The following is a 57,671-nucleotide window of genomic DNA, read 5'->3' as shown; positions in this document are numbered from 1 at the left end:
AGCGCGGCTCGTTCAAACGCAGGTCGGTGGTGACCACGGCGGGCAGAGCCAGCTTCACCGTCTGCAGACCGCCGTCGATCTCGCGCTTGACCACCACGGCATCGCCCTCGACCGAGACCTCGTTGGCGAAGGTCCCCTGCGGGCGGCCGAGCAGCGCGGCGACCATCTGGCCGACCTGGTTGCTGTCATCGTCGATCGCCTGCTTGCCCGTGATGATCAGGCCGGGGGCTTCCTCGTCGGCAATCCCCTTGATGATCTTGGCCACCGCCAGCGGCTCGACCTCGACGCCGTCATCGACCTGCACCAGGATCGCCCGGTCCGCGCCCATCGCCAGCGCCGTGCGCAGCGTCTCCTGCGATTTCGCAACGCCCACCGACACCGCCACGATCTCGGTCACCACGCCCTTCTCCTTCAGGCGTATCGCTTCCTCGACCGCGATCTCGTCAAACGGGTTCATGCTCATCTTCACGTTCGCAAGATCAACCCCCGTGCCATCCGCCTTCACCCGAGGCTTCACGTTGTAGTCGATCACGCGCTTCACGCAGACCAGGGCTTGCATGGGCAAACATCTCCGACGGCAAGGATGTCTATCGACCACGGATGGGTTCGTTCAAAGGAATGGGAGACAGCGGAACCCAAGTTCGCCGATGAATTTCCTCAATAGTAATAAAAAGACCGAGGAGCTATCGGCATCGACATTGTTGGCAAATGATACTGGCAATTATCTGGTTCAGAAAATCGCAGTTCAAAGAAGCCGTAGGTTGATGAAGACGCCGTAGCTACCTCGGTAAGGGTGGAACTTTACTTACGAAAAAATGCCTGAACCACGCCTCAGAACTTATAGGAGAGATCCACGCCGAACCGGCGCAGCGCGCCGCCTGCGATAAAGTCGCCCCCGAATTCCGGCGCGATCACAACGTCTTCAACGTAGTGCTTGTTGAAAAGGTTGGTAGAAAATGCCGAAATCGAAAAACTGCCGACATCGACGCCCAGCCTTGCGTTGACCGTCGCGAAAGTATCGCGTGTGGAATTGTCGTAAGTAGCCGGTAAGCCGAAGATCGTGGGTGTGGTATTTCGCTGAACCGTGTGAAATGGCGTCGGACCGACAACCCTGAAGTCGACACGGCCGACAAGATTGACAAGATCCGTGACGGGGGCGTTCATCTGAACGCCCCCGTTGATCGAAAAGTCAGGCGTCGCAGGAGATTTGTTTCCTACCGTATAAGGGCGGCCGGAATTCTTCTTGATTTCGCTCTTTGTATAATTCCCGTTGACAAACATCTTGAAAATTGGGGAGATCCTGTAGTCAATCGATCCTTCTATTCCGTAGATTTTCACCTTGTCGATGTTCGAGGTGCTGCGCAGCAAGCCGAAATCACCCACGAAGAATTCAAAGAACTGCATATTCTTGACGTTGGTCAGGAAGCTTGCCACCTCGAAGTTGAGGCCGTTGAACGGACGTCCCTTCACCCCAATCTCAAACGCGCTGTTGGTTTCCTTCTTGATCAGGTCCGGAACCGAGATTCCCGCGCTGATGCCCACGGGCGGTGGTGGATTGAAGTAGCCGTTGATGATCGCCTCGGTGCCTGCCGGATTGAAGCCGCCAGCCTTGAAGCCGATGCCCCAGTTCCCGAAGATCGTGAGATCATTGTTCGGCTTGTAGGTGATCGTTATCTTCGGCTGGAGTTGCTTGAAGGTTGAAGAAATCGGCGCGATCACCCCAGATGGGTTGTATGCCGGATCAAGGCCGGGGTTGAGGAAATAGTTCGAGGGAGTCGTCGCGGTTCCAATCGGATACCCGGTACGCGGATTGCCAACCCAGCGCGTGCGAGCATTTACCGGAACATTGTTGATACGGTCACGCGCTTCGATATCATAGCGTAGCGCGACACCGAGGCGCAGCTTGTCGGTAGCGTCCCAGTCTCCGGCCGCAAATGCGGCATAAACATTGGTCCGATAGTTGTCATCTGTCAGGTTTTCGGTCGGGAAGCGGGGGTCCATCGTAAAGCACTGACGCGTCCCGCCAAGTCCCGTGTCAAGCGTCAGGTTCACACAAACCCGCCTGTCGATGAAGATGTAGCTTCCACCCAGCTGCCAGTTGAAGGAAGAGCCTTCCCCACCCATGAGCCGGATTTCGGAAATTACGTCTGTCTGCGTACGGCGATTGCCCTGGATGCCGTCGCAAGTGGAAGGCGAATAGGGCATCGCAAAGCCGAATGCCGCATTGTATTTCGTGAACGGTGCCTGGTTGACAACCCCTGCGGTGGCCGCACGGCTGCGGAGGCAGGTCGGTTCATTGTTGAAGAAGCCGAACGCGCCGCTGGTCCCACCGGCAATGTATTCGTTCTTGTTGTTGTTATATGCGACAACACCGATCAGCGAACCGAAGTCGAAATTCTGTCGCAGCCTCATCGATGCGCCATAAGTCCGCTGCCAGTGCTTGGCCTCGGTGTCATCGGTAAAGATGAACTTGTGATCGCTGACCTTTGCGTTGAATATCGGATCGTTGAACGCCTGGGCGAGCGTAGGAATCTGGAAAACCGCATTGAAGCTCAGTGCGCCGCCGTGGCTCCTGCCATAGTTGGCCTTCAGGTCGATTTCGGTATCGTCCGAAGGTGCCAGCAGGATTCGCCCGAAGAGGTTCAGCTTGTTGTAGCTGTCTACCGATGCCGGATTGCCGCGATAACCATAGACGCTCTGATGCAAATCCGATCCGACAAACGTGTTGCGATAATAGCCGTCCGACTTGGTCCACTCACCGTTAAGTACGAACCCGACACTGTCGGTGATGGGGCCGCTCAACAGTCCGGACATGAGGTACGTATTGTCGTTCGCGACACGCCCCTTGATCTGCCCGGACAATTCCGGCGTAGGCTTTTTGGTGGTGATCACGATTGCACCGGCCGACGCATTGCGCCCGTAGATCGCGCCTTGCGGACCCTTGAGGATTTCCACCTGTGCAAGCGCACCCTGGGGCTCGTTGGTCGAGGCGATACTCGTCTTGAGCACGCCATCGACCACCAAGGCAATGTTGTTCTCCGCATCGCGGGGGCTGTTCAGGCCTCTGATGTTGATCGACACGTCGGATGGATCGGTCGTCGCGGTTTGAATGGTGACACCCGATGTCAGGTTCACGAAATCGACCGCGACGCGTGCCTTGGTGTTTTCGATCGTGTCTGCGGACAGCACGGCCACCGACGCCGGGACATTCTTCAAGGATTCGTTCTGCTGCCGTGCGGTAACAATGATTTCCTCGACTTCGCTTCCGGATGAAGTCTGTTCAGCCTGGGCATCATTACTGCTCGCAACAGCCTGTGCGCTCACATTCCCAGGGATCAGCGCCAAGGCCCACGTACAGCCACACATGAGACGCGATATTGTTTTCAAATTCATTTTGCCCTCTCCCTTGCTTACCAAGCTCGGCTGTGCGCGCCGTTACAGTTGCGCATAGGTGTCCAGATGCAGACTTGGTTTCCCGTTGGGGGTAAAGCCGAAGAGGCGCATGAGTCTTGGAGATCCTTGCGAACAAGGATTGAACAATCCTGCGAGGGTGCACCAAGAAGGCTTGCCCCAATCACCCTGCATTCCGCTCAAGAAGCATCAAGGCTGCCGGCGCAGAAGGCACGCTTCTTGTCGAGCCGGAAGGGGCCACGATCCGACGGGGAACAAGCCCAATGGGGGGACACCCTTCCGGTTGCGCCCGATGGGTGGCTAGCCCGTCTTATTCACCGGCGGGGGCCTGAAGGGTTGGCGGGAGTGGCATAAGCCTCTGATCTGAATTAGGAACTGGGTGTCTACGCCGACCCTGCTGCAGGGCAGAAAATGCCACAGGCCACACCCGCCATGAAAGACGTTATCTCAACCTCATTCCGATTCCCAGCGGTCGGCGGGAAGAAGATCACAGCCGCGTTTGATGGTGGCCGACTAACCTCGGACGGCGGCGTTCTGCTGCTTGCGCAGGCCGAGCGCGCGATGGGGCTCTGCCGGCGGCTTGCGAGTTGCATCGCCGACCCGCGTGACCCGACGCGGGTGATCCATCGCCTCGATGACATCCTACGTGCCCGGGTGTTCGCGATCGCGTGCGGCTATGAAGATGCCGATGATCTCGACGCCCTGCGCGACGATCCGGGCTTCCGCCTGGCGCTGGGCAAGTTGCCGGGATCGGGCGCGGGGCTTGCCAGCCAACCGACGATGAGCCGCTGGGAGAATGCTCCGACCACACGTGAGCTGGCCAGGATGATGGCTGAGATGATCGGCGTCTACTGCGCCAGCTATCCGGCTCCACCGGCGGCGGTGACGCTGGACCTCGATGATACCTGCGATGTCGTGCACGGCTATCAGCAGTTGTCCTTCTGGAACGGGCATCACGGTGAGCGCTGCTTCCTGCCGATCCATGTGTACGACACCGCGACCGGTCGTCCGGTCGCGATTCTGCTGCGCACCGGCAAGACGCCGTCGGGCGCCGAAGTTGCCGGCCACATCCGGCGCCTGGTGCGTCATATCCGCCGGTACTGGCCGGAAACGCACATCACCTTCTGCGGCGACGGGCATTATGGCCGCCCCGAAGTCAAGGCCTTCTGCGAGGCCCACCGCGTCGATTACGTGTTCGGCTTGCCGACCAATGCCGCGCTGCGTGCTGATACGGTCATCGTTGCCATCGTCGATGCCTGCGCGGTCAAGCGGGCCACGGCCCAGTATCCGGTCCTGCGCAACTATGCCGAAACGCACTACGGCGCGAAGAGTTGGAAGTGCCAGCGCCGCGTCGTCGCCCGGATCGAGGCCAGCACGCTGGGCATGGACATCCGCTATGTCGTCACCTCACTGACCGAAGGCTCAGCCGAGCATATCTATGACACGCTCTACTGCGCGCGCGGCCAGACCGAAAGGCTGATCAAGCGCCACAAGGCTCAACTCGCTAGCGATCGCACCTCGTGCCGATCCGCCAACGCCAACCAGATGCGCCTCATCCTCCACACCGCTGTCTACTGGCTGATGTGGCGCATCCAACAGGAAATCCCCAAGACAGCCGCGCTCGCCACAGCCGAGTTCGCAACGCTACGCCTGCGGCTGCTCAAGGTCGCTGCCCGCGTCATCGAAACCTCCTCGCGTATCCATCTCGCCTTCGCGTCAGCCTGCCCGGACGCCGGCGTGTTCAAAGCCATCGCCACCATTCTCCGGCCAGCACCGACATAGCCAGTGCGGCAGTGCCGATGAAAGCCCGAGCCCTCGTCCATCAACCTCGAAAAGCCCATCGCTCCTGCTGCGGGGAAAAACGCCGGCGCCGGCGCTCGCCCAGATCACGCGGCAACCGACCCACCAAACCCTAAACACCCCAGTGCAGCGGGCTCATGAATAAGCCGGGCTAGAGGCGATGCCGCGAAATCGAGCCTTGATTGCTGACAACCCCTCGATCGACGGGCCACAAGCAGCGTGTCCCCCGCACGACCGAACCTGTCACGGCCTTGCGGGGGATGGGGAATGCAACAGTCCGGTCGTTCAGACGCGAACGAATTTCGATGGTCATCAAAGCGCGGTGGTTGCAGTCTGACGATCGAATATCATCGATTCGTAGCCCGAATTCCGTACCGATTGAAGTTCTGAACGGTAATTGCCGAGACCACCGAGATAAAACATCACTGCGTTTTTCTTGCCAGGAATGTTCGCCCCGAAAATCCACGATTCCGCCTTAGGGAACAGTGTCATGTTGGCAATTGTCCGGCAGGTTTCCACCCAGGCATCTTCGGCTTCCTGCGTCGGCTCGATAGTGGAGCGGCCGTCAGCTTCCATGGTTGCAATCGTGTCGGAAATCCATTCCACCTGGCTTTCGAGACTGGGAGGAAGGTTTGTGAATGGACCGTTGGGGCCCAGGATCATGAACATGTTCGGAAAGTCGGCTTCCATCATCCCGAGGTAACCCAGAGGGCCATCGGCCCACTTGTCCCGGATGGTGACGCCACCGCGTCCCCGAATATCGATCTTCGTATAGTTTCCATCGACCGCATCGAAACCTGTAGCGAAAATCACCGCGTCAAGTTCGTGTTCGATCCCACTGGCCAAGCGGATGCCTCTTGTCGTGAATTCTGCGATCGGATCGTCCTTGACGTCTGCCAGCGATACGTTTTTCCGGTTGTAAACACCGTAATAATCCGTCGCGCACAGCGGGCGCTTGGCATAGATATCGCCGGGCGTCAGTTTCCGGGCGATTTCTGGATCCTTCACGATCTTGGCAATTTTCCGCTTGATGAAGTTTGCCGCCGAGGTGTTAACCTCATCGCTGATCGCGACATCGTTGAAGGTCTCGAACATGAAGCGGAATCCACCACCGCGCTGCCACGCTTCCTCGAATACGCACTCCCGCTCGGCCTCGGGGACGTCGATTCCCGCAACGGTGCTCTCGACAAAACCGAAGGCGACATTCGAACTCTTTATCTGCTTCCAGATTTCGTCATAGTTGGCCTTGTAGGTATCGATCGTCTCAGTGTCTTCGGGCCAGTTTCCGATCGGAACGACGTATTGGGCAGATCGTTGGAATACGGTCAGGTGCTTTACCTGGGGCGCCAGGGCAATGATCACCTGAATTCCGGTTGAGCCCGTCCCGATTATGCCGACACGCTTTCCGCTGAGATCGACCCCTTCAGGCCACGCGCCTGTATGGTAAATGTCACCGGCATAGTCGTCGATGCCACAGAACGTCGGCTTGTTGATCGCCGAAAGAAGTCCCAGGCCGGTAATGAGATACTTGGCCGATGCCGTCTCACCCTTGTCCGTTACTACATGCCATAGCCCAGTCGCTTCGTCGAAACGGGTCGATACTATCTTGGTGTTGAACTGATAGCTGCTGCGCAAGTCGAAGCGGTCAGCGACATTGTTGAGATATTCCAAAATCTCGGGCTGAGTGAGATAGCGGGTCTGCCAGCTGCCTTGATCAAGGAGTTCCTTGTCGAATGAGAAGCGATAGCAGAAGCTCTCGGTATCCGAGAGCGCTCCCGGGTAACGATTCCAGTACCAGGTCCCTCCGACATCGCTCGCATTGTCATAGGCCTTTACGTGGAGACCCTGGTCATTACGCAGCTTGTGGACCGCATAGAGCCCTCCGAAGCCTCCGCCGATCACAATTGCGTCAAAGTCCGCGCCAGGGGTCTTTGTCGCGGTCACATTTCTGATCATATTTACCTCCAGCGCGGGATTTCCGCGCAAACCATTGTTGCAAGATGCGTTTTTCCGGCGGTCAAAGTGCGCGATACCACGCTGAGATCCTGAGCAATTCGTCGTCCGCCTCATGCGCGCGCCCGGCAAGGGCCGGAAAGACATGCTGCATTCCGGGGACGACCGAGAGGGTGACGGAAACGCCTGCGTTGCGAGCTTTTTCGCTCAACGACTCGGCATCGCTCAGCAATGCCTCGGCTCCACCGGCATTGATATAAAGCGGCGGGAAGCCCTGAAAGTCATTCTCGAGTGGATTGGCCAGCGGATCCAGCGGGTCCGCAGTGCCGCCAAGAAACATCGAGATCATGCCCTCGAGTATCTGGCGCCCGACAAGAGCGTCCGTCGCCGCGTTGGCTTCGAGTGTCGCGCCACGCAGCGCCATGTCCAGCCAGGGAGAAAAAGCTATGATGCTGCCCGGAAGTTGCCGGCCCAGCTCACGGAGCCGAAACGCAATGGCAATGGCGAGATTGCCGCCCGCACTGTCCCCCGCAGTCGTTATGAATCCAGGGTGGAAACCTCTTTCGATCAAACCGAGATATGCGGCGATCCCGTCTTCGATCTGGGCAGGGAACGGAAATTCGGGGGACCGCCGGTAATCGGGAATGAACGCAGTTACGCCCAGAGCGCTGGCAAGATGCCCTGCGAGCTTGCGATGACTATCTGCCGATCCCACGGCGAAACCTCCGCCGTGGGTGTAGAGAATGACGCGCGCGGAATCGGCGTCTTGCGGAAATGCCCATATTCCCGGGACTCCGCCGACTTCATCTGATTTGTAGCTTACGCCCTCGGGTTCACGTGCTGGTTTGCCCCACTCGTCGAACATACTGCGCAAATCGGCAATCGACATTGCGGGATTGGCGGCCATCCGGCTGCTCCAATCCTCGTACAATTCGCGCAGGAAATCTGCTTCCCGATTGTCCGCCATTTGGCCTCTCCATCCATCTTTTTTTGAACGCCCCAATCGATCGTTGTCCGAAACTTCGGGCGGCCGAGAGCTGATCCAGTGGAGAAGCTATGTCGTGCTTGGCTTCAGGTCTTGAATTTTACTGCGCGTTCCGTTGTCGTTTTTTGCGGCCACCCAGAGGCAGGTCTCCTAGACCCGCTCCAGCAGCAGCGCGCTTCCTTGTCCGACGCCCACGCACATAGACACAATGGCGTAGCGCCCGGTCCCTTGAGCAAGTTCAATCGCTGCGCTGCCCGTAATCCGTGCCCCGGACATGCCCAGCGGATGACCGAGCGCGATCGCTCCGCCGTTGGGATTTACGCGATGATCTTCATCATCCAGACCCAACGACCGCGTGCAGGCCAGCGCCTGGCTGGCAAAGGCTTCGTTCAGTTCGATCACGCCGATGTCGCCCATCGTCAGCGATTGCCGAGCGAGTATCTTTCTGATCGCCGGAACCGGACCGATACCCATGATCCGGGGAGGAACCCCAGCTGCCGCAGCGGTCACCACTCGGGCAAGGGGTGTCAGCCCATATCGACGAACAGCTTCCTTCGACGCCAGCAGCAATGCTGCGGCACCATCGTTCACCCCGGATGCGTTTCCTGCCGTGACGGTCCCGTCGGTACGCACGATTGGTCGTAGTCGAGCGAGGTCATCTATGGTCGTGTTCGGTTTCGGATGCTCGTCAGCGTCAATTATCGCGGCTTGCCCCCGCTTCACTGGGGCGCTGACCGCCACGATTTCCCGCGCCAATCGTCCGTTGCTGCCTGCTCTGGCAGCCTTGGCCTGCGACCGCAGGGCAAAGGCATCCTGATCGGTCCGCCCGATCGAATACTCCATCGCGACGTTTTCGGCGGTCTCGGGCATCGAGTCGACGCCATAGCTCGTCTGCATCGCCGGATTGACGAATCGCCATCCAATGGTCGTATCCTCCATGGCGACAGCGCGTGAGAACGCGGTTTCGGCTTTTAGCTGAACAAACGGGGCTCGACTCATGCTCTCCACGCCGCCAGCGATCACAAGCTGGAGTTCACCGCACCGTATCGACCGGGCACCAGTGATAACCGCCTCAAGACCTGAGGCGCAAAGGCGATTCAGGGTCAGGCCGGGAACTTCCTCGGGTAGGCCCGCGAGCAGGGCAGCCATGCGGGCCACGTTTCGGTTGTCCTCGCCTGCCTGATTTGCGCAGCCAAGCAGGACCTCATCGATCTCGACCAGGTCGATCGACCGATTTCGCTCGATCAGGGATCTGATCGGAACAGCGGCCAGATCGTCGGCGCGTACCCTGGCAAGGGCCCCGCCGTGGCGGCCGATCGGCGTGCGGATGAAATCGCAGATGAACACATCAGCCATGTCTTCAGACCTATCTTCAAGTTCAGGCATCCGCGAACGACCTGGCGTCGCGAACCAGGTTCGTGATCAGTGAAGGGACTCTCCAGCCCAGAGGGTCGGCGGACGAAAACTCGGTGATCCTTGCAACCACGCAAGCCGGAGTCAATGTGTCCGCGTGATACATCAGTCCCCCTCGCCAGCGAGGGAATCCGTAGCCATGAACCAAGACCAGATCGATGTCCTGTGTCGAGGCGGCGATTCCTTCTTCAAGAATAAGGCAGGCTTCGACGATCATGGACGTGATAATTCGATCGACAATCTGCGCCTCACTCAAAGTCCGACGGGCAAAGCCTTCTTTCGCCGAGATCGCCACGATGAGGTCTTCGACCAAGGCGGACGGCCGGAGCCGACCCGCGTCATCGTAATCATACCAGCCAGCCATCGATTTACGGCCAAGTCTACCATGCTCTTCGACCAGGCACTCGAGTATGGGAAGCATTCTTGCGTCGGCGCGGCCGTCCAGGCGTTGTCGCTGGCGATTGGCATATGCAATATCGAGACCCGACATGTCCTGGGCTTCATAGGGGCCCATGGCCATGCCGAATCCCCGCATTGCCGCATCGATGCTCGACGGTGTTGCGCCCTCGGCAAGAAGGATGTCCGCCGTTTGGCGATATCGGGTCAGTATCCGGTTTCCGATGAAGCCATCGCACACACCGGCCACGACCGGCACTTTGCCTAGCATCCTGGCGAGCGCGATGCCCACGCCAAGAGTTTCCGGAGCCGTTCTGCCACCACGCACGATCTCGAGCAGTTTCATCACGTGCGCAGGACTGAAGAAGTGCAATCCCAGGAAGCGCGCGGGCTCGGGAACACTTTCCGCCAGAAGATCGACATCCAGGTACGAGGTATTCGTTGCGAGAATTGTCGAAGGCGGCAGATTGTCACCAAGGGCTGCAAAGATAGCCTTTTTGACAGCGAAATTCTCGAACACGGCTTCGATGGCGATGTCAGCCGCCCCGAGATTTTCGAGCCCCACCACCACGTTCGTCAAACTGCTGATACTGTTAGCCTCTTTCTCGGTCAGGACCCCCTTCTTTGTGCCTTGTTCGACCAGCCCCGAGAATCGCCGCCGGGCATCTGCTGCCCGCTGGGCATCCATCTCGACCAAGGTCACCGTGATTGAGGCTCGGGCAAGGGCGTAGGCTATGCTCGCGCCCATATTCCCCCCGCCTACGACAATCGCCCGTTCGATCGGACGGTCTGGTCTTGGGTAACATGACCGGGTTGAAGCGGCGCGCTCGGCGAAGAAGATGTGGCGCAATGCCTTGGCCTGATCGGATCCGCGAAGTTCGAGGAAGGCCTCCCGCTCGCGATTCATCCCGACATCAAGGTCCCAGTCGGTACTCCCGGCCACCAGTTCCAGCGCGCGCTCGGGGGCCTTCTGCCCTCGGGCGCGGCGGGCAGCATCCCTGGCAATGGCCGACACCGCATCTGGATGTGCCGCTGGCGCGGGACGCCGGTCGGCGACCAGCATGGTATCGAGTTGATTCCGGTCCATGCCGAGAGCGGCGGCGACGGGATCGGATGCAACACTATCGACAAGTCCGATATCATGCGCCTCCCGTGCCGACAGCAGCCTTCCGTGCACAATCATGTCGAGCGCGTGGGGGATGCCCACAATACGGGGCAGACGCTGCGTTCCACCAGCGCCCGGCACTACCCCGAGCGTCACTTCGGGCAGGCCCAGCCGGGCCGAAGGTGCGGCAACCCTGCACCGGCAGGCCAGCGCAATCTCGAGGCCTCCGCCAAGCGCGCTCCCATTGATCGCAGCGATGGTCGGCACGGAGAGTTGCGCGATCTCCCGCAGCACGTCGTTCAAATGCGGCTCTATCGGAGCATCGCCAAATTCCCGGGCATCGGCCCCGGCCACGAACGCCTTGCCTGCCCCGGTTATGACAATTCGCTCGGGATCGCTGGCGGCGGCCGTGCGTATCGCCGCAAGCAGGGCGGCACGTACCGCAGCCTTCAGGAGGTTGAGCGGAGGATTGTCGATGGTCAGAAGCGCAACACGATTTCGCCACTCGATCCGCACCAGTTGCCCATCGCTCACGCACAAACTCCTGCGAAACGCGAAACGAATTTCGTGTTGAGGTAGCCATCGAAAGTCTCGCTGCCGCCTTCGGTGCCATATCCACTGTCACGGACCCCTCCGAACGGGGTTTCGGGCAAGGCCAGTCCAAAATGATTGATGCTGACCATGCCGGCCTGCAGGCATGCCGCAGCGCGGTCCGCGCGTTCAAGCGAGTTGGTGAAGACATAGGACGCCAGGCCGAACGGCAATGCGTTTGCCCGATCGATGGCATCGCTCATGTCGTCAAAGCGCGAAACCACGGCGATGGGGCCAAAAGGTTCATCCCGCATCAGCGCGATACGATCGTCCGCAGTATCGACGATAGTCGGTGCGAAGAAATAGCCCGCATTCCCCTGTCGTGTGCCGCCGGCAAGGATGGCGGCTCCACCGGCGCGCGCGTCGTCGACCAGGCGTTCCATTTCGGCAATCCGCCGGGCGTGACACACTGGCCCCATCTGGATATCGGGCTCAAGGCCGTCACCCACTTTGACCGTCGCAAAGGCATCAACCAGAGCTGCGACAAAGCGTTTGTGAACGCTCGCCTGCACAAAGAACCTGGTCGGCGATATGCAGACCTGTCCTGCGTTGCGCAGCTTGTTGCCGGCCAGCACCCTTGCGGTCGCCTCGGCGTCTGCATCATCGAAAATCAGGACAGGCGCATGACCGCCAAGTTCCATCGTGGCGCGCTTCATGTGACGACCAGCGAGTTCGGCAAGGCTCTTGCCGACTTCGACCGATCCGGTGAAGGTGATCTTGCGAACATCGGGATGGGCCACCAATGTTTCTGAAATCATTGCGGCATTGCCCCAGACGAGATTGAGGCATCCATCAGGCAATCCCGCTTCCTGCAGATAGCGGGCGATGGCCATACACGCAGACGGGGCTTCCGCAGGGCCTTTCAGGATCATTGTGCAACCGCAGGCCAATGCTGCGGCAACCTTTCGCACTGCCTGGCTCAAAGGGAAGTTCCATGGCGTGATTGCCAGGCAGACGCCCACCGGTTCCCGCAGAACCTGCTGCTGTACAGCAGGGGATCGCGATGGGATTATGCGACCGTAGATGCGACGCCCTTCTTCGGCGTGCCAATCGATATGATCGGCCGAAGAACGCACTTCAACAATCGCTTCGGCCAATGGCTTTCCCTCGTCGAGGGTAATGGCGGCTGCAATTGCCTGTTCGTTCTCACGAAGCAGATTGGCAAACCTGCGCAGTATGGCGCTGCGATCAAGCGGCGAAAGCTGCCGCCACCCTTCGAATGCCACGCGGGCCGATCTCACCGAAGCCTCGAGATCATCGGGCGTCGCTTTCGCGATAAGCCCGATCTGCTGGGCGGTCGCCGGGTTGATGACGGGCTGGGTTTCGCGCTCTTCCGGGCCGATCCACGTGCCTGCGATGAACAGTGCGATGTCTGCATAGTCATGTTGAGTCATAACAATCCTCTTCACCGTCGAGTTTTGGCAACCACGCGGAACTGGACAAACCCGATTTTATTCCGCTCTGCGGAAATATATTCCGCAATATTGACAAACCTCTTACTACCAGTGTAGAGACATTTCAAGTCGGCAACGGCCGGGGTGAGAGGAGTATTGCGGTGCGACCGCGCAAGGAGCTTTCAAAACAGGAAGGTACGGACCGCGATTTCGTGGTTGCCCTGGCGCGTGGACTCGAGGTCTTGCGCGCTTTCCGCAGGGAGGGTGAGGCGCTGGGCAACGGCGATTTTGCCGCTCGGACCGGCTTGAGCAAATCGACCATATCGAGATTGACTTATACGCTGCACCGCCTTGGCTACCTCAGCTTCGACCCGGAAACAGCCCGATACCGCCTCGCCCCGCCGGTACTTTCGCTGGGATTCTCATGCCTTGCCGGATTGCCGGTCATAGATCTGGCCAAGCCGTACATGCAGGAACTTGCAGACTATTCGGGCATGCCTGTTGCGCTGGCAGGCAGGGATCGCCTGACGATGATATACTTGGAGCGTTGCCGCGGCTCGAACCCGATCACGCTCGCGATCGACGTGGGAGCCCATATCAAACTGGCGACCACGGCCGTGGGCCGCGCCTTTCTGGCGGGGATATCCGAAGAGCGCAGATCTGAAATTATCGAGGACATCCGCCACCACGAGGGTCAGGCATGGCCGGCAATCGAGAGAGGGATAAATGATGCTCTCGAGACCTACGCCAAACACGGATACTGCCTCTCGATCGGCGAATGGAAGGCGGATGTGAACTCCGTTGCCGTGCCCTTCATCCCTGCAAACGGTGCGCCCGTTCTGGCCTTCAATTGCGGCGGGGCGGCATCTCATCTGACTCGCGACTGGATCGAAACCGACATTGCTGCCCGGCTGATTGAACTTGTCCGCAACGTCAGCGCCATTTCGCCCTGAGCCTTTAGGAAGCCCATTTCATGTCAATGGACAACGAAACTCTTTCACAGTTCCTGGACACGCTGGATCGCTTTGTTCGCGAGCGGCTCATTCCGTGCGAAACCGAGGTGGCCGAGAATGATGCAATTCCCCAGGCTCTTGCCGAGGAAATCCGGAACATGGGTCTTTTCGGCATGTCGATACCCGAGGCGTTTGGTGGCCTCGGCCTGACCATGTCCGAAGAGGTAAAGGCGGCATTTATTCTTGGTCAAGCATCTCCCGCATTCCGATCTCTGTTCGGCACGAACAACGGCATTGGATCGCAGGGTATCATCATTGACGGCACGCCTGAGCAAAGGGAGCACTACCTGCCTCGCCTAGCCACGGGCGAATTGATTTCATCCTTTGCCCTGACAGAGCCCGATGCTGGCTCCGACGCTGGCTCACTTTCCACATCCGCGAAGCGGGACAGCGAGCACTTTGTGATAAATGGCACCAAGCGCTATATTACCAACGCTCCGCTGGCAGGGTTATTTACGGTGTTCGCCCGTACCAAGCCGGGAACCAAAGGTTCCTCCGGGGTCACCGCCTTCCTCGTGGACGGGACTACCCCTGGTATCTCGTTCGGTGCACGCGATCGCAAGATGGGACAGAAGGGATCGCAGACCTGCGATGTGATCTTCCAGGATGTGCGTGTGCATGAATCGTCGATCATCGGCGGGCCTGAATTCGAAAACAAAGGGTTTCGGACAGCGATGAAGGTCCTTGATCGCGGCCGCTTACACATATCAGCTATATGCGTCGGGGCCGCCGAGCGGCTGATCAAGGAAAGCCTCGCTTACGCCCTGGAGCGTAAGCAGTTCGGTGAACCCCTAGCCGAAAAGCAGCTTATTCAGGCCATGCTGGCTGACAGCAAGGCCGAGGCTTTTGCCGCACGATGCATGATCGAGGAAACCGCTCGTCGGCGCGACGCGGGCCAGGACGTGTCAACCGACGCGGCGTGCTGCAAGATGTTCGCCAGCGAGATGGTCGGCCGGGTCGCGGATCGCGCAGTCCAGATTCATGGCGGCGCGGGCTATATGTCTGAATACCCGGTGGAGCGGTTCTACCGCGATGTGCGCCTGTTCCGTATCTACGAAGGCACCACCCAAATTCAACAACTGATAATCGCCCGAAACATGATCAAGGAAGCCGCCTTCTGATCGGAGCAACTTCCTCACCGGAGAAACTTATGGACCTCAACTTCCTGTCTTGTCCGCGCATTATTTGCAAAGCGGGATCGCTGTCCCAAGTCGGTGACCTCGTCTGCGAGCTGGGAGGCAGCCGAGTCCTGCTCGTCACCGATCCTGGCATTGTGGCTTGTGGATTTTCCGAACAGGCCATGTCCAGCCTCGGTGCGGCAGGCATCGCGGTCGAGATTTTTGACCGCGTAGCAGCAGATCCGCCCATGGCAATCGTCTCGGAAGCTGTTGGATTCGCCAAATCGTTCGGAGCCGACGCAATTATCGGCCTAGGTGGAGGAAGCTCCCTCGATACGGCCAAGGTGGTCGCGCTGGCAGCGGCGAGCGGCCAGACTATCGACGGCATGATTGGTGTCGGCAAAGCAATCGGCCAAAGGCTTCCACTCATCCAGATTCCCACAACCGCCGGCACTGGCTCGGAAGTGACGTCGGTTTCCGTCTTGACCAGTGCCAAACAGGAAAAGCTGGCTGTTTACGCGCCGCAACTGCTTCCAGACATTGCGCTGCTGGACGCAGCGCTTACACTCGGCATGCCTCGCAAGATCACGGCAGCGACCGCACTCGATGCCATGGTCCACGCCATCGAGGCTTCGACGAGCAGGACTCGCAAGAATTTGATTTCCGACGGTCTGGCAGACAAGGCCCTTTCGCTCCTGGGGCAAAACTTGCCGCGCGTCCTCGACACCCCATCGGATCTAGCCGCACGCGAAGCAATGTTGCTGGGCGCAACCCTTGCAGGCATGGCATTCATCAACGCCAGCGTGGGTTCGATCCATGCACTATCGTACCCGCTGGGAAGCCATTTTCACGTGCCGCATGGACATGGCAATGCTCTGGTTGCTGCACCAGTGATGCGCTTCAATCTGGTAGTCGCAGAAGCTGAATACGCGCATCTTGCCAAGGTATTCTTGCCGAATCGGACCTTTGCAAGCAACGCGGAGGCTGCCAATAGTCTCATTTCGGCAATGGAGGAAATGTTCGCAGCGAGCGGTCTGGAAACGCGGCTATCGCAGCTGGGCATTTCTGCCGATGCCGTTCCGGCGATGGCGCGCGAAGTCACCACGGGACTTACTCGCCTGATAGCCAACAATCCTTGCGACATGTCTTATGATGATGTCGTGTCACTATACGAAAACGTGCTATGACCTCGGGTCCCCTCACAGGAATCCGTGTCGTTGACCTCAGCCGTGTTCTCGGCGGACCATACTGCACGCAAGTTCTCGCCGACTACGGCGCCGACATCATCAAGATCGAACCACCTCAAGGAGACGAGACGCGAGGATGGGGCCCTCCATTCAAGGATGGTCTCAGCGCCTATTTTTCGGGCGCAAATCGCAACAAGCGATCGATCGGCATCGACGTTGGCAAGCCCGAAGGACGCACGGTCGTGCTCAAGCTGCTGGAGAGCGCGGATGTGCTGGTCCACAACTTCAAGAGCGGGACTTTGGAAAAATGGGGGCTGGGCTACGATCAAGTGCTTCAAGCGCTGTTCCCGAAGCTTGTCCTTTGTCATGTGACGGGCTTCGGCGCTGACGGTCCCCTGGGCGGACATCCGGGTTATGACGCGGTGGTCCAAGCAATGACCGGATTGATGAGCATCAACGGCGACCCCGGAAACGGGCCGGTCCGTATGGGCACTCCGGTGGTTGATATCGGGACCGGCCTTATTGCCTGCAATGCAATCCTTGCCGCATTGATCGAGCGCGGCAGATCGGGGCTTGGCCAGAAAATCGAGGTTCCGCTCTACGACTGTGCGATCAGCATGCTGCATCCTCAGGCCGCCAACGCCCTGATGTCAGGCAAAATTCCGGTAGCAACGGGCAACGGACATCCGAACATCGTGCCTTATGACATGTTTGAGACGCGCACCGGAAAGATCTATCTTGCCGTTGGCAACAATGGCCAGTTCGCCAAACTTTGTGCAGTTTTGAAACGCCCGGATATTGCCGTGGACGCCCGCTTCGTCGATAATGCCGCAAGAATCGCGCATCGCAGGGAACTTGGCGAGTTGCTGACGCAATGCCTTGCCGAGCTTGAGGCCGAAACTCTCGAACATATGCTGCTGAATGCCGGCGTGCCGACAGGCGTTGTGCGCAACGTGAGCGAGGCGCTGGCGCATCCCCATACCATTCACCGAAACATGGTGGTGAAGATGGGCAATTACAGCGGCACGGGAATTCCGGCACTGTTCGGCCGGACGCCCGGGTCTATCCGCAGTGCACCGCCAAGCTTCGGGCAGGACAGCCGGTGCATTCTGCTTGAATCTGGGTACAGCGAAGCTCAAATTGCACAGATGGAAGAGCAAGCCATAGTGTTTGGTGCAGGAGAGAACGAAACTGGCCAGGTTTGAAATGGCCGATCTCGACTGAGATTTTTCCAATCACCATGCGCTCTGGGTTGGGGGGTGAGCCATGAATGATCTAATTCCGCCAGAAGATATCACGAAATGGATTCCTGGACGCAAAACGATCGACAGCACTGCACAAGGCTGGCGCGGATTAACATTAATGGGTTATCGTTACGCTGGCCTCGAAGTCGAGATTCCGCCGATGCGGGATTATATGATCGTGGTCTATCAAGACGCCGATACCAGCATGCGCCGTCGTTGCAATGGCCCTTGGCAAACCGAGAAACTTCGGCCGGGCTCCATTTCCCTGCTCACACGGGGTGAACAATCGACGTGGCAATGGGACGATGCGATCAACGTCAGGCATATCTATCTTGGCCATAGTGCGATCAGCGAAACCGCTGCCCAAATATTTGACCGGGACCTCGCGAGCATCGATATTGCAGACCGTGTTTGTACGACGGATAATATGATCCAATTCTGTCTAAATATGCTTGAACAGGAATACAGTGGTTTTGGAGTAGGCGAGTGCCTCTTCATTGATGCATTACGAACGCAACTTGCAGTCCACCTGATCAGAAACTATGCTGATATTGCAATAAAGGAAACTCATATTGGTACTTTAGGATCAAATTTGCGGAAGGTGGTTTCAGAGTACATCGAGGAATCGCTAGGCGATCGAATTCATCTCGAGGATTTGGCATCGATCGCGGGATTAAGCCCGTTTCATTTTTCCCGAAGGTTCAAGCTCGAATTCGGCGTGACACCACATGCATTCGTAATTCAACGAAAAATTAAGAAAGCAAAGGCATTGCTTCTCAAACGGGATCTGCCTTTGAAAGCGATTGCGGCTGATTGCGGTTTCTCCGATCAAAGCCATATGAACAGAACATTCAGAAAGGTGTTAGGCATTACACCAGCGGAATATCGCCGATCTGCCTAGCACTACTTTGGCAGAAATGTGATTTTGGGGATTCCCCTGACGTCGAATGCGTGATTCATGGAGAGCCAGCTTTGACGGAGGCTGGCGATGGGCGAGAACTGGCAGGCAGACTTGGAGCGGTGGCTTGGAGCGGTGGCTTGGCCCGTATTTGGAGGGGCTGGGGAACAAGACAGGACGTCGGATGTGTCCGGCCTATATCGCCGGCCTGATTGGGCCGGGTGATCGCAAGAGCATTCAGCCCATGGCGGCCCGGTCGGACGCGGTCGCTTATGACCGGCTGCATCATTTCATCGGTGCCGGCCTGTGGGACAGCGCCCCGCTGGAAGCGACCTTGTGGAGCCAGGCGGACGAACTGGTTGGCGGTGACGACGCTTGGCTGATCATCGACGACACCGCCCTGCCGAAGAAGGGCAAGGCGTCAGTGGGTGTCGCACCCCAATACGCCACGGCGCTGGGCAAGAACGCGAACTGCCAGACGCTGGTGTCAGTGACGTTGGCCTCCGGCGAAGTTCCACTCATGCTGAGCTTGCGTTTGTTCCTACCGGAAAGCTGGACGAGCGATGTTGGGCGGATGGACAAGGCCGGCGTGCCTGCTTCCTTGCAGGAATATCGCACGAAGCCAGACCCAAGTTGAACAGTGCCGGCGGAACACGCAGGGAACGCGAGCTGGTAAGTATTTGATTTTGCTAGGCGTGGGTTTGGGGGCAAAACCGGATGTGCTAACAACATTTTGCCTGTAACTGGCCGTTTGGTTTATCTTTACGAGTACAGGCAGTAACAACCTGGCCATGTATGTCGTCGAACGAGTCGCGCGCGGCCACCGCTATCTTTACCTGGTCGAGAGCGTGCGCGAGGGCAAAACTGTCCGCCAGCGCACGATCAAGGCTCTGGGCCGCAAGGATGCGCTGGCCGCAAGTGGCGAACTCGACAGACTGGCCGCCTCGATCGCACGTCACGCAGAGCGCAGCATCATTCTGTCCGATATCGATGCAGGCCGGATCGTAGCCCGCAGGATCGGAGGCCCGTTGCTGTTCGGGCGCCTGTGGCAGCGGCTTGGCATCGATGCTGTATTGGAAGAGGTGCTGGAAGGGCGCCAGTTCGGCTTTGCCGTGGAGCGCGCCGTATTTGTCGCTACACTGCACCGCCTGTTCGTCTCAGGCTCGGACCGAGCCTGCCTGGACTGGATGGAGAGCTACGCCATCGACGGCAGCGAGGATCTTGCCCTCCATCACTTCTATCGCGCCATGGCCTGGCTCGGCGAGGAGATCGAGGAGAAGGCAGAAGGCGCATTGGCACCTCGCTGTGTGAAGGACGTGATCGAGGAGAAGCTGTTCGATCGCCGGCGGGACCTGTTCACTGATCTCAGCCTGGTGTTCATGGATACGACGTCGCTCTCGTTCTACGGTGCAGGCGGCGACACGCTGGGTCGGCGTGGTCATTCCAAGGACCACCGGCCCGAGCTTGCCCAGATGATCCTGGCCGTGGTGATCGACGCCGAGGGGCGTCCGATCTGCACCGAGATGGTCCCGGGCAACACGGCCGACGTGAAGGTGCTCATGCCCATCGTCACGCGCCTGCGTACCCGCTTTGGGATAACCCGCTCGTGCGTCGTGGCCGACCGCGGCATGATCAGTGCCGGTACGATCGCCGCCCTTGAAGAGCTGGGGATGGAATACATCCTGGGTGCGCGAGAGCGCACCAGCAACGTCATCCGCGATGTCGTGCTTGCCGACACTGCTCCGATGGTACCCCTGGTCCTCGAGCGACAGGCAGGAGACACCCAGCTGTGGGTCAAGGAAGTGCGCGTTGGCAAAGGCGCAGATGCCCAGCGCTACGTCGTCACGCTCAACGAAGCTGAGGCAAGGAAGGACAAGGCCGACCGGCAAGCGATCATCGATGGCCTCCAGACCCAGTTGAAGAAGGGCGACAAGGCCCTGGTCGGCAACTCGGCCTATCGCCGCTATCTCAAGGCCAGCGGCAAGACCTTCGAGATCGACATGGGCAAGCTTGCCGACGAGGCGCGCTACGACGGCATCAGCGTGCTGCGCACCAATGCCAGGATCACTCCGCTACAGGCCGTCATCCGCTACCGTGATTTGCTTCAGGTCGAGGCCCTGTTCCGCGTCGCCAAGGCGAGCTTCGATACCCGTCCCATCTTCCATCAGTCCGATGCCGCTATCCGCGGCCATGTGTTTGTCTCGTTCCTCGCTCTGACGCTGGCCAAGGAACTGACCCGCTTGTGTCAGGAAAAGGGCCTGCAGCCCGAATGGCAGCCGCTCCTCAACGATCTCGATCGCCTTCAGGAAGCCACCATCGAAAAGGACGGCAAGGTCATTACCACCCGCACCCACGTTTCGGGCCAGGTGGGGAATGTCTTCAAGGCAACCGGCATCGCGCTGCCGGCCAATATCAGCGAACTGCCGCCGCGAACCTAAGCCTCTGCAAGCTCAACCAAACCCAAAAATGTAGTGGTAACACTCGCGCCGGTGCGTGCATGTCATTGAACAAAAATGCCTTTTCCAAAAGCACTGTTCAAGTTGGGCCAGAGATCGCGATCGAGGAGATCGATCGCGTTATCGCGGCCGGGGTGCGCTTCGGCTGCGTGCTGGCCGATGCCGGTTATGGGTTGTCCGCTCCGTTCCGGCAGGCACTGAGCGAGCGCGGCCTGTGCTGGGCCGTCGGCATCCCCCCGGCACCAGAAGATCTACCCGGCCGACGTGCAACTGATCTTTCCGGTCGCTGGTCGCGGGCGGCCCCGGGTGCGGCACGTGCCGGACGTCAAATCCCGGGCCGCACACACCATGCTCGAAGCCGCGAAGTGGCGTCAGGTTAGTTGGCGCAAGGGAACGAAGGGACGCCTAGCCGCACGCTTTGCCGCCGTGCGTGTGCGCATCGCCGACGGAGCTCCCCAGCGGATCGGCTCCGCCGGAGCCCAGCACATGCCGGGGGAGGAAGCCTGGCTGGTGGGCGAGCATCGCTCGAACGGCGAACGCAAATGCTATCTCTCGAACCTGCCCGCCGGCACCCCGGTCAAGGACCTGGCCGGCGCAATCAAAGCGCGCTGGATATGCGAGCAAGCTCATCAGCAACTCAAGGAAGAGCTCGGCCTGGATCACTTCGAGGGCCGGTCCTGGACCGGACTCCACCGCCACGCTTTAATGACCATGATGGCCTATGCCTACCTCCAAAGCCGCCGGATCGCTCAGGCGGGACGGAAAAAAAAGAGTCCTTGGCCCGCCGCCGCAACCCACACTGCCAGCAGTGCGCCAAGCCATTCTTGACCACCTGTCACGCTCTCCACCGCCCCAATGTCCTCGCTGCGGATGCCTCTTGAACGCAAGGTCAACCAAACTTCTGCCAAAGTAGTGCTAGGGTCTCGGCCTTTGCATACCATTCGTGCCCCGCAGGGAGGTCCCCAAGCTCGATGTGGACAGCGCCCAACAAAGTGCATGGTCTATAGTCGCTTGAGGTCAGTTGATGCGCTTCGCTTGCCAGTGCCTTCGCCTCGTCGAGGCGGCGCAGGTCACGCATTGCTCCGCCACGCGTTGTCGCCAAGGCCGACCTAAGTTTGGGATTTGATCCGACCTTTGCCAAGGCCGCGTCGGTCAGACGCAAAGCTCGCTCCGGTTCACCAGCCTTACGCCAATGCCCGCTCGCATTCACGGCATTCCAGGGATCACCGCTGCTTTCCCATGCTTTGGTCAGGGCTTCGGCTTCCAACGCATGCCAGGCTCTCTGCAGTTCGTCGGTCCAGCAGTAATCGGCCTCGGTCTTGAGCCATGCGAGGTCCTCGACAGTGAGGCGTTGCCCGGTGGCGACCTGCCTGAGTAGCGCCATCACGCGCCGATAATCTTCGCTTTCGATATATCCCACGCCGAAGCGTTGCCGCAGTTCCTTGGCCTCTCGATTTCGACGGAGGGCGGGGTCATTAGCCATGGCGGCGAAGGTTGCCTTGACCGCAGCGGCTCTGGCATCAGCGCGTTCCGCCAATTCTGCCGCATCCTTCACGGCCTTGACCGAAGCCTCTTCAATGCGCGCGGCTTGCTCCTGCTCGGCCGCGGCCTGAAACTCTCCCAGGGTTGCCTTACCGTCCGTCAAGGTGACGAGTGCATGCAGGCCGGTCGTGGCGAGAAACTGCCGCTGTAGCGTGGCCACCTGCTCGCCTGCATCGATCCTCAAGAGAATCCCGTTTAACCGGGCGCCCAGTTGAGTGGCGCCGGGGAGGTCCTCAAGAAAATAGCGTTCCGCTAGGTCCGTGTGGTGAGATCGTGTCATTGCCCTATTTTACGCTCGCGGTCCTGCGCGCCGAGGATATCTTCACTTCCGACATCGTGCGACTTTCTATGTGGCACGCTGGCCTTTTGGATCTCTTAACATCTCAAGGCGAGCTCGTCGTATGGCCGTGAGCCTATTGCCTGCTGTTGACATGATGCTGGAAGAAAAGGAGCTCGGCGCCATGCAAAGTGAATCGACCATCCGCCGCCTGCATGTCCCGGTATTGCGACCCGAAGACGTGATCCATCACCTCGGATCTCCAACGCATTGGCAGCCAGGTCGTTCTGCCAAATCGGTGGCTGATCTCTGGTTTTCTGTGAACGGGCTTCCGCCTTCAGTGAAATCGGCTCTCAATCATGACCCCGCGTTCAAGGGAGCTACATTGGTCGATGCGTTTTTTGAGCGCCCGGTCGACCTTGGTGATGGTCAGCGACCGAGTCAGACCGACCTCATGGCGATCCTTCGTCTTAATAGGCACCTTGGTGTTCTGGCCGTCGAGGCGAAAGTGGACGAGACTTTCGGCCCGACAGTCCAGGAGTGGCTTTCAGAAGCAAAAGGGGATGCGACCGCACGCCCGGCACGCCTGGAGCGGCTATGCCGAAATCTCGATCTCGATCCGGCGACGGTCGGGAAAATTCGATACCAACTCATTCACCGCACGGCCTCCGCAGTCATCGAAGCCCAACGCTATTGCGCGCGCGATGCAGCGATGATCGTTCAGAGCTTTTGCCCGAAACGCTCTTGGTTTGACGACTACCGGGCCTTTGCCGAGGCCATGGGTTTTCCAGATGCGCCAGTCGGCGCAATCACTCCGGCAAAGGTCTGCGACGGCGTTGCGCTGCGGATCGGATGGGTAGCGGAGCCAAACGGAGGGGCGATCAAGCGGCTCGGGACGGCACGAACCGTTCCTGCGCTCACGGAATTGGGCCGGGTACAGCTGTCGAAATCCTTCTTCATGCGTGACATGCTCTATTCGGAAGTGGCCATGGTCCACGGGCTCAACAACGCGCCCGATGACCCGGACCTAGCCATTAAGGCGGGCAAGCGGCTGTGCGAGGACCTGCTCGAGCCACTGCAGGATCAGTGGGGGCGGATCGCGATCCGCTCGGCTTACCGCTCGTGCGAGGTGAACGGCTTCTGCAACGAAATGCAGCGCAAGAAGAAGGCTGGCTACACCTGCGCGTCCAACGAGAGCAACTACGCCGGACACATTTGGGATCGCCTTGACGCCGGAGGCTGCTTGGGGGCGATGGCCTGCGTAGTCGTTCCCAGTTTCTGGGCGAACAATCAGGAGCCAGGTGATTGGCGGATCCTGGCGCGATGGATTCACGAGAATCTGCCTTATTCGACGCTGTATTTCTTTCCGACCTATTGGGCGTTCAACATCGGCTGGCATGAGCGGCCCGAACGGACGATCAAAAGCTATGCGGAGCCGGCAGGCCTATTCACGCCTTAAGATGGAAAAGCGAACAGACGTAATCATGGAGGCAAGGTCGCCTGTCTCGGGTCGACGCCAAGTCAGCAATAGCTCGACCGCACCCTCCCTTGCGCAATCAGCAAGCCTCCGTTAAGGCGTTACCTATTAGGTAACGAAAATGAGCCATTCTCTTGGATATCGATTTTCGAAAGCGCAAGCTCGAGAAGACCTTCAATGCGCAGGCAGAATTGCTCAAAGCCTATGGGACACCCATGGCCAAGGCGATCATGAAGCGCATGACGGTGCTTCGTGCTTCGCGCGACCTGAGTCTGGTGCCGGTTACGCCTCCCGAACGAAGGCATCAGCTGACCGAGCACCGGGACGAGCAGTTTGCAGTCGACTTGGTTCATCCCAAGCGACTGATTTTTGAAGTGAACCATGATCCAATCCCTCGCAACGAAGACGGGGGAATCGATCTAACCAAGGTGACAGCGATAACGATCATCGAAGTGGTCGATTATCACTGATGGAGAATGCAACGATGGCGACCGCAGCCAATCAGTTCCGACCGGACTATGCCGTTCCACCCGGCTGGATCCTCGAAGAACGCCTGGAAGTCCATGGCATGTCACAAGCTGAGTTCGCTCGGCGATGCGGGCGCTCGGCCAAGCTCATCAGCGAGATTATTGCCGGCAAGGCACCACTTGAACCGGAAACTGCAATCCAGTTCGAGAAGGTTCTCGGAGTTGACGCCGATCTGTGGCTCTCGATCGAGTCCGGTTACCAGCTCCATCGAGCCCGTGAGGCTGACGCAGCACGGGCAAAGGACGCTATCGCCTGGTCGAAGACATTCCCCATCAATGACTTGGTAAAGCGCCGCTGCTTCCCAAAGCCCGTCAATCCCGTCGACGCGGTCTCGAAGCTGCTTGCGTTCTTCGGCGTAGGATCGCTCGACGCTTGGAATAGCCAGTACGGCTTGGCGAAGGTTGCCTATCGGCACTCACCGTCGTTCAAAAGCAATGAAGTTGCGCTCGCGACCTGGCTGCGTCTCGGCGAACTCGATGCGGAGCAGCAGGAGTGTGCAGATTATAGCGAAACGCAGTTCAAGCTGGCGTTGAAGCAGATCCGTGCCCTCACGCGTGAACCCGTCGAGCGAGCCGTTCCCCTTGTGCGCGCGCTCTGCAACGAGGCCGGTGTCGCAGTCGCTTTAGTGCCGCCGCTTGCAAAGACCGCGCTTAGTGGCGCCGCATGGTGGATTTCGCCTCGTAAGCCCGTGATCCAGCTCAGTGCACGCCATAAATCAGACGACCATTTGTGGTTCAGCTTCTTTCACGAAGCCGCGCACATTCTGCTCCACAGCAAGAAGAACGTTTTCGTCGATGACAAGTCGCGCGATGGCACCGACGAGGAAAAGGAGGCCGATGCATGGGCCTGCAACACTCTCGTTCCGACTTCCGCGTGGAGACAGTTCGTCGCAACCGAACCGCGCAGCGAACGGGCGGTTCTCGACTTTGCTGACAGCCAGGGTATCGCGCCAGGCATTGTCGTCGGCATGCTTCAACACAGCGGCATCTTGCCTTGGACCCATTTGAATGGCCTGAAGATCCGCCTCAAGTGGTCAACCGGCGCCGAGGATTGAGCGGTCGTGCGCCTCGCTCTGACGGGGCAACGCTCGAGCCGGCGGATTCACGCTAGCTGCATGCCGATCCAGATGACGCGCCCTACGATCTGTATCGCGTTTCTGATTAGTCCATCCCAGTTGGGATAGTTTGGATTGTCAGTCAGTACGGCGATGCGGTTTCGCGCCGGTTCGAGCGCGATCCTTCGTACCAGCAATCCGGTATCGGCTCGGATGACGTAGAGTCCGTCGCGAGGATTTTCGTTGGCGAGATAGCGCTGAATCAGCACCTCATCGCCATCCCGCAATGTCGGATACATCGCGTCGCCTTCGATTCTGACGATCGAAACTCCCGTCGGCTTGTGACTGAGACTGCGCAGCCATGCCTCGTCGACCAGACGGACACGCCCAAGGCTATCGTCAGCATCGGTGGCGCCAAGAACCGGGATCGCAATCGTCGATAGCCCCGCGCTTTCCGGAACCTCGTCTCCGCCAAAGACAGCGGCGGGGACGCCAAAATGAACCGACAGCTGCGCGATGTCGCTGTCGTCGAGATGCGCCGGGCTACCCCGCTTGATGAACTGTTGGATGTAGGCCGCATTCCGGCTCAGCAGGCGCGAGACTGACGAATAAGATTCGCCCCGTTCCTTGATTAGCTCGTCGAGCGCGCGGCGAGGATCGAGCTTGGCCATTCCTACGATTTCCTAGAACATGTTTCGTAATTCGAAGGAGCAATCCCATTCGGCGAATCCATTTCCGATTGCTACCCTCACATTGGTTTGCGGACGTCGGAAGTTTGCAGGGCTCCTGCCGCGAGATTAAATGACGCCGCGCCAAAATGCTATGTTTTCATGGAGGATAGTGTTGGCAGGTCGGAGGTACTGGGTTGGTTTGGATACCGGAGTTGCGGAAACAGCAGTGTGCCTCATCGACGAATTCGGTGAAATCCTGTTCGAAGGAAAACGAGAAACGCATGCTGGCCAGATAAAGGATATCCTGCGCCCATTTGGTGTCGAAGCGGTGCAGCGCATCACCATCGAAGCGGGCGTAGGCACTCACATGGTGCGTGAACTCCAGGCTCAGGGCTTTCCCGTCTATGTCGCTGAGGTTCGTCGTGCCTCCAAGTTCCTCGCTATCCGGCGGCAGAAGACTGACTCCAACGATGCGAGAGGGCTTGCGGAGCTCGGCCGCGTCGGACGCACCATCGGGGCAGAGGTCTTCGTAAAGCCACTCGACTGTCAGAACTTGCGCAGCCTCCTCAATGTCCGCAAGAACCTCATTCAGCAGCGCATGAAGATCGACGCCCTGGTTCAGTCCATCGTCCGTTTGCACGGAGGAAAGCTGAAGACGAGCAGCGGGGTTGGCAGGCTCGCGAGCGGCATCGAAGATCAGCTGGAAATTCTGCGGGCGGACGGGCTCGATGTCGATGCCGACGTCCGGCCGCTCATTTCGATTGCGGAAAACCTTCGTTCGCATATTGCAGGAATGGACAAGCGGCTCCGTGCGGCAGCTCTTGCTCATCCGGTTTGTTCAAACCTCATGACCGTCCCTGGCGTCGGTCCAATCACCGCCTTGTCCTTTTACAGCGCCATCGGCGATCCGTCGCGCTTTCAGCGAACCCGCGATGTTGGCCCCTATTTCGGATTGACCCCAACAATCCATCAGTCGGGCGTTCTCGCCCGGGTCGGCCGGATCAGCAGGTTCGGTAGCAAGCTCACGCGGACTCACCTGGTTTCGGCTGCCACCGTCTTGCTGTGCTCGACAAAGACGGAAAGCGCACTGCAGGCATGGGGGCTGACACTGAGGAAGAAAGTAGGCTTGTCGAAAGCCAGGGTTGCTGTGGCTCGAAAGCTGGCGGTCGTCATGCTTCACATGTGGAAGTCTGGATCCTCCTTTGACCCGGCTCGCACATGACAAGTTCCTCCTGACGGAGGGGCAGGCCTGGACCCCGCATCGTTTTCTGGGGCTCTCACCCCGGCGTAGGTAATTGGGCCAGGCCTGCCGATCACAGCCGCCAGACTATCCATTCCAATCGCGTGTTGGACGAGATCGCCTGAGAGTACGCGGGCCAAGTTGGAACGCTTCATGAACGGTTTTCTGCGGGCCTTTCGGTCCCTACAAGGCTAGATTTTCTGCTTTTGTTCACGGTGCAAAAATGGCGGAAATCCGCCATTTTTTGAAGATTCGAGTCCTAGCAAAAGACTCGAACCTCTAAACCACACCGAAATGCGGGCTTTTGTGCGGGCCTTCGCAAAAACCACATCGTCTATGTTGCTGTTATAACACAGAAAAAATTATTCGATGCGGGTCCTCTTCTGGCACCATTTCTTGATCGGGCGGTCACCCGCCATCAGGTTCAGCTCCCTTTTTGAGAATTGCGTATTCGTCTGGACAGGCGCTGTGCGGCATTCCGGCTTGGTCCGGTTAGCTTTTGCGGCGCAGGGAAATGTCTCTTCACTTCGATTGATTGTCGATGATCGACAGTCCCGTGCGTCTCGCTTATCCAGCAAGGCAGGATGGATTTCGAAACGGGGTGGGCACAGATGCGGGCTTCTCGGATGCGCAGGGCTGCGCTGGCCGCCGTCTCGGGCCTTGCCTGTCTCGCACAAGTACCAAGCCATGCCGCAGCAAAATCCCGCGCACCGCTCGCCGCGCTCGACAAGGCCCTGTCTGCGGCAATCAACCGGGAAAACGCCAATCCCAACCAGGCCAATTTCGATGCCAGCCTGAAAGCGGCCGAAGCCGTCATTGCTGCGGCGGAGGGTTTGCCGATGGGGCCGGATACGGCACCCTATCTGGCCCGTGCTCTTGTTGCGCGTTCCAGCTATGCGCGCGAGGCAGGAGAGATCGAAAAGTCCCTGGCCGATGCCGAGCGTGCGCGCGAGGTGATCCTGCCCTATCGCGATCTTGCGCCCGATGCTTACGTGCAGTCTATTGCCCTTGCCGGTGACGTGGCGATCCGCCGGGCCTTGTTCCAGCAGGCGGCCGATCGGCTTGGCGAAGGGGCTGGCTATCTGGCGCAGCGGCGCGGCAAGGGGCCGTCGTCTGCGGCGCTCGACATGAGCGAATCCAACATCGGCTACACACTGGCAATCGCCTACATGCAGCTCGGGCAGTACGATGCCTCGGTCAAGGCGCAGGAAGCGAGCCTGGCTGCCCGGGTGCGCGCCGTGGGCGAGTTCCATCCGGCGACGATCAGCGCACGGTACAATCTGGCGTTGCGCCTGTCGCGGGCAGGGCGGCTCGAAGAGGCCGAAGCTATGGCGCGGCTTGCAGCCGAGCAGGTCAAGCAACATGTGCCGCAGACCGACCTGGGGCATGTCCGCGCCGTCGAGACGCTGGCGCTGGTGCTGGCAGGTGGAGGCAAGCGGAGTGAGGCGGTGGAGGTGGCGCGGCATGCGCTCGATATCCGCGTCGCCACCACTGGCACCGGCGATGTCAACTTTGCTGCCGGCCTGACCTCGCTGGGAGGGCTGCTGGCCGATCTCGGGCGCTATGACGAGGCCGTGAGCGTCCTGTCGGGGGCAACGTCGACGCAGGACAAGCTTGGCGCGCTTGCGGCGCCTACGGACCGCCTTCGCACCTTGACGTTTCTCGGGCATGCCCAATTGGGGCAGGGCAAGGTGGCCGATGCGCGTCAATCGCTGGATGCGGCCTACGCGATCTGGGAAAAGACCAGGGCGGCAGGGACGGCCGAAACCCTTCTGCCATCGGTAGCGCTGGCGCGTCTCGACAGTGGCGACGAAGCTGGTGCGGTTGCCGCCGCGACAGCACATCTTGCGGTCGCCTCCAGCCCAAGAGCGCCCGTGCTGGGCAAGGCTCAATCATGCGCTATCGGCGCCTTGCTTGGCATTGCGGCGGCCGAATGCGGCGGAAGTCCGGGCTATGCGCTTGTTCGCGCGGTGACCGACCGGCTCGATGCGAGTGCGGATGGCGAGCTCGTGCTGGCAGACCGCCTGTCGCTGGAACTGGCAATGCGGCTGGCACTGCGTAATGGTGATGTTCAACTGGCGGCCGATGCATCGCAGGTGCTCGTAGGATCGAAGGTTGCGCGGGCGACACGGCTTGCCGCGGCCCGGGCGGGGACTTCAGACCCCGGGCTGGCAGCGCGCATACGCACTCTTCAGGATGCCGAGATGGCCTACCGTCGTGCCAATTCGGTCTATCTGCTGCTGCTGGGAAATGGCGGCGACGTGCAATCGGCCCGTACGGCTCGCGATGTGGCGCTTGCCACGCTGGAGCAGGAGCGTGCCGGTATCGCCAGCAGCTATCCTGCCTGGGCGGCGCTTACCGCTCGCCAAGGCGTCCCCCTGGCCGATATCAGGAGCACGCTGGCAAAGGACGAGGCTGTCCTGGCGGTCGTTCCGGCGTTGACGTCGGCCTTCGTCCTGCTGGTCTCGCCAGACCGGGCCGTGGTGCAGCGGATGCAACCTAGCCGCGCGAGCTTTGCGTCGAGCGCGGCACGGTTGCGTCGCGCGCTCGACCAGCGGAGCTTCGATGCGGCAAGCTCGCACGAACTCTATCGCGCGATCTTCGCAGGCATAGCACCTGATTTGCGCAGGACAGGGGCCTTGCGGATAGTCGCTGGTGGTGATGCCGCAGCCATCCCGTTCGCAACCTTGCTGGAGCGTCCGGTCGACAGGATCGGTCGCAAGGCTCCGTTCCTCGTCATGCGCTATGCCTTGTCGGCTGGTGCGTCATTGCAGGCGCGGACAGCACAGCCGCGGCGCGCGCTGGCTGCTTCGGCCATGCTGGCGCTGGGCGCGCCAACACCGTTCGGCACCAGCATGGCGGATGCGCAAGCGGCAAGGAAGGGGCCGCTCCTGGCAAGTGCTGTCTTTCGCGGGGGGCAGGCGGATGCGCAGTCGCTCGCCTCGCTGCCCGCCTTGCGCTCGGCCGAAGTTGAAGCCGTCTCGCGCAGCGTTGGCAAGGCAACCGTCCTTACCGGTGACCAGGCAAGCGAAGAGCAACTGGCCAAGACCAGGCTGGACCAGTACGGCGTCCTGTTGTTTGCCACGCATGCATTGGTCGCCGGGGAAATGGAAGGCGTTACCGAGCCCGCGCTCGTGCTGGCCCGACCGGAGCGAGGATCAAGCAGCGATGGCGTGCTGACCGCGTCAGAGATTGGCGCGCTACGGCTCGATGCCGACTGGGTGATCCTTTCCGCCTGCAACACTGCTGCCGGCGACGGTGAGGCAGCCCCGGCCTATTCCGGCCTCGCACAGGCATTCCGCTACGCGGGGGCACGAACGCTGATGCTTTCGCATTGGCCCGTACGCGACGATGCGGCGGCGGTACTGGCCGCAACAGTGCTCAAGGAGGCGGCGAAGGGGCGAAAGCCGGCGCAGGCGCTACGTACGGCCATGTTGCGCGCCATGGCCGATCCGGACCTGCCGGATGCGGCCAATCCGCACGTCTGGGCTCCGTTCGTCGTGTTTGAATAGGCGGAGGTTCAGAGGTTTGCCTTGAACAGGTCGAGCATCCTGCCCCAGGCCCGTTCTGCCTGAGTACGGTCATAGATCGGGGCGTCTAGGGTGCACCAGCCGTGCTGGGCAGGGTAGACTTCGATCTCGGCAGGGCGGCTGGCGGCATCGGCTGCTGCGCGAAGCTGCGTCTTCTCCTTGGGTGCGCGCTCGTCATCGTTCTGGGCGATGGCAAAGAGATAGGCGGCGCGGGTCTTGCCGATCAGGTTGACCGGGCTGTCGGCCTCCGGCCCGACGAGACCGCCGCCGTGGAACGAGGCAGCCGCGCCGACGCGAGCGGGGTTGGCAAAGGCCGTCCGCACCGTGAAGGGGCCGCCCATGCAATAGCCGGCGGAGCCGATGCGCTTCCTGGCGTTCACTTCCTTCTGCATGTCGAGCCATGACACGAATGCAGCGGCATCCGAGGTGGTGCCCGAAGGCGTGATTGCCGCGATCATGGGCTTAAGCTTCTTCTGCCCGGCGTCAGAGCGCCACGCCATCAGTGACTCGAGGATCGGGGCGGGGCTGGAGCGGTAATACTGGTTGACGACCAGCACCGCATAACCGGCAGCGGCAAGGCGGGTGCCCATGGTCTTGTAGGCATCGCGCAGGCCCGCGATGTCGGGCCACATGATCACGGCAGGGTGCTTGCCGCGGGTGGGGTAGACAAAGAAGGCATCAGCCTTGCCGTCGGGCGTGTCGATCGTCACCATGCGGCTGGAGGTCGGCGCTTCTGCGGCGGTGACGCAGCCCGGGATCGTGGCGAGCGCGGCAGCGCCTGCGCCGAGGCCTGCAAACTCGCGCCGGTTGAGGAAGAATGCAGCGTTTTCGGCTTCGGTGATCTCATCACACATCGCAGGTTCTCCAGCTCCCGTCAGTCGAGAAACCTAGCGCAGCGCAGTTCGCGCGCAAGGTTTGAATCGGTTTCATTTTTCCCTCTCGCAATCACGGCGACATTTGTTAGTGTTGCTTACAATATTAACCCTGCCGAAGAACTCTGGGGAGAGTCGAGACATGACCGATGTGAATGCCCGCCTTGCCGCGCTCGAAGCGCGCGTGACCGAGCTTGAGGATCTCAACGCGATCCGTCGCCTGCAGTGGGCCTACGGCTACTACATCGACTACAACCGGCCGGAAGAAGTGGCCGGGTTGTTCGCGAAGGACGGCGCGGTCGTGTTCCTGTCGGGCGAATACGTCGGCTACGAAGGGGTGATGCGGCTTTATGGAACGTGGTTCCAGAACCTGTTCACCGGAGGGCGGCGCGGCCCGGTCCATGGGCTGCTGCTCGACCACTTCCAGCTGCAGGACGTGATCACGATTTCTGACGACGGTCAGAGCGCCAAGGGACGGTTCCGGGGCATTCTTGCAGGCGGCTGGCACGATGACATCCTGGGGGACAAGCCCGAGGGCATGCCGCAGCAGTTCTGGGAAAGCGGGATCTACGAAAACGACTACGTCAAGGAAGACGGCGTCTGGAAGATCAAGCGCCTCGACTACATGATGCAGTGGCAGGCCGATTACGAGACTGGCTGGTCAAAGACCGTGGCGCACCTGCAGCCTGCCGCGGTGTGCTTCCCCGAGAACCCGATCGGGCCGGACCGCCTGCTACCCGATACCGACGTACGCCAGACCTGGCCGCATCGGCAGGAAGTGGCGATGAGCTTTGCCCATCCGGTGCTGGCCAAGGCCTTTGCCGTGGGGGATTTCACCAGGATGCAAAAAAAGTGGCCGTAAGGGGCGTCGGGGCGGGTTAACCGCCCCAGCGGCCGATGCGAGCGAGTACGGCTGCGGCGACGCGGCGGAAGGCTTCGCGGTCACGCGCCGGAACGCCCTTGAACAGGTCTGCGCCGACGTGGGCCAAGGCTGGAATGGTCTGTGCGAACAGTTCTTGCCCCGCAGTGGTCAGCCGAACCGGCTTGCGGCGGCGATTGCGGCGATTGGACCCGGGTTCCACAAGGCCGCGCTGCATGAGCGCGGCGATCGCGCGGCTGACGTTCATGGGCGGGACGCCCATGATTTCGGACAGGTCATGGCCGGCCAGTTCGCCTTCGCCACCCAGGGCCAGGACAATGCGCAGGTCGGTGGTGGTAAGGCCAAGCGGATCGGCGACCCCTTCGCGCATCGGCGTGCCGATAAAGGTGCCCAGCTTGAGCAGGTCGACCAGCAGCGCAACCTCACCCTCGATCAGGGCGATGTTCTGGTCTGCTTGTGCCGTGGTCGGTGGCGTATCCATCAGGCGCATCTATTGCCGGGTTCCCGTCCATCGGCAAGTGCTGAAGTGTGCTCGATCTGCATCACTTTGCACCCTCTTGAACATGCGCAAATGTTAGGCTTGCAAAGCGGTAATTAGTATGTCTTACTAACAAACAGCAACCGGTTCCGAAGAGGACCATACAGGAGAGGGGATATGGCTCAAGCCCATCGTACCACGTCACATGTGCGCCTGCTAGCCGCAGGTAGCCTGGCCGCACTCATGCTCGGTCTTGCCGCGCCGGCCATGGCGCAGGATGCTCAGGCGCAGGCTGAGGAAAGCACGCCGGAATCGGCGCGCGAGATCGTCGTGACCGCGCAGTTCCGCGAACAGCGCCTGCAGGATACGCCGCTTTCGATCACTGCCGTCGATGCGACCTTGCTGGCCTCGCGCAACCAGACCGACCTGTCGCAGATCGCGCAACAGGCCCCGAACGTCACGCTGAATGCGATGGGCGGCGCCTATGGCTCGTCGCTCGGCGCTTCGATCCGCGGCATCGGCCAGTTCGACTTCAACCCCGCCTACGAACCGGGCGTCGGCATGTATGTCGATGATGTGTATTACGCCACGCTGACCGGCGGCATTTTCGACCTGCTTGACCTTGAGCGCGTGGAAGTCCTGCGCGGCCCCCAGGGCACGTTGACCGGCCGTAACGCAATCGGCGGCGCGATCAAACTGTTCTCCAAGAAACCGACCGACGAGAATTCAGGCATGGTCGAGGCGGTCTACGGCAGCCGCAACCGCGTCGACATCCGTGGCAGCGCGAACTTCATCCTCGCGCAGGACCTATATGCCCGCATCTCGGGCGTGTACAAGCGCCAGAATGGCTACGTCGACCAGATCGACTATGGCTGCGCCAATCCCGGCAACCCGCAGGGTATCAGCGCGCGCCCCGGATCGGGCCAGGACTGTGTGATCGATAAGCTCGGCGAGAAGGGCTACGCCGGTCTTCGCGGATCGGTGCGGTATAATCCGGGCGATAATTTCGACCTCGTCATCATCGGCGACTATACGCATGAAGAGCGCACCAACGCGGCAGAAGTGATCTCGCTGATCAACCCGGCGCGCATCACCAACGCCTATGCCTGCGGCCGCTTCTGCACTTACGCGAACTTCTACGCCCCGCCGGGCGGCTTCGTCAGCCAAGGCTACGAGATGCCCAACCGCCTGAAGTTCGATGGCTATGGCTTCTCGGCCAACATGACCTTGGGCCTGAGCGATTCGATCAACATTCAGTCGATCACCGCCTACCGCAACTACCGCCAGAAGTGGGGCACCGACGACGACTTCACCCCCGACCTTGCGATTGCGGGTCAGGGCTACAACGACCTGAAGTTCTGGTTCTTCAGCGAGGAACTGCGCGTCAACGCCAAGCTTGGTGACATGATCGACCTGACCGTCGGCGGGTTCTATTCCGACCAGCGCTCGGTCTACTTCACCCGCCAGGACATTCGCTACATCGCGCCGGGCCTGAACTTCCAGTTCCTCGGCAACGACCCGGTCAACGCCGATAGCAAGGCCGTGTTCGGCACGGTGATTGCACGCCCGATGGATGGCCTGACGCTGACTGGCGGTCTGCGCTACACGAAGGAAAGCAAGGACTACACCTTCGTCCGCAAGAACTTCGACGGCGTCACCAAGTCGATCTACCTGGGCGCACTCGACGGCGTGAAGGCCGTCTACTCGGGCGACAAGGTCGACTGGCGCCTTTCGGCTGACTATCGCTTCAGCCCGGAAGTGCTCGCCTACGTGACAGTCGGAACGGGCTTCAAGGGCGGCGGCGTGACCGCGCGTCCGTTTGACGCCGCGCAGGCGCTCAACGGCAGCTTCGATCCCGAAACGGTTACCGCATATGAAGCAGGCCTCAAGACCGATCTGTTCGATCGCCGCCTGCGCATCAACATCGCCGGGTTCATCAACGACTACAACGATATCCAGCTGCCGCTGATCTCCTGTGCGTCGCTGGGCTCGAACGCGCCGTGCGGTGCGCGCCAGAATGCGGGTAACGGCCGCATCAAGGGCTTCGAGCTCGAAATGCAGGCCTCGCCGATTGAGGGTCTGGATATCGATGCCTCGCTCAGCCACCTGACCGGCAACTACAAGAATATCGATCCACGCGTTGGAAACGCGATCCTGCTGACCGACCCGATCGTGACACCGAACTGGAAGTACAGCTTCGGCATCCAGTATCGCGCCGATCTCGGCAGTGCAGGTTCGATCACCCCGCGCTTTGACTTTGCGCACACGGGCAAGACCAGCGCCGGCCGCATCGCTGCTGGCCAGCCGATTGAGTTCTTCAACGCCTATGACATCGGCAACGCCCGCCTGACCTGGCGGAACGAGGCCGAGGACCTGTCGATCTCGTTCGAAGTGCAGAACGTCTTCAACGAGTACTACACGCCGTTCCGCTTCGCATCGGTCTATGCCTTCACCGGTACGGCCTACAGCCAGGTGGGTCGTCCGCGTGAATGGGCAGTCACTGTGCAGAAGCGCTTCTGATCATTTCAGAGTGCGCTAGGGAAAGGGGCGGTCAGCGATGGCCGCCCCATTCTTTTGAGCTTGGCGTGAACCATATCAAATGTTAGCTTTTCCATGCGAGCCGAATCCGGCCGCTAGTGGGAGAGCCACCGTGCTGACGCGCGAAGCCTATGATCGCTATGTCGCCGCGTTCAACGCGAAGGACTATGACGCGGTTGCCGATTTCTATGTCGATCCGCCGCTGATGACGTTCTTTGGAGTCGAGATCCGTTCGCGCCAGGCGCTCAAGGATTTTTACGCATTCCTTCACCATCATGTGAAGGAAAGCGTGACCGTTCTGAACTTTGCCTGTTCCGATACCCTGACCGCCATCGATGCTGTCATTCGGGTGGAAGCGGTGAAGGACCTTTCCCGTGAAGCGCTCGACGCGCGCGGGATGCACGGCTTCTTCCCGATCGCGGTGGGCGAAGTGCAGGAAATGCGGCAGTTCATATTCTATACGATCAAGGACGGCCTGATCGAGCGCGTTGAATGCGCGCTGGCGCAGGCGTGAGAGGACACCAAGCCATGACACCAGAAGGCGTGAACGTCGCCCATCCCGACAAGCTCTTCATCGGCGGTCGGTGGGTGCCCGCCCACTCCGGACGCATGATCGAACTGGTCTCGCCCAACACCGAGCAAGTGGTGGGGCGCGTGGCGGAGGCCGACGAGGCCGACATGGATGCTGCCGTGGCCGCAGCGCGCATGGCATTCGATCACGGGCCTTGGCCAACCACGCCGCCTGCCGAGCGCATCGCTATGTTCCGGCGGATGGTGGCCCACCTCGAAACGCGCGTGCCCGAACTGGCCAGAGCCTGGACAGCCCAGATGGGCGGGCTGGCCTCGTTTGCCGGGCCAATGCATGGCGGCAGCGTCATGGCATTGAGCCAGATCGCCGGGTTTGCCGAACAGTTCGAATTCGTCGAGCGCCGCCCGAGCATGGCAGCGGACACAGCGCTGATCGCCTACGAGCCGGTCGGCGTCGTTGCGGCCATTGCGCCGTGGAACGGCCCGTTCGGGATCATGGCCAACAAGGTCGCCTATGCGCTGTTGACCGGTTGCACGGTGATCATGAAGCCATCGCCGGAAACGCCGCTCGAGGCCTACATCATTGCCGAGGCGGCAGAGGCGGCAGGCATTCCTGCGGGCGTGGTGAACCTTGTTACCGGGCACCGTGAGGCGAGCGACCATCTCGTCTGCAACGAGGGCGTCGACAAGGTGAGCTTCACCGGCAGCACCGTTGCAGGCAAGCGCATCGCCAGTGTCTGCGGCGCGCGCATGGCGCGGTGCACGCTGGAACTGGGTGGCAAGTCCGCAGCCATCGTGCGCGACGATTTCCCTATTGATGAGGCAGCCAAGATGCTGACCGGCACGATCACGATGATGAGCGGGCAGGTCTGCGCAATGCTCAGCCGGGTGATCGTACCGCGCCACCGGCACGACGAACTGGCCGAAGCCATCGCGGCGGAGATGAAGCAGGTCCGCATCGGTCATTCAGATGACCCCGAAACCCAGCTCGGTCCGGTGGCGATGAAACGCCAGCTCGAGCGCATCGAGATGTATGTCGAGGAGGGCAGGCAGACGGCCGATCTGGTCACCGGCGGCGGGCGTCCGGCACACCTCAACCGGGGGTATTTCATCGAACCGACCCTGTTTGCCAACGTGAAGAACGAAAGCCGCATCGCGCAGGAGGAGATCTTCGGTCCGGTCCTCAGCCTGATCCCGGTGGAAGACGAGGAAGATGCGATCCGCACCGCCAATGCCAGCGCCTATGGCCTTAACGGTTCGGTGCTGACGACAGATGCCGACGCAGCCTACCGCATAGCCCGGCGCGTCCGCACCGGCGGCTTCGGGCAGAACGGCTTGCGCATGGATTTCGGCCTGCCCTTTGGCGGGTTCAAGCAATCGGGCATTGGCCGCGAAGGCGGGCCGGAGGGGCTGTTCCCCTATCTCGAGATGAAGACGATCCTGATCGACGCAATGCCGTCGGCACTTTGAAGGACACGGGCATGAGCGGACACATTGCGGGCAAGTCGATCGTCATTACGGGCGCCGGTGGCGGATTTGGCAGCATGGTAGCGAAGAAGGCGGCCGCGCTGGGCGCCCGCGTGACGCTCGGCGACATCGACCTTGCTGCGGCGCAAGGCGTGACCGATGCCATCATCGGGGCCGGGGGCAAGGCGCAGGCCGTTGCTGTCGACGTGCGCGATCTGGGGCAGGTCAAGGCCTTGGTCGGCGCTGCACTGGATGCCTACGGCGCGGTGGATGTCATGGTCAACAACGCGGGCATCATGCCCTTGGCGTTTTTCTCGGACCATGAGGCGGCCTATCCTGCGTGGGAACGCTGCATCGACATCAACATCAAGGGTGTTCTGAACGGCATGGTCGCGGCCTATGATCAGATGATTGCGGCGGGGCGGGGACAGATCGTCAACATCTCGTCCATCTATGGCAATTTCCCGGTGATCGGCGCGGCGGTCTATGGTGCATCGAAATCAGCAGTGAATTTCCTGTCTGAATCGCTGCGGGTTGAAAGCCGCGGGAAGATCAAGGTCACCACGATCAAGCCAACCGGCGTGCCGACGACCGGCCTCTCCGGCACGGTGGTCAATCAGGCCGCCGGTATCGGCATCGTTGCACACAACATGCCCGATTTCATGGAGATGGTCGGCGAGATGGCGGCGGGGACGTTCCCACCCGAACGGCTCGATCCCGAGGCGATGGACTATGCCAGCCTTGCACCGGAACACATCGCCGATGCCGTGATCCATGCAATCGACCAGCCTTGGGGCGTCTCGATTGCCGAAGTGACTGTCCGGGCGGCCGGAGACCACTTCGTTCTGTGAGGAGCGTGGTTGCTCGTCACGTCAGTTGTACTGCACCATCACCGTCACGGTCCCTGTCAGCGTGCCGAGCGCCGAGGAGCCACTGAGGGGCACGGAGCCACCGACACCGACATTCACCGTACCGGCCGAACCGGTTGAGCCGCTCAGCACCTGCGGGCCACCCCCGACATTGGTCAGTGTAGCCGTGACCGAGCCACCGCTGCCCGATAGCGTCATCGTGGTCGGCACCGATACGGTGACCGCCTGACCGCCCTCGCCGCTTACGGTGAACTGGGCTGCTGTCGCCGCTGGCGCAGGGAAGCGGCGGACATTGGTTCCGCTGACCGAGACGACCCCATCGGGCGTTAGCGTGACCGCGCCGGAACCGCTCGTGGGACGTGTGACCGCGCCGAACTGCAGGTCCTGCGTCTTGGCAATGCTGACAGGGCGGATGACCTTGGCCAGGATGTTGCCGACAAGCGAATCCGATCCGCCGCCCGTCGCGCGCTGTGCGGTGATCAGGTAGGAACTTGTCGCGCTCCCTGTCGAATTGGCAGACTCGTTGCCGTCGACGGGAAGGTCGAAGCCGATCAGGAACGTGCGTGAAGATCTGCGAGGAATGGGTGCCAGATTGATCACGACATAGTTCCCCGCACTGTAAGCGGAGCTTACCGTTGCAGTGCCATTCGCAACGCTGATTGCGGTAATGTATCCGACGCGTCCTGTGGGGGATCCGGCCAGTGCCAGCGTTACCTGGACATTCGTCGCATTGCAGGCAAAAGTGTTGCTGCACGAAATCGTCACTTCGGCGTTTGCTGCCGTGTTCGACAGCCGCACCCCCGAACCGGAGGCAACCGTGACCGATCCCGACGAAGCGTTTGACCGGAACACCGTCTGCCCGGAGGCTGCGGAGACGACGTCGCCGAAGTTGGCATCGGTGATCGCATCGACCGTGTAGGTCTGGGCATGCGCCACTGGAATCGGCACGAGTTGCAACAACAGGGTGCAGAGCGTGGTCAGCAACAAGCGGGTCATCAGCGTTTCACCATTTGCACGTGTTCGCTGAAGGCGACTTCACCGTTGACGTCAACGACACTCCCATCCGCTCCCACTGTCGCAAATATCGGTTCCTTCAGCCGCATGCCGAGGCGGGCAGCCTGGTCAGCGTCGATCTCGATTGCGTACTTGCCTGGCTTCACCCCGTCGAACACGACCGTGCCATCGAATTCGGTCATGCCGGATGCGACATCGCCCTTGGGCGAAACAAGCCGCACTTTCACCGCCGAAAGGCCATTCAATGCCCCGTCCCGGCCACGGAAGCGGATGCGGGTGACCAACTCGGACGTCGGCACAAGCGGATAGTCGATCCGCGCAATTCCCCCTGAACGCGCAGCAAACGTGATGTTCTGTGGCGGAGGGGAAACAAATACGGTGTCGGTCCCCGAGATGTCGGTGCGCAGTGAAGTCATGTTGCCATCGCCGAGGCCAGTCACGAACGCCCGGCCCTGTCCATCCGTCACGGCCTTCAGTCCGCCACCCTGCACGACCACGCCGGGCACTGCTTCCTCACCCTCATCGCGCCGGCCGTTGGCATTGGCGTCGATGAAAGCCAGGAGCGCTGCGCTGGCCCCGTTGGCCGGGCCCGGCGGCGTCACGCGATAGCGGCCTTTGAGCGGGTCGCGTGCTATCCCGAAGTTGAGCTGTACGCCCACGCGCCAGCGGTTCTGGCTGGTGGACCAGTCGCCGCCCAGCGTCGCGGTCGCCATCGCCAAGCGCGCGGTCAGCCCTGCCTGCAGGGCCGTATCATGCCCGGCAAAATTGCGTGTCGCACCAAGGCGCAAACTGTACCGATCGCTAATTGCCCGGTCCGCGGCAAAACCCAGCGTTTCCAGCCGGGTGCCTGGCTTGATCCCGAAATCGGCAGTGGCGCGCAGTTGCCACTTGTAGTCGATCAGCCTCATCGCACCGAGATTGGCGTTGATGCGGGTGTCGGCGAAATTGCCCTTCGTGCGGTGGCTGTAGTCGGCGCCTATGGCGAACAGGGTCTGCCCCACGCTCGCGGTGGTGCGTGCCCGGGCCGAGAGGGTCTGGCTGCCGTCGACGAACTCGGCACGGTCGAACCGCCCAGAGACCGGCAGGCCAAGCGAGCCGGGCAGCGGTACCGCCAGGTCGAAGACGACTTCGCTGTAGCGGCGCATCGGGCGCGACGGATCGAAAGCGGTGTTGGCCTCATCGGCAAAGCCCCCGCCGTATTCGACATGGCGGCCAAGGAAGCTTACGCCGGCGATGCGTGCGGCAAGGCCCAGAGACATCGCCCGCCCGCCTGCGAAGTCGCTGGCAAGGTCGGTCTGCACGGCAAGGCCGAGCAGCGAATGGCGCCCGCCAATCGAACCGATGACGTGTGAAGTGCCGCCGAAGTCGGTGAAGCGCGAAAGACCGGCCGCGACAGTCAGGTGTTCGCTTATGCCGTGGGCGATGTTGAAAGTGGCGCGCAGATCGCCCTTGCCCTTGGCAAAGCCGCTGAGGTTGGCATCAGACAGGTCGATCACGGTCCGGTCCTGCGAAACGATGCCGAGATCAACCGTCGTCTTGCCCGCCGCAAGCTGGCCGCCTCCCACGTTGATCACGCGGGTGCGTTCGATGCGTTCTCCGCGCGGGCCATAGAGCACGACGCGCAGGGCGTTTCGGCCGCGCACCAGCGGGATGTCGTTGAATTCATAGCGTCCCTGCACGCCCGCACCGCGCTGGGCGGATCGCAGGATATCGTTGACGTAGAGCTCGGCATCATATCCCAGCGGCAGTTCTCCGCGCAGGTTGATGCGCTGGAACACGCTGGCCTCATCGATGCGCGACGATGAGAACGTGAAACCGGCCCCGCCAAGACTGCGTGCGCCGACGACCTGGGGGGGCGTGAAGACGTCGCCCAGCGCGGCAGACGTGCCGCCGAGCGAGCCGAGCAGTCGTCCGTCCTCGGACCGGCGCGTGAAGGCAAGGCGGGCCGAAACCGGATCGCCGTGGTCGTCGGTGGCGATCCAGGCGTTGAAGCCTGCTTTCAGCAGATCGCCCGCCACACGGCCTTCAAAGCGCGTGACAGAGCGGCCACCGCCGTTGATGCCTTCGCTGTTGTAGCCAAGCTCGGTCGTGAAATCGAAAGCGGGGGGACCGATCCAGCGGTAGGGCGTTGCGACGCGCATGGCATCGTCCTGCGATTCCGGCTGGCCGGCAAGCCCTGCCATGCGGGCAAGGCGTTCGCGCTGGGCCTGCAAGGGCAGCTTTTCCGTGGCTTCGAGGGTGAGGATCATCTCGTCGGCAATCGACGTGATCTTCAGCGGCAGCAACTTGGCCACCAGCGAGGCCCGCAGGTAGATATCGGTTTCGGAGATCAAGCTGTCGGGCGGAATCAGCGCGACAACCTTGCCGCCAATAAGGGCCTGACCTGACCGCAGATCGATAGTGATGGGACGCTGGCTCTCGCCGATGCGGCCCGATGCAACGCCATTTGTAACGTCGATATCGAGCGGAAGTTCAAGCAGACGGGTGAGTTCACCGAGCGGCAGCAGCGGGTCTGTGGGGTCGCCGTACGCCGTCAGCGCCTCGCTGATGGTGGTGCCGTCAAGCTGCACGGAAAACAGCAGGAGGTCTTCGTTTGCAGCCTGCGTCGTGCCGAACGCAGACGCCCCGACCACCGGATCGGGGGCCTGCACGGGCGCAGCCGGTCCCGCTGGCGCGCTGCTGTTGGCAGCGGCCAGGGCCAGAATGGCCAGCGTCGCAGTCATGTCAGGGGGCGGTGTAGCTTCCGCTGGCGATCTCGACCGGCTTCTTGCCGTCGTCGGCGCTGTATGTGGCGGTTATCACTTCGCCTCGTTTCAGCGGGCGGAGCAAAGGCACGAGGGCCTGGCGTTCATCAGCTTCCGGATAGACGGCAATACCCCGCGCCACGCCGACCACTTCCTTGGCCGTGCGCAGTTCGAGATTGCCGTAAAGCGAAGTCGTGCCCTTGCGTTGCAGGGTTACTGCAAGCGCAGGGCCATCGCGCGTGGCGGAAGGCGTTATTGCGCCAATTCCGCCGGTTGCATCGGGCGTGCCGCCCCGCACGATCAGCGGGATCGAGATGCCGAAGACGGACTGAATGCGAAGAACCAGCTCGCCCTTTTCGGCGGCAGCAGCCTGTTCGGCAGTCAGCCCCGTATCGGCGGGGGGCACCGTGGTGACGGTCAGGTGGGTGCGATACTCCGCGGTCGTGGCGGTGTCGGCCAGGGTGGCGCGAACACGAACCGTCTTGCCTTGGCCCGGTGGCAGGATCAGGCGGCTGGGTGCGGCAAGCACGAAGGGTTTGGCGGAGCGCACTTTCGCGCCAAGACCTTCGGCACCACGCTCTGCAAGGCGGCTCACCGGCACGATCTCGCCAGAGGGCAGCATGGCGTTGTCGACCAGCGCCACGTCAACCGTCACCGGCGTAGTGCCTTGGTTGAACACGTAGACCGCTTCGGTACGCTTGGTGGAATCGAAGATCACGCGGCGTGGCGTAATGTTGATATTGGCTGCGGCTGCCTGGACCGGGACGGTCACCTGGGCGTCTTGCGCCTTGGGCGCGGCGATCGGGAGCGGTGCCTGCTGGGCAGCCACCATTGCAGGCGCCAGCAAGGTCAGGAGGCCTGGCATCATCACGAGGTTGCGCTTCATGGCTCGATGACCTTCAGTTGAATTGTGCGAGGAACAGGATGGAGCTGTCGCCTGGAACATTGCCGCGCCCAGAAACACTGCCGCGCATAGCGCCGCGCAGGCGTGCGTCCGATGCGGCCGGTTGCAGCAGGTCAATGCGGTAGACGCCGCTTGCCATGACCAGGACGCCGCTGGCGTCACGGGGCATGCCCTTCTTGCCTGGCTTGCGCGGTGACATCAGCACCGAGACCGAATCTCCCGCATCGCCATTGAGGAACACAGCGGAAACGGCATCGCTCAGGATGTCGAACGAGAACCCTGCGCCAACCGGCTCGAGGATGACCACGGCTGCTTCTGCCGATGCGGGTGCTGGTGCAGCGTGGGCAACCGCCGGCGAGGCCATGGTCGCGCAAGCGGCGAAAAGCGCTCCGGCGATTTGCCCGATGCGAACCTTCGATCCTGCGTCCATGGCTTGTCCCCCTCTCGCCGACGGTTGCCGTCTGCCTCGGGGAGGTGCCGCGCAGATGCGGCAACGCTCCCCGAAGTTCCATCACTGATAGGTGACAGTCACCGTGAAGTTGCCGGTGTAGGCGCCTGAAGCCTGTGTGTCAGGCAGGCTGAACGATCCGCCGACGTTGAGCGTGGCGGATCCTGCGGCTGCCAGGGCGCCAGAGAGGGTCACCGTGCTGCCGAAGTCGGGCAGCAACGTTACCGGGATGGTGTTGGTCCCGCTGGTCAGGGTGACCGTCGCCGGGATCGAGGTGGTGACCGATTGGCCTCCCTCGCCATCGACAGTGAACTGTGCGCGGCTGGTGGTGCTGGCAAGTGCGACGGCACCGCTGGCGGCGACAACGGAGTTGCCGGTGTTTGCCAGCGTGACCGTACCGGTTCCGCCGGTGCGCGGACGCACGATGCGGCCAAAGGCAAGGTCGCTGTTCTTGGTGATCGTCAGCGGTCGGACAATGGTGACCGACCCCGACGCAGTAGCACTGCTGGTATTTGCGGCAGTCTGGGCGAAGGCGGATCCTCCGGCCAGAAGCCCGGCGGCAATTGCCGCGCTGGCAAGCAACTTCTTCATCTCAATTCCCCTATCCAACACTCCGGAGCCACCGGAGTTGTCCCGAGAAGGATCGTGCCGGATGTCGCACAAACCTTTGCCGGCGAACTGGCCGGACAAGGGCGTTTCCTAGGTAGAGGGGCCTAAGTAATGGTTAATTTCCGCCCGCTTGGGGCGCAGTCATTGTCAACAGCCGTTTACCATGCTCACAGTGAAATATCGTTTATATTCATGCATATATGCCCGTTTCTGTCGAGAATTCGGGTCAAATTTAACATCATTTAATGTTAGAGGAAGGGAACTGCGCTCTCGAGCCGTTAACTAAAGTTATTAATACCCACATCTCGGCCGCGAAGGGCGCTCGATAATTTACGGCAGGTATGTCTGGCCCCGGTGAAGGCGTGACCGATCGATGCGCGGGCGGGCGGAATCGGGTTCAGTTCTGGAAGGGGATGCCGGTTCAACCGTCTGGACGGGATCCTGGCGAAATTGCCGGATGACCGGCACGGTGCTGCGGGATTGGCGCACCGTATGATGTGGACCCGGCGCCCACAAGTGCGGGCGCCGGTCCGGAACGGATCAGCCGTTCAGCTTGTCCTTGACCGCCTTGGCAGCCGAGAAGGTCAGCTTGTTGGAAGCTGCGATCTGGATGGTGGCGCCGGTCGAGGGGTTGCGGCCTTCGCGGGCCGGGGTGTTCTTGACCTTGAACTTGCCGAAGCCGTTCAGCGAGACTTCCTCGCCCTTCGCGGCTGCGTCGGCGATCGCGGCAAACACGCCGTCGACGACCTTGCGGGCGTCTGCCTTCGAAAGGCCGTGGCTTGCTGCGATGGTATCTGCGAGGTCGCTGTTGTTCATTGTCCTGATGTCCTCTGCTGGAAAGGGACGGCACGGCTAACGCAAGCAGAACCGCGAAAGCCATGGCCTGCGGCCGTCTTTCCACCGAATTTCGCGCGCTACCAGTGATTTTGCGGCGATTTTGGACTTGCACTGCGACGAATCGGAGATTTCGAGGAGGTCCAAGGCCAGTTGTAACTTTGTGTCGCAGCTTTTGCGCTTGCCCATCAAGGGACGTGCGCCAATGCGGCAATCTGCTAGACACGGGTCGGAAACGCATCTCGCACTTGCAGCACGGATGGCGCCGCGCAGGGCGCGATTCGCAATTGCTGTGGCCGGTGCGATGGAACGATCGAGATTTCGAGAGAGACTGTCCTTGTCGTCGACCAATCGCTTTGTATTTGCCCTGCCTACCGTTGTTGCCTCGGCGCTGGCGCTCTCGGCTTGCGGCTCCGCCGATGCCCAGAAGGAAAAGCCAACGCCGGTCGTCGGCGTCATGGTGGCAAGAGCCGAGCCGGTCGAACTGACGACCGAACTATCCGGGCGTACGGAAGCATCGGAGATTGCCGAAGTGCGACCGCAGGTGGCGGGGCTCGTTACCGCTCGGCTATTCCAGGAAGGCTCGTTCGTGCGGGCCGGCCAGCCGCTCTACCAGATCGATTCCCGGCTCTACGCCGCTAGCCAAGCTCAGGCCTCGGCGTCGCTTGCGGCTGCGCAGGCTACCGTCGAGGCCAACCGACTCAAGGCCGAACGCTTTGCATTGCTTGCCCAACAGGGCGGCGTAAGCAAGCAGGAAGCAGCAGACGCACGCGCAGCCTACAATCAGTCACGCGCGGCAGTGGGGCAGGCGCGGGCAGCGCTTTCGTCGGCACAGGTCAATCTTGGCTTCACCCGCGTCACCTCGCCGATCAGCGGGCGCATCGGCATTTCGATGGTGACGAAGGGAGCTCTGGTAACGAACGCCCAGGCTACGCCCATGGCCAAAGTGCAGCGGCTCGATCCGATGTACGTCAACATCAAGCAGTCGGGGGCAGACTTCATCGCGCTGCGTCGCGCGATCGAGAGCGGCAAGCTCGTTGCCGGCGCGGCCCCCGTGACCGTGATCCTGCCCGACGGCAGCACCTATCCGGTTGCGGGCAAGCTCAATCCCGCCGACATCGACGTCGATCCCGAAACCGGTACAATCACCGTGCGCGCGGTCGTGCCCAATCCCAGAGGCGATCTGCTGCCCGGCCTGTTCGTCCGGGCCCGCGTCGGTCAGGGAACGGTGCCGAACGGCATACTCGTGCCCCAGGCCGCCGTCAGTCGCGATCCGCGTGGGCGGGCCAGTGTGCTTGTCGCGAATGCCAAGGACGAACTCGAAAAGCGCGACGTGGTCGCCGACAATCCGGTGGGACAGAACTGGCTCGTCACATCAGGACTGAAGCCAGGCGACAGGGTAGTCGTCGAGGGGCTGATCAATGCGCGCGAGGGACAGAAGGTCAAGGTGGTTCCGGCGGGTTCGAAGTCGAAGCCCGAGGGGGCAGCGGGCTCTGGCGCAAGCGGCGGGAACTGATCGCGGATGATTTCCCGTTTCTTCGCATACCGACCGATCTTCGCGTGGGTACTGGCCATCGTCATCATGGCGGCCGGCCTGCTGGCGCTGCGCACCATGGGCGTGGAGCAATATCCCGATATCGCGCCGCCGACGGTCTCGATCAACGCGACTTATGGCGGCGCCGATGCTTCGACGGTCGAGAACTCGGTCACCCAGGTGCTCGAGCAGCAGCTCAAGGGCCTCGACGGGATGCTCTACTTCAGCTCGACCTCGTCGAACGGGTCTGCCAGCATCACAGTCACGTTCGACAAGGGTACTGATCCCGATACCGCGCAGGTTCAGGTCCAGAACGCGATCTCGCGTGCGGTCAGCCGCCTGCCGGCCGTGGTCCAGCAGCAGGGCGTCAACGTCAACAAGGCGCAGTCCGATCAGCTCATGGTCGTGTCGATCTACGACAAGACGGGCCGCGCGACGAACTCCGACATCTCCGACTACCTGACCACGCACTTTCAGGATCCGATCTCGCGCGTGGAGGGCGTTGGCAGCACCAACATCTTCGGCGGATCCTTTGCCATGCGGGTCTGGCTTGATCCCTTGCGGCTGGCGGCGGTGCAACTGATGCCCTCGGACGTGACGGCTGCGTTGCAGGCCCAGAACACGCAAGTTGCAGCGGGCGAGATCGGCGCCAATCCTGCGCCCGAAGGCCAGCGGCTCAACGCCACGGTCACTGCACGCTCGCGCCTTGAGACGCCTGACCAGTTCAGGAACGTGGTCGTGAAGACCAATGTCGATGGCTCGGTGGTCAAGCTCAAGGACGTCGCCCGGGTGGAACTGGGCGAGGAAAGCTACGGTGCGCTTAGCCGGTTCAACGGCATGCCGGCCACCGGCCTGTCGATCAGCCTTGCCTCGGGCGCCAATGCCACCCGCACGGCCGATCTGGTCAAGGCCAAGGTTGAGGAACTCTCCGCCGATCTGCCCGAAGGCTATGCCGTTGCCTATCCGCGTGACAGCTCGATCTTCGTGAAGCTTTCGATCGAGGAAGTGGTCTGGTCCCTCTTCGAAGCCATTGCGCTGGTCGTGGTGGTGATGTTCGTGTTCCTGCAGAACTGGCGCGCCACGCTGATCCCGGCGATTGCCGTTCCGGTCGTTCTGCTGGGCACCTTCGGCGTGCTCTTCTTGTTTGGCTATACTATCAACACGTTGACGATGTTCGGCGTGGTTCTTGCCATCGGCCTGCTGGTGGATGACGCCATCGTGGTGGTCGAGAATGTCGAACGCGTGATGCACGAGGAGAAGCTTGGTCCGCTCGAGGCCACCGTCAAGTCGATGGAGGAGATCACCTCGGCGCTGATCGGGATCACGCTGGTCCTCACGGCTGTCTTCGTGCCCATGGCGTTCTTCGGGGGGTCGACCGGCGCCATCTACCGTCAGTTCTCCGTCACGATCGTTTCAGCCATGACGCTTTCGGTGCTGGTCGCGCTGGTGTTCACGCCTGCACTGTGCGCCACGCTGCTAAAGCCCGTGGCAGATCATGAAAAGCCCAAAGGCCGGTTCTTCCGCGCGTTCAATTCGGGTTATTCCGGTCTTGAAGAGCGTTATCGCAATCGGTTGGCCCGGATCGTGGGGCGCCCCCGCGCCTGGATGATCGCCTTCATCGGTATCACCATCGCCATGGTCGCGCTCTATGTGCAGCTGCCAACCAGCTTCCTGCCCGACGAGGATCAGGGCAATATCTCGATCAGCTACCAATTGCCGGTGGGTTCGACCACGGAACAGACTCGCGCAGTCGCAACGGGCATATCGGATTACATTCGCAAGAGCGAGGCCGACAACATCAAGGCAGTCTTTGTCGTGATGGGACGTGGGCAGTCGGGATCGGCGCAGAATGCGGGGCAAGGTTTCATCCTGCTCAAGGATTGGTCCGAGCGGAAGGGTGCGGACCGGTCCGCATCGGCCATAGCCGAACGCCTGAACGCCCATTTCCGTTCATCGCGCGAAGCGCAGATCTTCATACTCAATCCACCACCGATCCGCGGGCTGGGCAGCTCGTCGGGCTTTGAAATGTGGTTGCAGGATGCGTCCGGCGCGGGCCGCGAAGCGCTTACCGCTGCACGCCGACAGCTGACCAAGCTGGCTGGCGAGGACTCGCGCATGGCGCAAGTCCGGTTCAGCGGTCTGGAAGACACGCCGCAACTGAAGGTGGACATCGACGACGATGCGCTCACTGCCTTCCAGATCGCGCCTGCCAGCGCCAATTCGACGCTGTCGATCGCCTGGGGCGGCCTCTACGTGAACGACTTCGTCGATCGCGGCAGGGTCAAGCGTGTCTACGTGCAGGGCGATGCGCCCTATCGCGCCAAGCCGGCAGATCTTGGCCAGTGGTTCGTGCGCAGTGCCAACGGCGAGATGGCGCCATTCTCGGCCTTTGCATCGACCCGGTGGACGCAAGGACCGGTGCGCCTGGACCGCTTCAACGGCATCGCCGCGCAACAGCTTCAGGGAAGCGGGGCGCCGGGCGTGAGCTCGGGCGATGCGATGACGATCATGGAAGAGAACGTCGGCAAGCTCGAAGGAAACTTTACACCCGCATGGAGCGGCCTGTCCTATCAGGAGCGCGCGGCATCGAGCCAGTCGGGCCTTCTCTATGCGGCTTCGATCTTCTTCATCTTCCTGTGTCTTGCCGCGTTGTACGAAAGCTGGTCGGTGCCGGTAGCGGTGCTGCTGGTGATCCCGCTCGGGATTGTCGGCGCGGTGCTGGCGGTCACGCTGCGCGGGTTCGACAACGACATCTACTTCCAGGTGGCACTTCTGACGACGATCGGCCTGTCCGCCAAGAACGCGATCCTCATCGTGGAGTTTGCCGAGTTCGCCATGGCGCGCGGGGCAAGCGCGATCGACGCCGCGCTTGAAGGCGCGCGCCTGCGGCTGCGCCCGATCATCATGACCAGCGTGGCCTTCATCGCCGGCGTCATTCCGCTGGCGTTCGCAGATGGTGCGGGCGCCAACGGGCGGCAGGCGATCGGCACTGGCGTGATGGGCGGTATGATCTCGGCAACAGTGCTGGCGATCTTCCTGGTGCCGGTGTTCTTCGTCGTGGTGAAGGGCTGGGTAGACCGTCGCAAGAACAAGCGGCCGCCTCTTGCTGCAGGAGAAACGGCATGAAGCGGCAGATCGCATTCGCGGCCCTGCCTGCGCTGGCGCTGGGCGCATGCAATTTCGCGCCGAGATACGTGCAGCCCACGCCGCCGGTGCCGCAGTCCTTGCCCCAAGGCGGGGTCTATCCGGCATTGGCCGGAACCGAGACTGCCGCCGACGCGCTGGGCTGGCGGGAATTCTTCGTAGATCCCCGCCTGCAGCAGGTCATCGCCACGGCTCTTGCCGAGAACCGGAACCTGCGTGCCACTCTGGCCAACGTCGAACGGGCGAGGGCGCTCTATCGCGTGGATAGTGCGGCACTGTTCCCTATTGTCAACGCCACTGGCACGCTATCGGCGGTGCAGGGAACGGCGGGCCGGGTAACCGACAATTTCCTCGTCCAAGCCGGGACGAGCGTCTACGAGATCGACTTGTGGGGGCGCTTGCGCAATCAGAGCCGCAGCTCGCTCGAGACCTATCTCGCCACCGACGAAGGCCGCAAGGCGACGCAGATCGCACTGGTCGCCGAGGCGGCGAGCGCCTGGCTGTCCTACGCGGCGACAGCCGACGCCTTGCGCATTGCCGAGGAAACCGTCGCTTCCCGGCGCAGCACGCTCGACGTGAACGTGCGGCGTGAAGCAAACGGCATCGGCACCAGGCTCGAAGTCGCCACGGCGACGACCGCGCTAAACAGCGCTGAGGCGGCCGTAGCAGACTTTCGCACCAGCCTTGCCCAGGCGCGCAATGCGCTCGACCTTATCGTGGGCAAGCCGCTCACCGATGATCTTCTGCCGACAACCCTGGGGGCGGGCGATCAAATACGCGATGCCTTGCCGGTCGGGCTTTCATCGGAAGTCCTGCTGCGCCGCCCCGACGTGCTTGCGGCCGAGCATGATCTCAAGGCGACTTATGCGGACATAGGCGCAGCCCGCGCTGCCTTCTTCCCGACCCTCTCGCTCACGGGCCTGTTCGGCTTTGCCAGTGCCGGGCTCACCAACATCTTCAACAGCGGAGAATTTCAGAAGACGGTAAACGGCTCGCTGCGGCAGCGCATCTTCGATGGGGGCGCTACGGCCAATAACCTTGCTGCGGCAAAGGCCTCGCGCGATGCAGCCCTTGCAACCTACGAACGCACCATCCAGACCGCGTTTCGCGAAGTGGCCGACGCCTTGGCCCGGCGCGGGACGATTGACGAGAGCATCCGTGCCCAGTCGTCGCTTGAGGCCAATGCGGCGACTGCCTATCGCATCAGCCAGTCGCGCTATGACGCTGGTGTCGCCAATTACCTCGAACCGCTTGACGCCCAGCGGACGCTCTACAGCGCTCGCCAGTCGCTGATATCGGCGCGGCTGACCAAGGCGGCGAACATGGTGGAACTTTACCGCGCGCTGGGTGGGGGACTGGTGGAAGTCACAAGGAAGTGACTGCCCCTGCGAAAAGCGGGTTGCCAGTTTTAACCACGCGCTTAAATGGTTCGAGCCACATCGGGAGAGAACCATGGAAGCCCCACGTTATTCGCTCGCAGGCCGCGTTGCGCTGATTACCGGGGCGTCATCGGGCCTCGGCGCACGCTTTGCCCGTCTTTACGCAGCCGCCGGCGCGTCGGTGGTCATCGGCGCGCGCAGGGTTGAGCGCGTGGCTGCTCTTGCCCACGAGATCAACGGCCAAGGCGGCAAGGCGCTGGCCGTTGCTCTTGACGTGACCGAGGAAGCCTCGATCATCGCGGCCTTCGATGCGGCCGAAGCCAGTGTCGGAGTGCCCGATGTCGTCGTCGCCAACGCCGGCATCGTCGAGGCGGGACGCTCGATCGATCTTCCTGCTGACTCGATGCGCCGGGTCGTCGATACCAACTTCAATGGCGTCTACCTGACAGCACGCGAAGGGGCGCGAAGGATGATCGCGGCCGGATCGAAGCAGTCCGAGAAAGGGCGCATCATCCTGACCGGATCAATCACCGCGCAGATGACCGCGCAGGGCGACAGCGCCTATGCGGCCACGAAGCTCGCCGTGCAGCACCTCGGCCGCCAGTTCGCCCGCGAATGGGCACGGCTGGGAATCAACGTGAACGTGATCCAGCCCGGCTACATCCGCACCGAGATCGATGGCGAATGGTTCGATAGCGAAGGCGGCAAGGCACAGATCGCATCCTGGCCGAGGAAGCGGCTGACCGACATTTCGGCGCTGGACGACATGATGCTGTTCTTTGCCTCCGACGCCTCGCGGCAGGTCACGGGCACGTTCATTTCGGTCGACGACGGCCAGTCGCTCTGATGCTAAGGCGCTGACCGCCGGCCTCAGCCAACCAGGCTGACCAGCAGGTCCTTGGTGAGGACTTGCGGCAGCTGTTGCGGCTCTCCGCCCCCGTTGGGATACCACAGGTACAGGGGCACGCCCGCCGCGCCGTGCCTTGCAAGGAAGCGCGTGATTTCCGGATCGCGCCGCGTCCAGTCTGCGCGCATCACCACCACGCCACGCATCCGAAACGCCGCATCGGTCATGTCGGTCTGTATCGCAACCTTCTCGTTGACCTTGCAGGACAGGCACCAATCGGCGGTGAAATAGAGGAAAACCGGCAGGTTGTTGCGGCGTGCCTCGGCGAGGGCAGCCTCGGAAAACGGCCGTGAACCGAGCAGGTCTTCCTCGACGCCTGCCACGGGTGCCGGTGGTGGAAGCCCCACCACTCCGCCGATCATGATCAGCGCACAGACTGCGGCCAGCGCGCCAATTGGCCTGCTCTTGCGCTGCGTGATCCCGATGGCGGCCAGCGCTGCCAGAAGGATCACCGCGATTGCCACGGCGACGGCCGCGTATTGCGCGCCCCCGATCCGCCAGGTGAGCCAACCCAGGCCGAGCGCCGTCAGTCCCATAGGCAGGGCCATGATGCGGCGGAAGCGCTCCATCCACTTGCCAGGCTTGGGCAGGAGGCGGCGCAGGGCAGGGACGAAGCCCAGCAGCAGGAACGGCAGCGCAAGACCAAGGCCAAGCGCCGCAAATACGCCGAGCGCTGCCCATGCCGGCAGGACCAGGGCGGCACCCATGGCTGCGGCCATGAACGGTCCGGTGCAGGGCGTGGCAACGAATGCGGCAAGCAGGCCGGTGCCGAATGCTCCCGAATGGCCTGCACCGCGTTCGACCGAAAGGCCGGGGAGTTCATAGAGGCCAGCAAAGTTGGCAGTGATCGCCACGGCCAGCAGCAGCAGCACCGCGACCACGCCCGGCTCCTGCAGCTGAAACGCCCAGCCGACCTCTTCGCCACCCGCGCGCAGGGCCAGCATCGCACCGCCGAGCATCAGGCAGGCCAGCACTACGCCTGCCGTGTAGGCCAGGCCTTCGCTCCGTGCATTCTGCGAATTGCCTCGGGCGAGGGCGAGGGCCTTGAGGCTGAGGATCGGAAACACGCAGGGCATGACGTTGAGGATCAGGCCGCCGAGGAATGCGCCGAACAAGGCGAACGCCAGCGTCGATGCGGTGAAGGCCCCTTCGCCGCCGACTTCATCACCCCCCGTTGGCACGGCTCCCGGGGCCGAAGCGAAGGCGATGCCGCCTGCATCCTTGCCCATCGCCAGCACGCCTTCGATCCTTTCGGTCGGAGCGGGTGACTTGGCCAGCGGGACTTCCACCACCAGCGTATCGCCGTTGCGGAAAAAGCGCTGGGCGGCGGCATAGTCGATGACGCGCTCGGTCTTCAGGAAAAGATGGGGTGCATCGAGCGGCGCCGAGGCGGGAAAGGGCAAGGCAAGGCGCAGGACCTTGCCGGTCAGCGTGAACGTGCCCGGACGGTCGAGCGGGGCAGGCATCGCTGCGCGCCAGCCCTCGAAGCGCTTGTCCCCCGGGCCACTTCCGACGGTAACTGTGCCCTGCAACTCGGCGCGTTCGGGCACGCAGATCTCATTGGTGCAGACCAGCCATTGCGCCTTGACCGAGATCGGCAGGATCGTGCCCGGCTTTGCATCGGCGGGCAGTTTGAGCGGCACCAGCACGGCATAGTCGTGCTCGTACACGTGGTTCATCAGTCCCTGGATGACCAGGGTCTGCGGCACCGGAAATTCCATCGCTCCGGTGCTTGCGCCCTTGGGCAGGGTCCAGTCGAGCGTCAGTCCATAGCCGGCATCACCCGGGTTCGACCAATAGCCGTGCCACCCCTTTTCGGGCTGCATCAGCAGGGCAAGGGTGACCGTGCCGCCGGGCTGCGCCGGACCTTCGGCAATCAGGCTGGCGCGCATGTGGTTGGGTGCTGCTTGCGCGGGCGCGAAGACCATCAGCAATAGCGCTGTCACAAACATCGCTATTGTGCGCAAGGTCTTGATCCCGGCCAGTTCGCGTATCGGCATCACGGCGTTACCGGTTCCATCTGGCCCCTTGAACGGGAGCGCTTGGCGGGCCATGCGTAGCGCTCTTGGGCGTCCTACGGCTGGCCTTCCTTCGAGTCCAGTGTACGTGCCCACAGGAGTATGTTTCGCGTGAAAGCCCTTATCCGTTACGCCGCAGTTCTGCTGGCATGCGCTGCCCCGATCCTTCCCCTTGCAGCGCAGGAGGTATCGCCCGCGGTCAGCCAGCAGGTCCCGGCAGGCGCGCCCAAGCTGCTTGTCGCGATTTCCATCGATCAGTTCTCCGCCGACATCTTCGCGCAGTATCGCCAGCACTTTACCGGTGGCTTCGTGCGGCTGACTCAAGGCGCGGTATTCCCGGCGGGCTACCAGAGCCACGCCGCAACCGAGACCTGCCCCGGCCACTCGACGATCCTGACCGGCAACCGCCCAGCCCACACCGGCATCATCGCCAACTCGTGGATCGACCAGACCGTCACCACGGGTTCCAAGGTCGTCTATTGCGCCGAGGACGTATCGAAGCGCACGGCGGGATCGCGGGACTACGTCGCCTCGCCCGTGCATCTGCTGGTGCCGACGCTGGGCGAGTGGATGAAGAAGGCCAACCCCGCGGCCCGCAACATTGCTGTCTCGGGCAAGGATCGCGGCGCGCTGATGATGGGCGGGCACGAGATCGACCAGGTCTACTGGTGGAAGGGCAAGCAGTTCGTCACGCTTGCCGGGCGTCAGCTGGGCCCGACGGCGGTCGCGCAGAATGCCGAAATTGATCGTCTGCTGGCCAAGGGCGCGGGTGAGTTTCCGCTGCCGGCCTATTGTCGCCGCGCCGATCGTGCGGTGCAGGCGGGCGACGTTTCAGTCGGCAATGGCCACTTCGCGCTGAAGGCGGGCGAGCCCGAGCAGTTCCGCGTGTCGCCCCGGCTCGACCGCGCCACGCTGGACCTCGCGGTCAAGCTGGTGGACGAACAGAAGCTGGGCCGTAACACCGTGCCCGATCTCCTCGCCGTCAGCCTCTCGGCCACCGACTATGTCGGCCACGCCACCGGCACCGAGGGCGCGGAGATGTGCATCCAGTTGACCCAGCTTGACCTGGCGCTCGGCGATTTCTTCGCCAGCCTCGACAAGCGCGGGATCGATTATGCCGTGGTTCTGACTGCCGATCACGGCGGGTTCGACATTCCCGAACGCCTTCACGAGCAGGGCCTTGAAAAGACCTCTCGTGTCGGCCCGGAAGTTTCGGCCGAGGCGCTGTCGGCTACCCTCGGCAAGCGCTACGGGCTCGAGCCCAAGGGCCTGATCCTGTCGGATGGCCCCGCGGGCGACTACTGGCTGCGCAAGGACCTCGACATCGGCCTCAAGGGCAAGATCATCGACGACGCCAGCGCGATCCTGATGACCAGCCCCTTCGTCGAGAAGGTGCTCTCGGCCGCGGAAATCGCCGCGACACCGATGCCGCAGGGCTCGCCCGAAACCTGGACCCTGGCCGAACGCGCGCGCGCCTCGTACAATCCGCTGCATTCGGGGGACTTCGTGGTGATGCTCAAGCGGGGCGTGGTCGCCATTCCGCAGGCGCGCAAGGGCTACGTCGCCACCCACGGCAGCCCTTGGGACTACGACCGCCGCGTGCCGATCCTGTTCTGGCGCAAGGGGATGACCGGTTTCGAACAGCCGAGCGGCGTGGAAACGGTGGACATCGCCCCCTCACTTGCGGCACTGATCGGCCTCAAGATCCCCCAAGGTGCATTTGACGGACGCTGCCTCGATCTCGATGGTGGCGTCGGCAATACATGTGGAGTGGTCAAGTGAACGAGTCGCAGGCAGACGTCGTTATTCTGGGTGGTGGTCTGGTGGGCATGACGCTCGCCATCGGCCTCGCCAAGGCGGGAATCACCTCCCACGTGGTCGACAATTCCGACCCTGCGGCGCAGACCGCCGAAGGGTTCGACGGCCGCGCCTCAGCCATCTCCACCGCGAGCTGGAACCTCTACACCAACCTCGGCTTGGCCGAGGAACTGGCGCCCAAGGGCTGCCCGATTGAATCCATCGCGGTGACCGACGGTATGAAACCGGGCCGGATCGACTTCAAGCCGGGCGAGGGGGACGGCTCATTGGGCCGCATGTACGCCAACCGCGATCTGCGCATTGCGATGTACGGCGTGGCCGCGCGCGAAGAGGCGATCACCTTCCACCCCAACAGCCACGTCGTGGCCCGCGAGCGCGGCGAACACGGCGTTTCGGTCACTCTCTCCGATGGCCGCCTGCTCAAGGGGCGGCTCATGGTCGCAGCCGAAGGGCGCAAGAGCCCGACGCGCGACGAGGCCGGGTTCACGCCCGCCAAGTGGGACTACGGCCACCGCGCGATCATCGCTGGGCTGACGCACGAGAAGCCGCACGGCAACGTCGCGTGGGAAGTGTTCTACCCGGCGGGCCCCTTCGCGCTGCTGCCGCTGCTTGATGAAAATGGCAAGCATCGTTCGGCGCTGGTCTGGACCGTGGCCGAGAAGGACGCCGCCGCCGTGCTGGCCATGCCAGAGGCGATGTTCCTGAATGAAGTCGCCAGCCGCATGCACGGCATCTTCGGCAAGATCGAATTGGCCAGCCCGCGCTCGTCCTATCCGCTCAATTTCCACCACACCGCGCGCATCGTCGAGGACCGGCTGGCGCTGGTCGGCGATGCCGCGCACGGCATGCACCCGATCGCGGGGCAGGGCCTCAACGTCGGCCTGCGCGATGTCGCGGCACTGGTCGAGGTGCTGTCGGACGGCGTGCGCCTGGGTCTCGACGTAGGCGACGCGCAACTCCTCGCCCGCTACGAACGCTGGCGCGCGGCCGATACCTTCATGGTGGCCACGGCAACGGATGTGCTGACCCGCCTGTTCGGCATCCCCGGCAAGCTTCCCTCGGCAGTCCGCCGCCTCGGCATGGCCGGCGTGCAGCGCGCGGCGCCGCTGAAGCGCTGGTTCATGGACGAAGCGCGCGGCATGAGCGGCGATCTGCCCAAGCTGCTGCGGGCGGCGTGATGTTGGCGGCGTTGCGCCGCGGATGACCACCTAACCGTCGCCCCGTGCTCGACACGGGGCTTGGCCTTTCTTTCCAGCCCAGCGCCGAAGAAGAAAAGCCAAGTCCCGGATCAAGTCCGGGGCGACGGGTTTTGGAAACTCACTGCTGAGAGCCCGAACCGAAAGTTGTTGAGCAATACCAGCATGTTGTGATTCACGCCTCTTTGCGAAGAGAAGGAGTGAATG

The 57,671-nt window shown here is 61.7% G+C and carries 41 protein-coding genes and 2 pseudogenes (1 of these 43 running past the window's edge); 25 read left to right on the top strand and 18 right to left on the bottom strand.

Annotated elements, in window-relative coordinates; genetic code table 11:
- Positions 1-559: the 5' portion of an electron transfer flavoprotein subunit beta/FixA family protein gene (locus AC1Q5P_RS17370; protein ID WP_124809290.1), read on the bottom strand. 194 nt of this gene lie to the left of the window's left edge; 559 of the gene's 753 nt are visible here — the first part of the coding sequence; it begins with the start codon at positions 557-559; the stop codon falls past the left edge of the window.
- Between the two features lie 272 nt (positions 560-831).
- Positions 832-3,393 carry a TonB-dependent receptor gene (locus AC1Q5P_RS17365; RefSeq protein ID WP_124809291.1) on the bottom strand — a complete coding sequence of 854 codons (2,562 nt, stop codon included), beginning with the start codon at positions 3,391-3,393 and terminating at the stop codon, positions 832-834.
- 429 nt (positions 3,394-3,822) lie between these two features.
- Between AC1Q5P_RS17365 and AC1Q5P_RS17360 the strand changes: the two genes are divergently transcribed.
- Positions 3,823-5,193 carry an IS1380 family transposase gene (locus AC1Q5P_RS17360; RefSeq protein WP_124809292.1) on the top strand — a complete coding sequence of 457 codons (1,371 nt, stop codon included), beginning with the start codon at positions 3,823-3,825 and terminating at the stop codon, positions 5,191-5,193.
- 330 nt (positions 5,194-5,523) lie between these two features.
- Here AC1Q5P_RS17360 and AC1Q5P_RS17355 read toward each other — a convergent pair whose 3' ends face one another.
- The 5 genes from AC1Q5P_RS17355 to AC1Q5P_RS17335 form a co-directional block, all read right to left on the bottom strand.
- Positions 5,524-7,167, bottom strand: coding sequence for a flavin-containing monooxygenase (locus tag AC1Q5P_RS17355; protein ID WP_029995535.1), 1,644 nt, complete (start codon positions 7,165-7,167; stop codon positions 5,524-5,526).
- A gap of 61 nt (positions 7,168-7,228) precedes the next feature.
- The gene (locus AC1Q5P_RS17350; RefSeq protein WP_029995534.1) at positions 7,229-8,131 is read right to left on the bottom strand and encodes an alpha/beta hydrolase; all 903 of its coding nucleotides are present in this window, start codon (positions 8,129-8,131) and stop codon (positions 7,229-7,231) included.
- 168 nt (positions 8,132-8,299) lie between these two features.
- The gene (pcaF, locus tag AC1Q5P_RS17345) at positions 8,300-9,505 is read right to left on the bottom strand and encodes a 3-oxoadipyl-CoA thiolase (RefSeq protein ID WP_029995533.1); all 1,206 of its coding nucleotides are present in this window, start codon (positions 9,503-9,505) and stop codon (positions 8,300-8,302) included.
- 22 nt (positions 9,506-9,527) lie between these two features.
- A complete protein-coding gene (locus AC1Q5P_RS17340; RefSeq protein WP_223806615.1) occupies positions 9,528-11,597 on the bottom strand; it encodes an FAD-dependent oxidoreductase in 2,070 nt (689 codons plus the stop codon).
- Positions 11,594-13,048, bottom strand: coding sequence for an NAD-dependent succinate-semialdehyde dehydrogenase (locus AC1Q5P_RS17335; RefSeq protein WP_029995531.1), 1,455 nt, complete (start codon positions 13,046-13,048; stop codon positions 11,594-11,596). Before AC1Q5P_RS17335 ends, AC1Q5P_RS17340 begins: the two co-directional genes overlap by 4 nt.
- A gap of 161 nt (positions 13,049-13,209) precedes the next feature.
- Here AC1Q5P_RS17335 and AC1Q5P_RS17330 point away from each other — a divergent pair, with 161 nt between their 5' ends.
- The 8 genes and pseudogenes from AC1Q5P_RS17330 to AC1Q5P_RS17295 all read left to right on the top strand — a co-directional run.
- Complete coding sequence (locus tag AC1Q5P_RS17330) at positions 13,210-14,001, top strand: IclR family transcriptional regulator (RefSeq protein WP_029995530.1); 792 nt, start codon at positions 13,210-13,212, stop codon at positions 13,999-14,001.
- A 20-nt stretch (positions 14,002-14,021) separates the two neighbouring features.
- The gene (locus AC1Q5P_RS17325) at positions 14,022-15,182 is read left to right on the top strand and encodes an acyl-CoA dehydrogenase family protein (RefSeq protein WP_029995529.1); all 1,161 of its coding nucleotides are present in this window, start codon (positions 14,022-14,024) and stop codon (positions 15,180-15,182) included.
- A gap of 29 nt (positions 15,183-15,211) precedes the next feature.
- The gene (locus tag AC1Q5P_RS17320; protein ID WP_029995528.1) at positions 15,212-16,366 is read left to right on the top strand and encodes an iron-containing alcohol dehydrogenase; all 1,155 of its coding nucleotides are present in this window, start codon (positions 15,212-15,214) and stop codon (positions 16,364-16,366) included.
- Positions 16,363-17,571, top strand: coding sequence for a CaiB/BaiF CoA transferase family protein (locus AC1Q5P_RS17315; RefSeq protein WP_051170537.1), 1,209 nt, complete (start codon positions 16,363-16,365; stop codon positions 17,569-17,571). Before AC1Q5P_RS17320 ends, AC1Q5P_RS17315 begins: the two co-directional genes overlap by 4 nt.
- A 61-nt stretch (positions 17,572-17,632) precedes the next feature.
- The gene (locus tag AC1Q5P_RS17310; RefSeq protein ID WP_081663831.1) at positions 17,633-18,511 is read left to right on the top strand and encodes a helix-turn-helix domain-containing protein; all 879 of its coding nucleotides are present in this window, start codon (positions 17,633-17,635) and stop codon (positions 18,509-18,511) included.
- A gap of 46 nt (positions 18,512-18,557) precedes the next feature.
- Positions 18,558-19,136: pseudogene (locus AC1Q5P_RS17305) on the top strand (IS701 family transposase); the annotation flags it as partial.
- A gap of 163 nt (positions 19,137-19,299) precedes the next feature.
- Entirely contained in the window at positions 19,300-20,946 is a 1,647-nt protein-coding gene (locus tag AC1Q5P_RS17300; RefSeq protein ID WP_099234654.1) for an IS1634 family transposase, read from the top strand.
- A 107-nt stretch (positions 20,947-21,053) separates the two neighbouring features.
- Positions 21,054-21,792 (top strand): annotated as a pseudogene (locus AC1Q5P_RS17295) (IS701 family transposase); the annotation flags it as partial.
- 61 nt (positions 21,793-21,853) lie between these two features.
- Here AC1Q5P_RS17295 and AC1Q5P_RS17290 read toward each other — a convergent pair.
- Positions 21,854-22,690 (bottom strand): tetratricopeptide repeat protein, encoded by an 837-nt coding sequence (locus AC1Q5P_RS17290; RefSeq protein ID WP_124809293.1) that lies wholly within the window; start codon positions 22,688-22,690, stop codon positions 21,854-21,856.
- 247 nt (positions 22,691-22,937) lie between these two features.
- Here AC1Q5P_RS17290 and AC1Q5P_RS17285 point away from each other — a divergent pair, with 247 nt between their 5' ends.
- From AC1Q5P_RS17285 to AC1Q5P_RS17275, 3 genes are all read left to right on the top strand, one after another.
- Positions 22,938-24,242, top strand: a complete 1,305-nt coding sequence (locus AC1Q5P_RS17285) for a DUF6946 family protein (RefSeq protein WP_225011210.1) — start codon at positions 22,938-22,940, stop codon at positions 24,240-24,242.
- 152 nt (positions 24,243-24,394) lie between these two features.
- Complete coding sequence (locus AC1Q5P_RS17280; RefSeq protein ID WP_124809294.1) at positions 24,395-24,730, top strand: killer suppression protein HigA; 336 nt, start codon at positions 24,395-24,397, stop codon at positions 24,728-24,730.
- A gap of 14 nt (positions 24,731-24,744) precedes the next feature.
- The gene (locus tag AC1Q5P_RS17275; protein ID WP_164975688.1) at positions 24,745-25,842 is read left to right on the top strand and encodes a HigA family addiction module antitoxin; all 1,098 of its coding nucleotides are present in this window, start codon (positions 24,745-24,747) and stop codon (positions 25,840-25,842) included.
- A 47-nt stretch (positions 25,843-25,889) separates the two neighbouring features.
- Here AC1Q5P_RS17275 and AC1Q5P_RS17270 read toward each other — a convergent pair whose 3' ends face one another.
- Positions 25,890-26,513 (bottom strand): S24 family peptidase, encoded by a 624-nt coding sequence (locus AC1Q5P_RS17270; RefSeq protein WP_124809296.1) that lies wholly within the window; start codon positions 26,511-26,513, stop codon positions 25,890-25,892.
- A gap of 130 nt (positions 26,514-26,643) precedes the next feature.
- Here AC1Q5P_RS17270 and AC1Q5P_RS17265 point away from each other — a divergent pair, with 130 nt between their 5' ends.
- The gene (locus tag AC1Q5P_RS17265; protein ID WP_124809297.1) at positions 26,644-27,735 is read left to right on the top strand and encodes an IS110 family RNA-guided transposase; all 1,092 of its coding nucleotides are present in this window, start codon (positions 26,644-26,646) and stop codon (positions 27,733-27,735) included.
- Positions 27,736-28,379: 644 nt separating this feature from the next.
- Positions 28,380-31,265: a CHAT domain-containing protein gene (locus AC1Q5P_RS17260; RefSeq protein ID WP_492519605.1), complete on the top strand. Its 2,886-nt coding sequence runs from the start codon at positions 28,380-28,382 to the stop codon at positions 31,263-31,265.
- An 8-nt stretch (positions 31,266-31,273) separates the two neighbouring features.
- Here the strand turns inward: AC1Q5P_RS17260 and AC1Q5P_RS17255 are convergent, their stop codons facing one another.
- Complete coding sequence (locus AC1Q5P_RS17255; protein ID WP_039336470.1) at positions 31,274-32,137, bottom strand: dienelactone hydrolase family protein; 864 nt, start codon at positions 32,135-32,137, stop codon at positions 31,274-31,276.
- A 160-nt stretch (positions 32,138-32,297) separates the two neighbouring features.
- Here AC1Q5P_RS17255 and AC1Q5P_RS17250 point away from each other — a divergent pair, with 160 nt between their 5' ends.
- The gene (locus tag AC1Q5P_RS17250; protein WP_039336472.1) at positions 32,298-33,017 is read left to right on the top strand and encodes a nuclear transport factor 2 family protein; all 720 of its coding nucleotides are present in this window, start codon (positions 32,298-32,300) and stop codon (positions 33,015-33,017) included.
- 16 nt (positions 33,018-33,033) lie between these two features.
- Here the strand turns inward: AC1Q5P_RS17250 and AC1Q5P_RS17245 are convergent, their stop codons facing one another.
- Positions 33,034-33,516, bottom strand: coding sequence for a MarR family winged helix-turn-helix transcriptional regulator (locus AC1Q5P_RS17245; protein WP_169745737.1), 483 nt, complete (start codon positions 33,514-33,516; stop codon positions 33,034-33,036).
- Between the two features lie 174 nt (positions 33,517-33,690).
- Between AC1Q5P_RS17245 and AC1Q5P_RS17240 the strand changes: the two genes are divergently transcribed.
- The 4 genes from AC1Q5P_RS17240 (at position 33,691) to AC1Q5P_RS17225 (ending at position 38,897) form a co-directional block, all read left to right on the top strand.
- Positions 33,691-36,033: a TonB-dependent receptor gene (locus AC1Q5P_RS17240; protein WP_492519604.1), complete on the top strand. Its 2,343-nt coding sequence runs from the start codon at positions 33,691-33,693 to the stop codon at positions 36,031-36,033.
- A gap of 130 nt (positions 36,034-36,163) precedes the next feature.
- The gene (locus tag AC1Q5P_RS17235; protein ID WP_193827600.1) at positions 36,164-36,565 is read left to right on the top strand and encodes a nuclear transport factor 2 family protein; all 402 of its coding nucleotides are present in this window, start codon (positions 36,164-36,166) and stop codon (positions 36,563-36,565) included.
- A gap of 14 nt (positions 36,566-36,579) precedes the next feature.
- On the top strand, positions 36,580-38,049 hold the full coding sequence (locus AC1Q5P_RS17230) for an aldehyde dehydrogenase (protein WP_039336478.1): 1,470 nt from the start codon (positions 36,580-36,582) through the stop codon (positions 38,047-38,049).
- Between the two features lie 11 nt (positions 38,050-38,060).
- Positions 38,061-38,897: an SDR family oxidoreductase gene (locus AC1Q5P_RS17225; RefSeq protein WP_492477341.1), complete on the top strand. Its 837-nt coding sequence runs from the start codon at positions 38,061-38,063 to the stop codon at positions 38,895-38,897.
- 21 nt (positions 38,898-38,918) lie between these two features.
- Here the strand turns inward: AC1Q5P_RS17225 and AC1Q5P_RS17220 are convergent, their stop codons facing one another.
- The 6 genes from AC1Q5P_RS17220 to AC1Q5P_RS17195 form a co-directional block, all read right to left on the bottom strand.
- Positions 38,919-39,911 carry a DUF4402 domain-containing protein gene (locus tag AC1Q5P_RS17220; RefSeq protein ID WP_492519603.1) on the bottom strand — a complete coding sequence of 331 codons (993 nt, stop codon included), beginning with the start codon at positions 39,909-39,911 and terminating at the stop codon, positions 38,919-38,921.
- Complete coding sequence (locus tag AC1Q5P_RS17215; protein WP_492519602.1) at positions 39,911-42,652, bottom strand: hypothetical protein; 2,742 nt, start codon at positions 42,650-42,652, stop codon at positions 39,911-39,913. Before AC1Q5P_RS17215 ends, AC1Q5P_RS17220 begins: the two co-directional genes overlap by 1 nt.
- Position 42,653: 1 nt before the next feature.
- Positions 42,654-43,559 carry a fimbrial biogenesis chaperone gene (locus tag AC1Q5P_RS17210; protein WP_492519601.1) on the bottom strand — a complete coding sequence of 302 codons (906 nt, stop codon included), beginning with the start codon at positions 43,557-43,559 and terminating at the stop codon, positions 42,654-42,656.
- 13 nt (positions 43,560-43,572) lie between these two features.
- A complete protein-coding gene (locus tag AC1Q5P_RS17205; RefSeq protein ID WP_492519600.1) occupies positions 43,573-44,007 on the bottom strand; it encodes a hypothetical protein in 435 nt (144 codons plus the stop codon).
- 81 nt (positions 44,008-44,088) lie between these two features.
- Complete coding sequence (locus AC1Q5P_RS17200; protein ID WP_039336289.1) at positions 44,089-44,616, bottom strand: DUF4402 domain-containing protein; 528 nt, start codon at positions 44,614-44,616, stop codon at positions 44,089-44,091.
- A 558-nt stretch (positions 44,617-45,174) separates the two neighbouring features.
- Positions 45,175-45,450 carry an HU family DNA-binding protein gene (locus tag AC1Q5P_RS17195; RefSeq protein ID WP_039336287.1) on the bottom strand — a complete coding sequence of 92 codons (276 nt, stop codon included), beginning with the start codon at positions 45,448-45,450 and terminating at the stop codon, positions 45,175-45,177.
- Positions 45,451-45,805: 355 nt separating this feature from the next.
- On the opposite strand from AC1Q5P_RS17195, the gene AC1Q5P_RS17190 reads away from it, so the two are divergent.
- The 4 genes from AC1Q5P_RS17190 (at position 45,806) to AC1Q5P_RS17175 (ending at position 52,372) form a co-directional block, all read left to right on the top strand.
- A complete protein-coding gene (locus AC1Q5P_RS17190) occupies positions 45,806-46,984 on the top strand; it encodes an efflux RND transporter periplasmic adaptor subunit (protein ID WP_236727168.1) in 1,179 nt (392 codons plus the stop codon).
- Positions 46,985-46,990: 6 nt separating this feature from the next.
- Positions 46,991-50,128, top strand: coding sequence for an efflux RND transporter permease subunit (locus AC1Q5P_RS17185; protein WP_039336285.1), 3,138 nt, complete (start codon positions 46,991-46,993; stop codon positions 50,126-50,128).
- On the top strand, positions 50,125-51,525 hold the full coding sequence (locus AC1Q5P_RS17180) for an efflux transporter outer membrane subunit (RefSeq protein WP_492519599.1): 1,401 nt from the start codon (positions 50,125-50,127) through the stop codon (positions 51,523-51,525). The genes AC1Q5P_RS17185 and AC1Q5P_RS17180 overlap by 4 nt, the downstream gene beginning before the upstream one ends.
- 73 nt (positions 51,526-51,598) lie before the next feature.
- A complete protein-coding gene (locus AC1Q5P_RS17175; protein WP_492519598.1) occupies positions 51,599-52,372 on the top strand; it encodes an SDR family NAD(P)-dependent oxidoreductase in 774 nt (257 codons plus the stop codon).
- A gap of 23 nt (positions 52,373-52,395) precedes the next feature.
- Here AC1Q5P_RS17175 and AC1Q5P_RS17170 read toward each other — a convergent pair whose 3' ends face one another.
- Positions 52,396-54,432 carry a protein-disulfide reductase DsbD family protein gene (locus AC1Q5P_RS17170; RefSeq protein ID WP_492519606.1) on the bottom strand — a complete coding sequence of 679 codons (2,037 nt, stop codon included), beginning with the start codon at positions 54,430-54,432 and terminating at the stop codon, positions 52,396-52,398.
- A 120-nt stretch (positions 54,433-54,552) separates the two neighbouring features.
- On the opposite strand from AC1Q5P_RS17170, the gene AC1Q5P_RS17165 reads away from it, so the two are divergent.
- Positions 54,553-56,232 carry an alkaline phosphatase family protein gene (locus tag AC1Q5P_RS17165; RefSeq protein ID WP_492519597.1) on the top strand — a complete coding sequence of 560 codons (1,680 nt, stop codon included), beginning with the start codon at positions 54,553-54,555 and terminating at the stop codon, positions 56,230-56,232.
- Complete coding sequence (locus AC1Q5P_RS17160; protein ID WP_492519596.1) at positions 56,229-57,446, top strand: UbiH/UbiF/VisC/COQ6 family ubiquinone biosynthesis hydroxylase; 1,218 nt, start codon at positions 56,229-56,231, stop codon at positions 57,444-57,446. Before AC1Q5P_RS17165 ends, AC1Q5P_RS17160 begins: the two co-directional genes overlap by 4 nt.
- Positions 57,447-57,671 lie beyond the last annotated feature (225 nt).

The sequence above is a fragment of the Novosphingobium sp. GW835-FHT14H07 genome (assembly GCF_058793515.1).
Note: the sequence above shows the minus strand (reverse complement) of the source record. Positions and strands in the feature narration are given on the sequence as shown.

Coding starts and splice junctions, on each gene's coding strand:
- AC1Q5P_RS17365 (WP_124809291.1), bottom strand. CDS start 3,393: ATGAATTTGAAAACAATATCGCGTCTCATGTGTGGCTGTACGTGGGCC.
- AC1Q5P_RS17360 (WP_124809292.1), top strand. CDS start 3,823: ATGCCACAGGCCACACCCGCCATGAAAGACGTTATCTCAACCTCATTC.
- AC1Q5P_RS17355 (WP_029995535.1), bottom strand. CDS start 7,167: ATGATCAGAAATGTGACCGCGACAAAGACCCCTGGCGCGGACTTTGAC.
- AC1Q5P_RS17350 (WP_029995534.1), bottom strand. CDS start 8,131: ATGGCGGACAATCGGGAAGCAGATTTCCTGCGCGAATTGTACGAGGAT.
- pcaF (WP_029995533.1), bottom strand. CDS start 9,505: ATGGCTGATGTGTTCATCTGCGATTTCATCCGCACGCCGATCGGCCGC.
- AC1Q5P_RS17335 (WP_029995531.1), bottom strand. CDS start 13,048: ATGACTCAACATGACTATGCAGACATCGCACTGTTCATCGCAGGCACG.
- AC1Q5P_RS17325 (WP_029995529.1), top strand. CDS start 14,022: ATGTCAATGGACAACGAAACTCTTTCACAGTTCCTGGACACGCTGGAT.
- AC1Q5P_RS17320 (WP_029995528.1), top strand. CDS start 15,212: ATGGACCTCAACTTCCTGTCTTGTCCGCGCATTATTTGCAAAGCGGGA.
- AC1Q5P_RS17315 (WP_051170537.1), top strand. CDS start 16,363: ATGACCTCGGGTCCCCTCACAGGAATCCGTGTCGTTGACCTCAGCCGT.
- AC1Q5P_RS17310 (WP_081663831.1), top strand. CDS start 17,633: ATGAATGATCTAATTCCGCCAGAAGATATCACGAAATGGATTCCTGGA.
- AC1Q5P_RS17300 (WP_099234654.1), top strand. CDS start 19,300: ATGTATGTCGTCGAACGAGTCGCGCGCGGCCACCGCTATCTTTACCTG.
- AC1Q5P_RS17285 (WP_225011210.1), top strand. CDS start 22,938: ATGATGCTGGAAGAAAAGGAGCTCGGCGCCATGCAAAGTGAATCGACC.
- AC1Q5P_RS17275 (WP_164975688.1), top strand. CDS start 24,745: ATGGCGACCGCAGCCAATCAGTTCCGACCGGACTATGCCGTTCCACCC.
- AC1Q5P_RS17270 (WP_124809296.1), bottom strand. CDS start 26,513: ATGGCCAAGCTCGATCCTCGCCGCGCGCTCGACGAGCTAATCAAGGAA.
- AC1Q5P_RS17265 (WP_124809297.1), top strand. CDS start 26,644: ATGACGCCGCGCCAAAATGCTATGTTTTCATGGAGGATAGTGTTGGCA.
- AC1Q5P_RS17260 (WP_492519605.1), top strand. CDS start 28,380: ATGCGCAGGGCTGCGCTGGCCGCCGTCTCGGGCCTTGCCTGTCTCGCA.
- AC1Q5P_RS17255 (WP_039336470.1), bottom strand. CDS start 32,137: ATGTGTGATGAGATCACCGAAGCCGAAAACGCTGCATTCTTCCTCAAC.
- AC1Q5P_RS17250 (WP_039336472.1), top strand. CDS start 32,298: ATGACCGATGTGAATGCCCGCCTTGCCGCGCTCGAAGCGCGCGTGACC.
- AC1Q5P_RS17245 (WP_169745737.1), bottom strand. CDS start 33,516: ATGGATACGCCACCGACCACGGCACAAGCAGACCAGAACATCGCCCTG.
- AC1Q5P_RS17240 (WP_492519604.1), top strand. CDS start 33,691: ATGGCTCAAGCCCATCGTACCACGTCACATGTGCGCCTGCTAGCCGCA.
- AC1Q5P_RS17230 (WP_039336478.1), top strand. CDS start 36,580: ATGACACCAGAAGGCGTGAACGTCGCCCATCCCGACAAGCTCTTCATC.
- AC1Q5P_RS17225 (WP_492477341.1), top strand. CDS start 38,061: ATGAGCGGACACATTGCGGGCAAGTCGATCGTCATTACGGGCGCCGGT.
- AC1Q5P_RS17220 (WP_492519603.1), bottom strand. CDS start 39,911: ATGACCCGCTTGTTGCTGACCACGCTCTGCACCCTGTTGTTGCAACTC.
- AC1Q5P_RS17215 (WP_492519602.1), bottom strand. CDS start 42,652: ATGACTGCGACGCTGGCCATTCTGGCCCTGGCCGCTGCCAACAGCAGC.
- AC1Q5P_RS17210 (WP_492519601.1), bottom strand. CDS start 43,559: ATGAAGCGCAACCTCGTGATGATGCCAGGCCTCCTGACCTTGCTGGCG.
- AC1Q5P_RS17205 (WP_492519600.1), bottom strand. CDS start 44,007: ATGGACGCAGGATCGAAGGTTCGCATCGGGCAAATCGCCGGAGCGCTT.
- AC1Q5P_RS17200 (WP_039336289.1), bottom strand. CDS start 44,616: ATGAAGAAGTTGCTTGCCAGCGCGGCAATTGCCGCCGGGCTTCTGGCC.
- AC1Q5P_RS17195 (WP_039336287.1), bottom strand. CDS start 45,450: ATGAACAACAGCGACCTCGCAGATACCATCGCAGCAAGCCACGGCCTT.
- AC1Q5P_RS17185 (WP_039336285.1), top strand. CDS start 46,991: ATGATTTCCCGTTTCTTCGCATACCGACCGATCTTCGCGTGGGTACTG.
- AC1Q5P_RS17180 (WP_492519599.1), top strand. CDS start 50,125: ATGAAGCGGCAGATCGCATTCGCGGCCCTGCCTGCGCTGGCGCTGGGC.
- AC1Q5P_RS17175 (WP_492519598.1), top strand. CDS start 51,599: ATGGAAGCCCCACGTTATTCGCTCGCAGGCCGCGTTGCGCTGATTACC.
- AC1Q5P_RS17170 (WP_492519606.1), bottom strand. CDS start 54,432: ATGCCGATACGCGAACTGGCCGGGATCAAGACCTTGCGCACAATAGCG.
- AC1Q5P_RS17165 (WP_492519597.1), top strand. CDS start 54,553: ATGTTTCGCGTGAAAGCCCTTATCCGTTACGCCGCAGTTCTGCTGGCA.